Origin of the sequence: Methylophaga sp. UBA2496, assembly GCF_002341635.1 — a bacterium.
GTDB lineage: Bacteria > Pseudomonadota > Gammaproteobacteria > Nitrosococcales > Methylophagaceae > Methylophaga.
In genome coordinates, this window is the sequence record NZ_DDOK01000005.1 from 519,043 (window position 1) to 568,220 (window position 49,178).

General features: G+C 44.7%; 50 protein-coding genes and 1 tRNA gene (1 of these 51 running past the window's edge). 16 read left to right on the forward strand and 35 right to left on the reverse strand.

Annotated elements, in window-relative coordinates; translation table 11 throughout:
- The 12 genes from purF to B2W60_RS09595 all read right to left on the reverse strand — a co-directional run.
- Window positions 1-840: the 5' portion of an amidophosphoribosyltransferase gene (gene purF, locus B2W60_RS09540; RefSeq protein ID WP_292359384.1), read on the reverse strand. It extends 669 nt beyond the left edge of the window; the window shows 840 of its 1,509 coding nt (coding positions 1-840); its start codon is at window positions 838-840; the stop codon falls past the left edge of the window.
- 18 nt (window positions 841-858) lie between these two features.
- Window positions 859-1,350 carry a CvpA family protein gene (locus B2W60_RS09545; protein WP_292359383.1) on the reverse strand — a complete coding sequence of 164 codons (492 nt, stop codon included), beginning with the start codon at window positions 1,348-1,350 and terminating at the stop codon, window positions 859-861.
- A 110-nt stretch (window positions 1,351-1,460) separates the two neighbouring features.
- On the reverse strand, window positions 1,461-2,144 hold the full coding sequence (locus B2W60_RS09550; protein ID WP_292363971.1) for an SPOR domain-containing protein: 684 nt from the start codon (window positions 2,142-2,144) through the stop codon (window positions 1,461-1,463).
- A 27-nt stretch (window positions 2,145-2,171) separates the two neighbouring features.
- A complete protein-coding gene (lon, locus tag B2W60_RS09555) occupies window positions 2,172-4,607 on the reverse strand; it encodes an endopeptidase La (protein ID WP_292359380.1) in 2,436 nt (811 codons plus the stop codon).
- Window positions 4,608-4,752: 145 nt separating this feature from the next.
- On the reverse strand, window positions 4,753-6,024 hold the full coding sequence (clpX, locus tag B2W60_RS09560) for an ATP-dependent Clp protease ATP-binding subunit ClpX (protein WP_292359378.1): 1,272 nt from the start codon (window positions 6,022-6,024) through the stop codon (window positions 4,753-4,755).
- A gap of 29 nt (window positions 6,025-6,053) precedes the next feature.
- Window positions 6,054-6,689, reverse strand: coding sequence for an ATP-dependent Clp endopeptidase proteolytic subunit ClpP (gene clpP, locus B2W60_RS09565; protein ID WP_292359376.1), 636 nt, complete (start codon window positions 6,687-6,689; stop codon window positions 6,054-6,056).
- 88 nt (window positions 6,690-6,777) lie between these two features.
- Window positions 6,778-8,076 (reverse strand): trigger factor, encoded by a 1,299-nt coding sequence (gene tig, locus B2W60_RS09570; RefSeq protein WP_292359374.1) that lies wholly within the window; start codon window positions 8,074-8,076, stop codon window positions 6,778-6,780.
- A gap of 64 nt (window positions 8,077-8,140) precedes the next feature.
- Window positions 8,141-8,225: transfer RNA gene (locus B2W60_RS09575), tRNA-Leu, on the reverse strand.
- A gap of 67 nt (window positions 8,226-8,292) precedes the next feature.
- Window positions 8,293-9,738 carry an HDOD domain-containing protein gene (locus B2W60_RS09580; RefSeq protein WP_292359372.1) on the reverse strand — a complete coding sequence of 482 codons (1,446 nt, stop codon included), beginning with the start codon at window positions 9,736-9,738 and terminating at the stop codon, window positions 8,293-8,295.
- Entirely contained in the window at window positions 9,735-10,658 is a 924-nt protein-coding gene (locus B2W60_RS09585) for a 5'-nucleotidase (RefSeq protein WP_292359370.1), read from the reverse strand. The genes B2W60_RS09580 and B2W60_RS09585 overlap by 4 nt, the downstream gene beginning before the upstream one ends.
- 2 nt (window positions 10,659-10,660) lie before the next feature.
- On the reverse strand, window positions 10,661-11,248 hold the full coding sequence (locus tag B2W60_RS09590) for a nuclease-related domain-containing protein (RefSeq protein ID WP_292363972.1): 588 nt from the start codon (window positions 11,246-11,248) through the stop codon (window positions 10,661-10,663).
- Window positions 11,249-11,288: 40 nt separating this feature from the next.
- Window positions 11,289-12,161, reverse strand: a complete 873-nt coding sequence (locus B2W60_RS09595) for a cation diffusion facilitator family transporter (protein WP_292359367.1) — start codon at window positions 12,159-12,161, stop codon at window positions 11,289-11,291.
- A 127-nt stretch (window positions 12,162-12,288) separates the two neighbouring features.
- On the opposite strand from B2W60_RS09595, the gene B2W60_RS09600 reads away from it, so the two are divergent.
- Together B2W60_RS09600 and B2W60_RS09605 are read left to right on the forward strand one after the other, a co-directional pair.
- The gene (locus tag B2W60_RS09600; protein ID WP_292359365.1) at window positions 12,289-13,923 is read left to right on the forward strand and encodes an alpha-D-glucose phosphate-specific phosphoglucomutase; all 1,635 of its coding nucleotides are present in this window, start codon (window positions 12,289-12,291) and stop codon (window positions 13,921-13,923) included.
- Window positions 13,924-13,931: 8 nt separating this feature from the next.
- Window positions 13,932-14,525, forward strand: a complete 594-nt coding sequence (locus B2W60_RS09605) for a Maf family protein (RefSeq protein WP_292359363.1) — start codon at window positions 13,932-13,934, stop codon at window positions 14,523-14,525.
- A gap of 26 nt (window positions 14,526-14,551) precedes the next feature.
- Here B2W60_RS09605 and B2W60_RS09610 read toward each other — a convergent pair whose 3' ends face one another.
- Window positions 14,552-14,956, reverse strand: a complete 405-nt coding sequence (locus B2W60_RS09610; RefSeq protein ID WP_292359362.1) for a hypothetical protein — start codon at window positions 14,954-14,956, stop codon at window positions 14,552-14,554.
- 162 nt (window positions 14,957-15,118) lie between these two features.
- Between B2W60_RS09610 and B2W60_RS09615 the strand changes: the two genes are divergently transcribed.
- Together B2W60_RS09615 and murU are read left to right on the forward strand one after the other, a co-directional pair.
- A complete protein-coding gene (locus B2W60_RS09615; protein ID WP_292359360.1) occupies window positions 15,119-16,108 on the forward strand; it encodes an aminoglycoside phosphotransferase family protein in 990 nt (329 codons plus the stop codon).
- Window positions 16,105-16,779, forward strand: coding sequence for an N-acetylmuramate alpha-1-phosphate uridylyltransferase MurU (murU, locus tag B2W60_RS09620; RefSeq protein WP_292359358.1), 675 nt, complete (start codon window positions 16,105-16,107; stop codon window positions 16,777-16,779). The genes B2W60_RS09615 and murU overlap by 4 nt, the downstream gene beginning before the upstream one ends.
- A 7-nt stretch (window positions 16,780-16,786) precedes the next feature.
- Here the strand turns inward: murU and argF are convergent, their stop codons facing one another.
- The 10 genes from argF to B2W60_RS09670 form a co-directional block, all read right to left on the reverse strand.
- Complete coding sequence (gene argF, locus B2W60_RS09625; RefSeq protein ID WP_292359356.1) at window positions 16,787-17,683, reverse strand: ornithine carbamoyltransferase; 897 nt, start codon at window positions 17,681-17,683, stop codon at window positions 16,787-16,789.
- 1 nt (window position 17,684) lies between these two features.
- On the reverse strand, window positions 17,685-18,884 hold the full coding sequence (locus B2W60_RS09630; protein ID WP_292359354.1) for an aspartate aminotransferase family protein: 1,200 nt from the start codon (window positions 18,882-18,884) through the stop codon (window positions 17,685-17,687).
- A gap of 164 nt (window positions 18,885-19,048) precedes the next feature.
- Window positions 19,049-19,630, reverse strand: a complete 582-nt coding sequence (gene sodB / locus B2W60_RS09635; RefSeq protein ID WP_292359352.1) for a superoxide dismutase [Fe] — start codon at window positions 19,628-19,630, stop codon at window positions 19,049-19,051.
- A gap of 61 nt (window positions 19,631-19,691) precedes the next feature.
- Window positions 19,692-20,147 carry a ribosomal protein S18-alanine N-acetyltransferase gene (rimI, locus tag B2W60_RS09640; RefSeq protein WP_292359350.1) on the reverse strand — a complete coding sequence of 152 codons (456 nt, stop codon included), beginning with the start codon at window positions 20,145-20,147 and terminating at the stop codon, window positions 19,692-19,694.
- 16 nt (window positions 20,148-20,163) lie between these two features.
- Window positions 20,164-20,658: a DNA polymerase III subunit psi gene (locus tag B2W60_RS09645; protein ID WP_292359348.1), complete on the reverse strand. Its 495-nt coding sequence runs from the start codon at window positions 20,656-20,658 to the stop codon at window positions 20,164-20,166.
- Window positions 20,658-22,190 (reverse strand): 2-isopropylmalate synthase, encoded by a 1,533-nt coding sequence (locus B2W60_RS09650; RefSeq protein ID WP_292359346.1) that lies wholly within the window; start codon window positions 22,188-22,190, stop codon window positions 20,658-20,660. The genes B2W60_RS09645 and B2W60_RS09650 overlap by 1 nt, the downstream gene beginning before the upstream one ends.
- Window positions 22,191-22,358: 168 nt before the next feature.
- The gene (gene pssA / locus B2W60_RS09655) at window positions 22,359-23,102 is read right to left on the reverse strand and encodes a CDP-diacylglycerol--serine O-phosphatidyltransferase (protein WP_292359344.1); all 744 of its coding nucleotides are present in this window, start codon (window positions 23,100-23,102) and stop codon (window positions 22,359-22,361) included.
- Window positions 23,103-23,218: 116 nt separating this feature from the next.
- On the reverse strand, window positions 23,219-24,229 hold the full coding sequence (ilvC, locus tag B2W60_RS09660; protein ID WP_292360220.1) for a ketol-acid reductoisomerase: 1,011 nt from the start codon (window positions 24,227-24,229) through the stop codon (window positions 23,219-23,221).
- A gap of 28 nt (window positions 24,230-24,257) precedes the next feature.
- Entirely contained in the window at window positions 24,258-24,755 is a 498-nt protein-coding gene (gene ilvN, locus B2W60_RS09665) for an acetolactate synthase small subunit (RefSeq protein ID WP_292359343.1), read from the reverse strand.
- On the reverse strand, window positions 24,755-26,497 hold the full coding sequence (locus B2W60_RS09670; RefSeq protein ID WP_292359341.1) for an acetolactate synthase 3 large subunit: 1,743 nt from the start codon (window positions 26,495-26,497) through the stop codon (window positions 24,755-24,757). Before B2W60_RS09670 ends, ilvN begins: the two co-directional genes overlap by 1 nt.
- Before the next feature lie 170 nt (window positions 26,498-26,667).
- On the opposite strand from B2W60_RS09670, the gene pyrC reads away from it, so the two are divergent.
- Entirely contained in the window at window positions 26,668-27,714 is a 1,047-nt protein-coding gene (pyrC, locus tag B2W60_RS09675) for a dihydroorotase (protein WP_292359339.1), read from the forward strand.
- Between the two features lie 37 nt (window positions 27,715-27,751).
- Here pyrC and B2W60_RS09680 read toward each other — a convergent pair whose 3' ends face one another.
- Complete coding sequence (locus B2W60_RS09680) at window positions 27,752-29,023, reverse strand: O-acetylhomoserine aminocarboxypropyltransferase/cysteine synthase family protein (protein ID WP_292359338.1); 1,272 nt, start codon at window positions 29,021-29,023, stop codon at window positions 27,752-27,754.
- 230 nt (window positions 29,024-29,253) lie between these two features.
- Between B2W60_RS09680 and B2W60_RS09685 the strand changes: the two genes are divergently transcribed.
- Together B2W60_RS09685 and B2W60_RS09690 are read left to right on the forward strand one after the other, a co-directional pair.
- Window positions 29,254-29,931 carry a type 1 glutamine amidotransferase domain-containing protein gene (locus tag B2W60_RS09685; protein ID WP_292359336.1) on the forward strand — a complete coding sequence of 226 codons (678 nt, stop codon included), beginning with the start codon at window positions 29,254-29,256 and terminating at the stop codon, window positions 29,929-29,931.
- A gap of 34 nt (window positions 29,932-29,965) precedes the next feature.
- The gene (locus tag B2W60_RS09690) at window positions 29,966-30,247 is read left to right on the forward strand and encodes a peptidylprolyl isomerase (RefSeq protein ID WP_069295382.1); all 282 of its coding nucleotides are present in this window, start codon (window positions 29,966-29,968) and stop codon (window positions 30,245-30,247) included.
- A gap of 42 nt (window positions 30,248-30,289) precedes the next feature.
- On the opposite strand, the gene dinG is transcribed toward B2W60_RS09690, so the two are convergent.
- Window positions 30,290-32,368, reverse strand: a complete 2,079-nt coding sequence (dinG, locus tag B2W60_RS09695; protein ID WP_292359334.1) for an ATP-dependent DNA helicase DinG — start codon at window positions 32,366-32,368, stop codon at window positions 30,290-30,292.
- The gene (locus tag B2W60_RS09700; protein WP_292359332.1) at window positions 32,369-33,370 is read right to left on the reverse strand and encodes a 2-hydroxyacid dehydrogenase; all 1,002 of its coding nucleotides are present in this window, start codon (window positions 33,368-33,370) and stop codon (window positions 32,369-32,371) included.
- 83 nt (window positions 33,371-33,453) lie between these two features.
- Here B2W60_RS09700 and B2W60_RS09705 point away from each other — a divergent pair, with 83 nt between their 5' ends.
- Window positions 33,454-34,404 (forward strand): 1-phosphofructokinase family hexose kinase, encoded by a 951-nt coding sequence (locus B2W60_RS09705; RefSeq protein WP_292359330.1) that lies wholly within the window; start codon window positions 33,454-33,456, stop codon window positions 34,402-34,404.
- Here the strand turns inward: B2W60_RS09705 and recJ are convergent.
- Genes recJ through B2W60_RS09735 form a run of 6 tightly spaced genes read right to left on the reverse strand, consistent with a single transcriptional unit; the run spans window position 34,401 to window position 40,410 of the window.
- Window positions 34,401-36,149 carry a single-stranded-DNA-specific exonuclease RecJ gene (gene recJ / locus B2W60_RS09710; RefSeq protein ID WP_292359328.1) on the reverse strand — a complete coding sequence of 583 codons (1,749 nt, stop codon included), beginning with the start codon at window positions 36,147-36,149 and terminating at the stop codon, window positions 34,401-34,403. The genes B2W60_RS09705 and recJ overlap by 4 nt on opposite strands.
- The gene (locus B2W60_RS09715; RefSeq protein ID WP_292359326.1) at window positions 36,130-37,062 is read right to left on the reverse strand and encodes a hypothetical protein; all 933 of its coding nucleotides are present in this window, start codon (window positions 37,060-37,062) and stop codon (window positions 36,130-36,132) included. The genes recJ and B2W60_RS09715 overlap by 20 nt, the downstream gene beginning before the upstream one ends.
- Window positions 37,055-37,759, reverse strand: a complete 705-nt coding sequence (gene hda, locus B2W60_RS09720) for a DnaA regulatory inactivator Hda (protein WP_292359324.1) — start codon at window positions 37,757-37,759, stop codon at window positions 37,055-37,057. The genes B2W60_RS09715 and hda overlap by 8 nt, the downstream gene beginning before the upstream one ends.
- Window positions 37,760-37,772: 13 nt before the next feature.
- Window positions 37,773-38,843: an AI-2E family transporter gene (locus B2W60_RS09725; protein ID WP_292359322.1), complete on the reverse strand. Its 1,071-nt coding sequence runs from the start codon at window positions 38,841-38,843 to the stop codon at window positions 37,773-37,775.
- Window positions 38,819-39,373, reverse strand: coding sequence for a CDP-alcohol phosphatidyltransferase family protein (locus B2W60_RS09730; RefSeq protein ID WP_292359320.1), 555 nt, complete (start codon window positions 39,371-39,373; stop codon window positions 38,819-38,821). Before B2W60_RS09730 ends, B2W60_RS09725 begins: the two co-directional genes overlap by 25 nt.
- Window positions 39,370-40,410 (reverse strand): DUF2066 domain-containing protein, encoded by a 1,041-nt coding sequence (locus B2W60_RS09735; protein ID WP_292359318.1) that lies wholly within the window; start codon window positions 40,408-40,410, stop codon window positions 39,370-39,372. Before B2W60_RS09735 ends, B2W60_RS09730 begins: the two co-directional genes overlap by 4 nt.
- A 58-nt stretch (window positions 40,411-40,468) precedes the next feature.
- On the opposite strand from B2W60_RS09735, the gene purM reads away from it, so the two are divergent.
- Genes purM through B2W60_RS09755 form a run of 4 tightly spaced genes read left to right on the forward strand, consistent with a single transcriptional unit; the run spans window position 40,469 to window position 43,496 of the window.
- Window positions 40,469-41,530, forward strand: a complete 1,062-nt coding sequence (purM, locus tag B2W60_RS09740; RefSeq protein ID WP_292359315.1) for a phosphoribosylformylglycinamidine cyclo-ligase — start codon at window positions 40,469-40,471, stop codon at window positions 41,528-41,530.
- On the forward strand, window positions 41,527-42,117 hold the full coding sequence (gene purN / locus B2W60_RS09745; RefSeq protein ID WP_292359313.1) for a phosphoribosylglycinamide formyltransferase: 591 nt from the start codon (window positions 41,527-41,529) through the stop codon (window positions 42,115-42,117). The genes purM and purN overlap by 4 nt, the downstream gene beginning before the upstream one ends.
- A gap of 6 nt (window positions 42,118-42,123) precedes the next feature.
- Window positions 42,124-42,867 carry a DUF3108 domain-containing protein gene (locus B2W60_RS09750; RefSeq protein WP_292359311.1) on the forward strand — a complete coding sequence of 248 codons (744 nt, stop codon included), beginning with the start codon at window positions 42,124-42,126 and terminating at the stop codon, window positions 42,865-42,867.
- A gap of 26 nt (window positions 42,868-42,893) precedes the next feature.
- Window positions 42,894-43,496: an NUDIX domain-containing protein gene (locus B2W60_RS09755; protein WP_292359309.1), complete on the forward strand. Its 603-nt coding sequence runs from the start codon at window positions 42,894-42,896 to the stop codon at window positions 43,494-43,496.
- A gap of 41 nt (window positions 43,497-43,537) precedes the next feature.
- Here B2W60_RS09755 and B2W60_RS09760 read toward each other — a convergent pair whose 3' ends face one another.
- The 3 genes from B2W60_RS09760 to icd form a co-directional block, all read right to left on the reverse strand.
- On the reverse strand, window positions 43,538-44,446 hold the full coding sequence (locus B2W60_RS09760) for a D-hexose-6-phosphate mutarotase (RefSeq protein WP_292359307.1): 909 nt from the start codon (window positions 44,444-44,446) through the stop codon (window positions 43,538-43,540).
- A 70-nt stretch (window positions 44,447-44,516) separates the two neighbouring features.
- Window positions 44,517-44,999 (reverse strand): FKBP-type peptidyl-prolyl cis-trans isomerase, encoded by a 483-nt coding sequence (locus B2W60_RS09765; RefSeq protein ID WP_292359305.1) that lies wholly within the window; start codon window positions 44,997-44,999, stop codon window positions 44,517-44,519.
- Window positions 45,000-45,008: 9 nt separating this feature from the next.
- Window positions 45,009-46,262, reverse strand: a complete 1,254-nt coding sequence (icd, locus tag B2W60_RS09770) for an NADP-dependent isocitrate dehydrogenase (protein WP_292359303.1) — start codon at window positions 46,260-46,262, stop codon at window positions 45,009-45,011.
- 57 nt (window positions 46,263-46,319) lie between these two features.
- On the opposite strand from icd, the gene B2W60_RS09775 reads away from it, so the two are divergent.
- Genes B2W60_RS09775 through hflD form a run of 4 tightly spaced genes read left to right on the forward strand, consistent with a single transcriptional unit; the run spans window position 46,320 to window position 49,051 of the window.
- Window positions 46,320-47,018, forward strand: coding sequence for a pseudouridine synthase (locus tag B2W60_RS09775; protein WP_292359301.1), 699 nt, complete (start codon window positions 46,320-46,322; stop codon window positions 47,016-47,018).
- Entirely contained in the window at window positions 46,951-47,316 is a 366-nt protein-coding gene (locus tag B2W60_RS09780; protein ID WP_292359300.1) for an NUDIX domain-containing protein, read from the forward strand. The genes B2W60_RS09775 and B2W60_RS09780 overlap by 68 nt, the downstream gene beginning before the upstream one ends.
- A 2-nt stretch (window positions 47,317-47,318) precedes the next feature.
- Window positions 47,319-48,422 carry a tRNA 2-thiouridine(34) synthase MnmA gene (gene mnmA, locus B2W60_RS09785; protein ID WP_292359298.1) on the forward strand — a complete coding sequence of 368 codons (1,104 nt, stop codon included), beginning with the start codon at window positions 47,319-47,321 and terminating at the stop codon, window positions 48,420-48,422.
- Window positions 48,419-49,051, forward strand: a complete 633-nt coding sequence (gene hflD, locus B2W60_RS09790; protein WP_292359296.1) for a high frequency lysogenization protein HflD — start codon at window positions 48,419-48,421, stop codon at window positions 49,049-49,051. The genes mnmA and hflD overlap by 4 nt, the downstream gene beginning before the upstream one ends.
- Window positions 49,052-49,178: the final 127 nt, after the last annotated feature.

Genomic DNA, 49,178 nt, shown 5'->3' on the forward strand with positions numbered 1-49,178 from the left:
GGTTCCCATACGCATGCGGCTTTTATGTACCGAAATACCATCCATCATTGAATCAGGGCGAGCAAAGTATACATATTCAAATATACAAGGTGATTTAATTGGATTTTCGGCACATTGCTTATTATGGAAACGGCCTTCCATATCAATAAAGATGCATTCGCCCGGCTGCACATCACGCATAAATTCAAAATCCAGCGTATCCATGACAACGCTTTCAGAAGCCACAACATATTCGGTGCCTTGCTCGGTCTCACGTTTGCCGATAACCGCAGGACGAATACCGTAAGGATCACGAAACGCCAGCATACCGACACCGGCAATCATGGCGACGGCAGCATATGCCCCTTTACAGCGTTTATGAACTTCGACAACAGCGTTGAAAATATCTTCTGGTTGTGGTTTGAGTTTTCCAGAAGTCTGTAACTCATGAGCCAGTACATTCAGTAAAACTTCCGAGTCGGAGCCGGTATTCAGGTGCCGACGATCGCTTTTAAATAACTGATCAGATAAGAGCTGCGTATTGGTCAGGTTGCCATTGTGTGCCAGTGCGATACCAAAAGGTGAATTGACATAAAAAGGTTGGGACTCAGCTGAGTTGGAGCATCCCGCGGTCGGATAACGAATATGTCCTATTCCCATCGAGCCTTTAAGCCGAATCATATGACGCGTATGAAACACATCTTTTACCAGGCCATTATCCTTACGAAGATAAAACCGTCCGGTTTGGTCACAAGTCATAATGCCCGCAGCATCCTGACCACGATGTTGTTGAACTGTCAGACCATCATATAACGCTTGATTGACTTCTGAATGACCAACGATACCAATAATTCCACACATAAAAACACCCTGTCAGGATTAGTTGAAGTTAACGTGTTCAGCAACATCAGCCGGTAACAGCTGCTTGACCCAAACCGCCAGATCTTCAAAGTGTTGTAACAATAATGAGTTTTGCCACCAACTATCTGATGGCATGGGTGTTACACCTGCAACCAACACCAAAAGTGTAACGATTGCAACACCTCTAAGAATACCGAAAATCACCCCGAGTGCCCGGTCTGTACCGCTAAGCCCTGTTTTTTCAACCAATTGTGAAATCAAATGATTAACCAGGGCACCGAGTATTAATGTGACAACAAATAAGACAAAAAAAGCGATAAATAAACGTATGGTAACTGTATCGATATAGGGCGTTAACAAGCTGGCGAAATTTGCATAAAACATAAAGGCGACCCAAATCGCCACTATCCAGCTGATTAATGAAAGTACTTCTTTTATAAATCCACGAACGATACTGATGCCCGACGAAATCAAAATAATGCCGATTATTAAATAATCTACCCAGTTCATTATGACTCCGCATCGAGCAGCGTGTTAAAAAGAGAATTTTATCAGAATTGCGAAAGCTAACCCAATATATTTACGCTTATCCGATTACAAAAAGATGACCAAAGAATTCATCATGGATAAGGAAATATCTGGGTATTCAAATTCAATTGTTCACGAATTGAAGCCGCGGTTCGTTCCAAAGTAGCTCTATCAGCATCTGGTTGAAGCCTGACACGGTAGATTACAGTCTCTCCTGACCGGGTTTGTTCAATCATCGGTTTATATCCAATATCTTCCAACTGCTTTTTCAGGCTGGTTGCATTGGCTTCTACCGAAAAACTACCCAATTGAAGAATCCATCGTGAAGCTGAGTCAGCTGATGTGGAAGGTTCAGGTTGGCTCACTGGTGGCGGAGACGGTTCGGGCGTCTCAGCAACAGGTTCGGGTTCTGGTTTAGGAGCAGGAGCCGGTTTTTCTGAAATAATTTCTGGTTCTGGCGTTTTTTCTGTTGAAGAATCGGTTTCTACCGGCTTATCAGATACGGAAGATTGAGGAATATTCTCTGTATCAGCAGAACCAATATCAACAAAAGCTTCTTCAGCTAGAGAAGTCTCATCTCCCATCAGGGATTCATCATCAGTTTCTTCCTGTAATGCTTCAATCACCGAAGAAAACTGAATCGGCTCTTCTTCTTGAACTTGCCTCCCTGATTCTGTCTGACTGACTTTAGATAAAACGATATAAGCGAGCACGGCGATGAAAAAGACAAGCAAAAGCGTCCCGATTAAACGCTGTTGTTGTTTTTGAGTCATCATAAATCTCCGTTGCTCGCTTTAAACAGGTTAATGCCGGTTTTGTGTATTGACTTCGTGAAAACTGGCCTGATCTGGTGGCATTACAGTCGCAGTATCCGGAGTAGGTAATACCTTGGTTGGCATATGCTGCAAGGCTTTTTCCAATACTTCATTAATCCAGCGTACAGGAATAATCTCCAGCCCGGATTTTACATTATCCGGAATTTCCCGTAAGTCCTTCACATTATCTTTAGGAATCAGAACGGTATCAATGCCACCACGATGTGCGGCCAGCAATTTCTCTTTCAAACCACCAATGGCCAACACCTCGCCACGCAACGTGATCTCGCCTGTCATGGCCACATTGGATTTAACCGGTATACCGGTTATCGCTGAAACCAGTGCAGTACACATACCAATACCTGCGCTTGGGCCATCTTTTGGTGTCGCACCTTCGGGTACATGAATATGTAAATCGTGACTTTGCAGATAATCCTCGGCAATGCCCCACTCTACTGCCCGAGAACGAACAACGGTGGTAGCCGCCTGAATGGATTCCTGCATCACATCACCCAGTTTACCTGTATAGCTGGCTTTGCCTTTACCCGGCATTACCGCCGATTCGATAGTCAGTAACTCACCACCCACTTCGGTCCAGGCCAGACCAGTGACCTGTCCAATGCGATCATCTTCTTCAGCAACACCATACTGATAATGATAGACGCCTAAATAGTCTTCCAGATTATCTGCTGTCACAACAACCTTCTCGGTTGGTGATTCACTGAGGATTTGCTTAACTAATTTGCGACAGATCTTCGAAATTTCACGTTGCAGATTACGCACACCTGCTTCACGTGTATAACGCCGAATGATTTCCATCACTGCATCAGAGGTAATTTCAATCTCATTCGCTTTCAGACCATTGTCTTTTATCGCTTTTGGCAACAAATACTGCAATGCGATATTCAATTTTTCATCTTCGGTATACCCTGCAAGACGAATTATTTCCATTCGATCACGCAGTGCATCCGGAATATTCAATGTATTTGCAGTACAGACAAACATTACATCCGACAAATCATATTCGACTTCAAGATAGTGATCGGCAAATGTTGAGTTTTGCTCAGGATCAAGCACTTCCAATAAGGCAGAAGCCGGATCACCACGGAAATCCTGAGCCATTTTGTCGATTTCATCCAATAAAAACAGTGGATTACGTACACCTGTTTTGGAAATATTCTGAATCACTTTACCCGGCATAGAGCCAATGTAAGTACGGCGGTGACCACGAATTTCCGCTTCATCGCGCACACCACCCAATGCCATGCGGCTGAATTTACGATTAGTCGAACGGGCAATAGATTGCGCAATAGAGGTTTTACCGACCCCTGGAGGTCCAACCAGACAAAGAATAGGACCTTTCAGCTTTTTAACACGTTTCTGTACCGCGAGGTATTCAATAATGCGTTCTTTAACTTTTTCCAGTCCATAGTGATCTTCATCCAGAACCTGCTGTGCATGGTCCAGATCCAGCGTCACCCGTGAGCGTTTTTTCCACGGTACCTCAAGTAAATATTCAATGTAGTTTCGAACCACTGTTGCTTCTGCAGACATTGGCGACATCATTTTCAATTTTTTCAGTTCAGACTCAGCTTTATCACGAGCCTCTGTACTCATACCCGCCGCCGCAATTTTTTCCGCTAGTTCTTCAACTTCGTTGCCACTGTCATCCAGTTCACCAAGTTCTTTCTGAACCGCTTTAAGTTGTTCGTTCAGATAGTACTCGCGCTGGCTTTTCTCCATCTGTTTTTTAACACGGTTACGAATACGTTTTTCGATTTGCTGGATATCGATTTCCGATTCCAGGAATGCCATCAACTTTTCAATTCGGTCTTTGACGTCAGACATTTCAAGTAAAAGCTGTTTGTCTTCAAGCTTGAGCGTCATATGCGCAGCAACGGTATCTGCCATACGAGCCAGATCTTCAATGCTGGATAAAGAAGCAATCACTTCAGGTGGAATTTTCTTATTGAGTTTAACGTACTGCTCAAACTGTCCCAGCAGTGTCCGCATTAATACATCAGCTTCACGCTGATCAGGATGCTCATCAATAAAACTGGCAACTTCAGCTTCGCAAAAAGCATTGGTATTGTCGTATAAAGCAACTTTAGCGCGTTGTGTACCTTCAACCAATACTTTTACTGTGCCATCCGGTAACTTTAATAACTGCAGAATATTGGCAAGGGTTCCTGTTTCATACAGATTTTCTGGCGCAGGAGAATCTTCGCCAGAATCTTTTTGGGCTACCAGCAGGATTTGTTTATTTTCATCCGTAGCGTGTTCCAGTGCTTTGATGGATTTTTCTCGTCCAACAAATAAAGGAATAACCATATGCGGATATACAACAACATCACGTAGTGGCAATACAGGCACTTTTTGCAATGCATTGTCATCAGTTGATGTAGCTTCAAATTCTTTTTCCATCAATGCAGACCTCTTTAGGGAGTCAACAGACACGGTTATCGTGTTCGTGAAAACAATATGGGGACAGGCATAAAGAAATCAAGCGTCCGGAGAAACCGGACGCGTTAAAATCAGCCGAAGTGTTTAAAGATCAATCAGGTAGGAACTATTTATCACCTGAAGCGAGATCAGCGGGTTGATCTTCATAAATCAAAATAGGCGTGTTTTCACCATTGATAACACTTTCATCAACCACCACTTTGGTGACGTTATCCAAAGACGGCAGGTCAAACATAGTATCCAGCAATACATTTTCAATAATTGAACGCAAACCACGAGCACCGGTCTTACGCTCCATGGCTTTGCGAGCAATCGCCCGTAAAGCATCCGCCCTGAACTCTAATTCACAATTTTCAAGTTCAAACAATTTTTCATATTGTTTGGTTAATGCATTTTTAGGCTCAGTTAAAATCTGTACCAAAGCGGCCTCATCAAGTTCTTCAAGCGTGGCAACTACCGGCAGTCGGCCTACAAATTCCGGTATCAAGCCATACTGAATTAAATCTTCTGGCTCTACTACACGTAATGCCTCACTTGAAGGCGAATTGGTATCGACACTTTTAACATCGGCAGAAAAACCAATACCACCTTTGTGAGTACGGTTGCGGATAACTTTGTCCAACCCAGCAAAGGCACCACCACAAATAAACAGAATTTTGCTGGTATCAACTTGCAAAAACTCCTGTTGAGGATGTTTTCGGCCGCCTTGAGGAGGAACAGAAGCGATCGTACCTTCAATCAATTTCAACAATGCCTGCTGAACGCCCTCACCAGATACATCACGCGTTATTGATGGATTGTCTGATTTTTTTGAAATCTTATCAATTTCATCAATATAAACGATTCCTGTTTCAGCTTTTTCAACATCGTAATCACATTTTTGCAGTAATTTCTGAATAATGTTTTCAACGTCTTCACCAACGTAGCCAGCTTCGGTCAATGTTGTTGCGTCGGCCATAGTGAAGGGTACATTCAATTGTCTGGCAAGCGTCTCAGCCAGTAAGGTTTTACCGCTACCGGTTGGCCCTATCAGCAGAATGTTGCTTTTGGATAATTCCACATCATCATTTTTAGTACCATGACGCAAACGTTTGTAATGGTTATAAACCGCTACTGATAACACCCGTTTTGCTTTGACCTGGCCGATAACATAGTTATTAAGTGCCGAATCAATTTCATGAGGAGATGGTAGTCTGGAATCCGCTTTTTCATCGGTTTTTTCTTGTAACTCTTCCCGAATAATATCGTTGCAAAGCTCAACACATTCATCACAGACGAATACCGAAGGGCCAGCGATCAATTTTTTTACTTCATGCTGACTTTTACCGCAGAATGAACAGTAAAGTAATTTGTCGTCGTTTTTTTTGTCGTCGCTCATCGCTCTACTTTCCTAACTTTTGTGATTGCTCAAGATTTCTCTGCAGGTCGGCTATTCATTACAGCATCAATTAAACCATATTCTGCTGCCTGTTCACCATTCATGAAGTTATCACGATCAGTATCACGTTCAATTTTCTCAATATCTTGACCAGTGTGATGGGCCATAATTCCATTTAATCGATCACGAATACTTAAAATTTCCTTGGCATGGATATCAATATCCGATGCCTGTCCCTGAAAACCGCCTAACGGCTGATGCACCATAATGCGTGAATTTGGTAATGCAAAACGTTTGCCTTTGGCTCCGGCCGTTAAGAGTAAAGCGCCCATACTGGCCGCTTGACCGATGCATAACGTGCTGACCTGCGGTTTGATAAACTGCATTGTGTCATAAATTGCCAGACCAGCGGTCACAGCACCACCTGGAGAATTGATATAAAGGTGAATGTCTTTATCAGGGTTTTCAGATTCGAGGAATAACATCTGGGCGACAATCAAATTCGCCATATGGTCTTCCACCTGACCCACTAAAAAAATAATACGTTCTTTCAGCAGCCGGGAATAAATATCGTAGGAACGTTCACCACGTGAAGTCTGCTCAACGACGATTGGAACCAATGCATTTTGAACTGGATTGAGATGCTCAGAAAATATATTGCTCATAGCGGTCCTGTTTTCATGCCAAATAAAAAATAACCCGTGCCCAAAAGTTTGAGCACGGGCTGTCTTTGTAAAAAACGTGCTTGTGCCTTTAGGCTACAGCATTCATCACTTCTGAAAAGGAAGATGCTTTTTCTTCAACTGTAACATGATCGTAAATCCATTCAACTACGGCGTCTTCAACAACCATCATCTGGATTTCAGATAATTTATCCTGATTGGTCATGTAGTAATTCATAACGTCTTCTGGATCTTCATAACTGGCGGCAATCGCTTCAATTGCTTCGCGAACCCGTTTTTCTTCAGGTTGAATTTTGTTATCGGAAATTATCTTACCGATCAGCAGGCTGAGTTTGACACGTTTTTCTGCATTTTCCTTGAAGTTGCTCAGCTCAAAAGGTAAACCTTCAACGTTCACACCCTGGTTACGTAAATTATTTTTTGCTTGTTCCATCAAATAATTGGCTTCACGTTCTACCGGAGCTTCCGGCAAAGCAACTTCATTATTCGCTGCTACGCTATCCATCGCTTTGCGCTTGTTCACATTTTTCAATGCACCGGCAAGTTCACGTTCCATATTTGAACGAACTTCTTTTTTCAATGCAGCAATGCCACCGTCAACACCACACATCTCTGCAAATTCTTTGTCTAATTTAGGCAGTTTTTTCTTGGCAACCTGTTTAACCGTAACAGCAAAATCCGCTTTTTTACCACGTAAATGTTCTGCACGATAGTCATCAGGGAAAGTCATTGAAATAGTCAGCTGTTGATCCTGTTTCACACCTACGAGTTGTTGCTCGAATTCAGGCAACATGCTGCCATTGCCAATAACGACTAATACATCCTGACCTTTACCGCCCTGGAATTCTTCACCATCAATACTGCCGATAAAATCAATGGTCACGCCATCTTCTTCTTTGGCTGCACGTTTGAGGGGATCCCAAGTCATGCGCTGCTCGCGCAAGGTTTCAAGCATTTTATCGACATCTTCATCTGTGACTGCAGCAACGGTTTTTTCCAGCTTGATGTCATCCAGCTTTACAGCTTCAAGTTCAGGAAAGATTTCATAATTCAACGTGTAGATTAACGCTGTTTCTTCTTCTTTCATGCTGTCGATATGAGGTGGACTGGCAGGATTGACATTTTCTTGAGTGAACGCTTCACGCATGCTGTCCTGGACTATTTGATCAATCACTTCGCGACGTGCTGAGGGACCATGCGTTTTAACCAGCATTTTCATCGGAACTTTGCCGGGACGGAAACCAGCCATCCGAACTGATGGACGGATAGATGACAAACGTTGTTGAACGGCTTGTTCAATATTCGCATCTTCCACAGTGATGGTCATTTTACGACCGAGTTCGCTGACATTTTCTACAGTTACTTGCATTCTTTAAACCTCAAACACGGGGATTAAGCGCATCGTCAGACATTTTAGCGCCGACAATTGTAAATGGTACGAGAGGAGAGACTCGAACTCTCACAGGTTACCCTACTGGAACCTAAATCCAGCGCGTCTACCAATTCCGCCACTCTCGCAAATCGTTACAGATATGCTTACATATCTAATTAAGTCGGCCATTATAGCCAGATAAACTGACCAAAACTAGCCTTGTATTGTCAAAAATGCGAATGCCAGGGCTGCTTGCTGGCAAAACTGGCGAAAAGCGATAAGATCCTGTCGATCTAATTCCCTGCCGGATGCCTGTCTGTCAGCCAGAAATAACCCCACGGGTTTATTGGCTTTTTTTAATGGCATTGCCAGGACTGCGTTGACACTTAATAAATCTTTACTTTCTGTTTGCAGTTTTTTTAACGCATTCTGCTGTGATGAATCGACCAACAAAGCATCTTCTGCAGACAGTAAATCACTAAATATTGACGGTTTACTCTGAATGTCTATCTGAAACAACTCACAGAATTGTTCATCCTGGTTGCCAAGAGCATAACGACAATTCAGCCGGCTTTTATCCGCTGATATCACCGCAAAAATCACGCGATCCATGCCTGTACCACGATAAATACCTTCCATCACCATTTCAAGTATCTGATTAATTCCCCTATGCTCCTGAATCGCTTGCGAAATATCCTGCAGAATGCGTAGCTGGATAGATTGGTCCGGTACCTGATAAATGGCTGTAAGTTCAACGTCACTGATGAAGTTCTCTGACTCCCCTTCGGCCTGGACTTCATCAGGCAAAGGGATCAATCCATGTGCACGCTCTATACCGGTCAGGTTAAGTAATTGCTGGGCAGCCAGGGCACTGGCATAGACAGTTGGTTTTACTGTTTCAGTTTTACTGTGAGTCAGCTCCGCGACACCGTCAAACCATGGCGCTAACTTACTGACATTCCATGATTTTCTGGTATCAATTGCCAATTGCCCCGCGTAACGAATGATCTTTACCGCTTCGGTCTTTACATGAGGGCGAAAACTTTCAATTAATAAGTCATTTAATGCCCAGGCTTCCGCCAGTCCCTGTGTGAGTTGATTCAGGGTGTATCCTAAGGTTTCTGTTTGGGCGGATACATTTGATTCGGTTTGTTCAAATGCTGTGACGGTTTTTTCATCCGCAAAGGCCCAAAACGTCAGATGTCCCAAACGTGACAATAACGCGGCAATGAAAATATCTTCCGGCATTTCCGATTTACAAAGCGTCGCCATATTTTGTGCCTGCACAGCAGCGTGCAGAGATATAGCCATTTCCTTCAATACTTTTTCATGTCGTTTACTGGCTTTTAATGAATCAATTAACACCAGTGTCAGTGCCAACACTTTGACCTGCTCAAAACCTAGCAGCATTAAGGCTCTGGAAACGGTATTAATGTGATGACCTTGCGGATTGTAATACACACTGTTGGCCATTTTTAATAAACGCCCGGTCAAAGCCGCATCACGCAAAATAACCTGTGCCACATCGACCGCGGCACTGTCTTCCTGTTCCAGAATTTGATTGATTTCCAGCATGGTATTGGGAAATACCGGCATATGCTTATCCGTCAGTTGACGGATAAACCGTTGAGCTGCGACAGGTATTGGCGTCAGTGTCATTCGCTGTCTTCTTTCGCAACCAGCTGATTAGCGATGCCATGTGGAACATGGCCGGTAGCAACATGATCTCTTGCAGAAATACAGTGACGTTCCTGATCATCAAAAAAGATATCGGCACCAAATGATTTCAAAAACGGACCTTTCTCCATACCTCCCAGAAAAATAGCTTCATCAATTCGAATCCCCCATTCACGTAAGGTACGGATTACCCTTTCATGAGCGGGCGCAGAACGAGCTGTTACCAGTGCGGTGCGAATCGGTGAGCTGTTTTCCGGATATTGCGTCTGGATCTGATTCAATGCCATTAAAAAGTCTTTAAACGGGCCACCCGATAATGCCTGACGGGCCGTTTGCTGCTCGTTCTGAGTAAAAGCTTCCAGTCCACGCTCTTTAAATATCCGCTCGGACTCATCCGAAAATAAAACTGCATCCCCATCGAAGGCAATACGAAGTTGCTCGGATTCAGAGTTATTCCCCAGATTGGATGGCAATATTGTCGCAGCAGCGATACCCGCTTCAAGCGCCATACGAACATCTTCAGGACTAGTGGATAAAAACAGGTTGGCACTGAACGGTGCTACATATCTATAAGGACTGCTACCAGAGGTAAACACAGCACGGATAATGGCTAATTTATGGTGTTGGATCGAGTTGAACACTCTTAGGCCGGTATCGGCACTGTTACGTGATAACAAGATGATCTCAACACGTGGAGTATTGGGATTATTATCATTTAAAGCCAGTAACTTCTTCACCAGATTAAACGCACCACCCGGAGATAATGGCACATCCTCATTTTCAATCTGAAACTGGCAATAGGCTTCAGTACCCTGCTCCTCGTAAATTCGATGGCTTTCATCCAAATCAAACAATGCACGCGATGAAATAGCCACCACCAATGGTTTTGTCGGCGTTTCCACGTTTACTCCCTGATTAATGATTGAGCATCTAAATGAGCATTCTGTTTAATGACATTCCACATTTTTTCTCTGGCTTCAGCTGGTAACTTCGGGCTGTTAAATAATCTTTGCATATCCTGTTCAAAACTGGTCAGTACAGATACCGATGCCGGTTTGCCTTTAGGAAAATCACTGTCAGCGGTAAAAACCACATGACAGAACACCGGCATTTTGGGGATTATCGAACGGACAGCCTGACGAGCATTTTCGAGATGATGCAACGGATTGGTAAACTTATAACTCCGACCGTCGACAATTTGCGTCCATTCCTCAATTTTTTCGGCCCCGAACAGGTGACCACTTATCGGGTAATCACGCAGAATCAATATGCCTTGTTCCAACAGAAAAAGCTTTTCAATTTCCAGCAAACCGCCTAATCCATCCGGCAGGACCAAATTCTTAAGTTCGTCCTGTTTATAGGGTTTTAACACTTGCTCAATCTGAATCTCTGAATGACTTTTCCGAACAAAATGCCGATAGAATAACCAGATAACGAATATAACAAATACGCCCAGTGCACCGGCCGTTTCTATAGAAAATTCTTCAAGCAAACGAGTACCACTCCTAAATTTTTCAGACATTATACGGCGTTCAGATGAGGCTTTGTGCATTTGCCTTATCGTTTTGCGGGTCCTGATGAATAATGATTTCGGCATCATCAAATAACCCACGAATTTCGCGACTCACTTTATCACTGACATTATGCGCTTCCTGTAAACTCAGCTCAGGATCCAATTCCAGATGCAACTGAATAAAAACCGTCGTGCCTGAACGTCTGGTCCTTAAATCATGCAGACCTTTGGCTTGGGGATGCGTAAATACCAATTGTATTATCTGTTGCCGCTCAGCCTCAGAGATTTCATGATCCATCAATAAATCAATGGCATCCCTGAGAATTTTCCATGCACTGAACAAGACATACATGGCAATCATTACCGCCATTAATGGGTCGAACCAGAGCAAGCCGAACTGCGTTAATAACAAAGCAATGATCACGCTGAAATTGACCAACAGATCTGACTTGTAATGTAATGAATCCGCACGAATGGCTGATGAATTGGTTTTGGCGATGACATAACGCTGAAGCATTAATAACCCAATAGTAGCAATCATCGAAATGACCATTACCGCCACACCGAATTCTATTCCAGATGTCAGAGGCTGAGGATTGACCAACCTGCCACTTGCCTGAAACAACAACATAATTGCTGAACCAGCAATAAACATTGATTGGCCTAACGCCGCCAGAGGTTCTGCTTTACCGTGACCAAAACGATGTTCTTTATCGGCCGGCTGCAAGGCGTGCCGGATAGCCAGCAAATTCACGAGCGATGCCAGCAAGTCGAGACTGGAATCAATAAGGCTTGCCAGAATGCTGATGGAATCCGAACTATACCAGGCAATAAGCTTGGCTGTAATCAGCAATAATGCAGTGACAACTGAAGCGTAGCTTGCGATACGCATGAGCGCTGCATTATTGAATTGTTGAGACCGTAACATGTTGTCAGTATAGTGAGACCCAACCTTTGTGCAAAGCGGTAATGAACTGCATTTACCAACAGATTAACTGCCTTTTCAGGAAAGAAATATCATGCCGATCATCAACATCACCAGTCAGCCGTTTACTGATCAACGTCCTGGCACATCAGGTCTGCGTAAGCGAGTTAAGGTATTCCAGCAGGAACATTATCTGGAAAACTTTGTACAGGCGATGTTTGATGCCATTGGGAACACCAGGAATCAAACCCTGGTCATCGGCGGCGATGGTCGTTTTTACAACGAAACAGCGATTCAAACCATTGTGAAAATGGCAGTAGTCAATGGTTTCAAACGATTGATTATCGGTCAGCATGGTCTGCTTTCAACTCCGGCAGCATCGTGCATTATTCGAAAATATCAGGCTTTTGGCGGGGTTATCCTCTCGGCCAGCCATAATCCTGCAGGTCCGGAGGGTGATTTTGGTATCAAATTCAATATTCGAAATGGTGGCCCAGCGCCGGAAAGTATTACAGAAGCTATCTATCAGCTAAGTCAGAAAATTTCTTCCTATCGTATTTTCGAATGTGAGGACATTTCTTTGTCTGATATAGGAACCCAGTATCTACAGGATATGCAGATCGATATCATCGATCCGGTTACTGATTATGCTGAGATGATGGCCAATATTTTCGATTTTCCGGCAATTCGTGCATTGCTGTGTAACGGCCGCTTTCAAATGCGTTTTGATGCGATGCATGCCATTACCGGACCATATGCAAAAGAAATCCTCGAAAAACGCCTGGGCGCAGAAGTTGGTACAGTGATTAATGGTATCCCACAAGCTGATTTTGCCGGCGGCCATCCAGATCCTAATCTTACCTATGCACCTGAGTTGGTGGCAGAATTATTCGCCGAAAATGGTCCGGATTTCGGTGCAGCATCAGATGGTGACGGCGACCGAAACATGATTCTTGGCCATGGAATATTTGTCACACCTTCAGACAGTCTGGCTATTATGGCAGCGAATGCAGATCTCGTTCCCGCTTATCAGGAAGGACTCAAAGGTATCGCCCGATCAATGCCGACCAGTCAGGCTGCAGATAAAGTCGCAAAATCGCTGAATATTCCGTTGCATGAAACCCCGACAGGCTGGAAGTTTTTTGGAAACCTGCTTGATGCAAATCTGGCAACATTGTGTGGTGAGGAAAGCTTTGGAACCGGGTCAAATCACATTCGTGAAAAAGATGGTCTATGGGCGGTATTATTCTGGCTGAACATTCTGGCAGTCAGACAGCAATCGGTAATGGATATTGTGCGCCAGCATTGGCAGAAATATGGCCGTAATTATTACACTCGCCATGATTATGAAGAAATCCCCACCAATAAAGCGAATCAGTTAATTGAAAGATTGCAACTGCAACTGCCACAACTGCCGGGACAAAACATGAACGGATATATCGTGAAATATGCTGATAATTTCGGTTATCACGATCCGGTGGATAACAGCATTGCTGAAAATCAGGGCATTCGTATTGGATTTACCGATGGTTGTCGTATTATTTTCAGACTTTCCGGTACCGGTACACAAGGCGCAACATTAAGGGTCTATATTGAAGCGATTGAAGATAATCCCGATAAATTGTTTGCAGATACCCAGACAAGACTGCAAGATCTCATTGATCTGGCCGATAGCTTAGCGGGTATTAAATTACTTACAGGCCGTAATGCGCCGACTGTTATTACTTAGGTTTATTCATGCAAACATTGATTTTAGGTTCCAGCTCGCCTTTTCGGGCTGAACTGCTGGCTAAATTACATTTGAAATTCATTACTGTATCACCGGATATTGATGAAAGCCCGCTAGCCAATGAAAATCCCGAACAACTGGTAAAACGTTTGGCGGAAGCCAAAGCCCGTAAAATTGCAGAACATTATCCAGACAGCCTGATTATTGGTTCGGATCAGGTTGCCGTTTTAAACAAGCAGATAATGGGCAAGCCCGGAAATCATACCAAAGCCACTGAACAGCTTTGTGCAGCTGCTGGAAACAAGGTTATCTTTATCACCGGCCTGGCTTTGTATAACGCAGCAACTGACAATATGCAGTCTTTGGTAGATTATTATGAGGTGATATTCAGAAATCTGACGGCAGAACAAATTGATTTTTATTTACAGACAGAACAGCCCTATCAATGTGCCGGCAGTTTTAAATCAGAAGGTTTTGGAATAAGTCTGTTTCAGGAGCTTCGTGGTCAGGATCCCAATAGCCTGATTGGACTGCCGCTGATCCGGTTAATTGAACTGCTGGCCAACGAAGGTGTCGATGTGCTGGCGCAGCAGTCCGTTTAGGATTTGTTGCGATTTCAGGACCTGGATTATTGCTGTTTGTTTTTTTCAGCGTTTTCCATGGCCGCAGCCTGGGCAGCCATATTATTCATTGCCTGTCCCATTAACTGGCGAGCAGCCTTTGAACGTAAGTTTCTGGCCATGCCTTCTGTGAGTCCGGGATTAACATTATTATCTGTCAATAATTGCTTTAATTCATCCAGCCGAGGCTCACATGACTGAAGAATTTCATCAGCATTCTGTGTGGCGTCTTTACCGCTTTTACTGGTTTTTAAACGTGACTCCATCATACATTTATTGTAGGCGGTAATATTATTGGTCATTTCATTAATTGCTTCCTGTGGCATATCGCCCGGAGTCAACATAGACTCTTCGGCCAAAACTGTTGAACATAAGACAGCCAGTGAGCCAGCAGCCAGGTAGTGCTTAATCATTTCATCCTCTCCAGATATTTATAGTTTTTTGGTGCCAAACTAGGACTGGCACAGTAGGCAAATTATCCCATTGTGTGTGAATACGCTACAATCTGCCGACATAATCAAATCAGTAATCAGGCTTTTCAGTCTGATTTTTCAAACTCATAACGCACATCCCAGATGAACAACAAACAAGATATACGCTTTCAACAGTTGCAACAATGGTTACAAAACTTTGTAACCGATAAAAATTATTCTTTAGTGCCCGCCTCCAGTGATGCCAGCTTTCGACGTTATTTCCGACTGAGACAAAACGATAGCAGCCAGATCATTATGGATTCACCTCCGGAGCATGAAGATAATCATGCTTTTATCAAAGTGGCCACATTACTGGAACAATATGGCCTGAATGTCCCGCATATTTATCAGCAGGATACGCACTCCGGTTTTCTTATCCTGAGCGATCTGGGTTCCACACCCTATCTTTCTCAGTTATCGGCAACCACAGCCGATGCGCTTTATAAAAAAGCCATTGATAGCCTGATTAAATTACAGAAGATTCCTGGTAATCATCAGCAATTACCTACATATGATTCAGCCTTGTTATATCGTGAGATGCGGCTATTTGATGAGTGGTTTCTGCAAAAACATTTACAGTTAACTCCTCCTGACTGGTTAGCATCTATATACGATTTCTTAGTAAACAATGCCCTAACTCAGCCACAGGTCATCGTACATCGGGACTTTCATTCCAGAAATTTGATGTATCTACAGCATCAGCCCCCAGGGATAATTGATTTTCAGGATGCCGTCATTGGAGCTATTAGCTACGACCTGGCCTCCTTGCTTCGTGATGTTTATATTCACTGGCCTCAGGCTGAGCAAAAAAAGTGGGTGTCTTACTACATTGAGCAGGCACAGCAGCATGATTTGCTATCTGCTGAACAAGCATTACTTTTCCCGCGCTGGTTTGATTTAATGGGGCTTCAACGGCACCTGAAAATATTGGGAATATTTTGTCGTTTGAATTATCGGGATAATAAACCAAATTATATGAATGACTTAGCCTTGACATTAAAATATGTTTATCAGGTTTGTAAAAGCTATCCTGAGTTGCAAAATCTTTATCAATATCTTATCGAACAACCTAAAATAATGGCCATTAAATGAAAGTCATGATTCTGGCAGCCGGGCGTGGCGAGAGACTTCGCCCGCTTACTGATCACACTCCGAAACCATTATTACATGCAGGGTCAAAACGCTTAATCGAATACCTGATTGAAAAACTGGTTAATGCCGGCTTCAAAGATATTGTGATTAACCATGCCCATCTGGGGGAACAGTTTGAACCTGTCTTGGGTAATGGTGAACGTTATCAGGCGCGCTTTGAGTATTCAGCAGAATCCATGGGTGGACTGGAAACAGCAGGAGGAATTATTCATGCGTTGCCGCTGCTGGGCAATAAGCCGTTTCTTGTCGTCAATGGCGATATCTGGACGGATTTTCCATTTAAACAATTGAACGAGTCGGTTCTAGCTGAACACATGTTGTGCCATTTGATAATGGTCAAGAATCCACAACATAACCCGTCCGGAGATTTTCATCTTGACTCAGAAGGACTATTGAAAATCGATGGTGACCCCAGACTGACTTTCAGTGGTATTGGCATTTATCGACCGGAAATGTTTGCCGGTCATAAAGTCGCCAAACTTCCACTGAAGCCATTACTGGTCGAAGCAATGAGCCGCAAACAAGTTACGGGGCAATATTATCAAGGAGAGTGGTCAGACATTGGAACCGTCGAGCGTTTAACCGCACTGGCTAAGCAACTTGATGTTTAACAGAAGCTTAGGCGCAGAGAAACTCTAACAACGCTTTTTGTGCATGTAAGCGATTTTCCGCCTCATCCCACACAACGCTTTGTTGTCCATCAATGACTTCTGCAGTGACTTCTTCACCTCGATGCGCAGGCAGACAATGCATAAACAAAGCATCTGAAGTCGCTTGTTGCATGACGTTTTTATCCACCTGAAATGCCGAAAATGCGGCTTCTCGCTTACGCTGTTCTTCTTCCTGCCCCATACTCGCCCAGACATCGGTCACCACTAAATCAGCCAGTTTTGCAGCCTGAAGTGGATCATTAAATAATCGTATACGGGCATTGACTGCATTCACAATAGAAGCTTTAGGTTCATATCCTTCAGGTGTTGCAATATTCAGATTAAAACCAAACTGTTGAGCGGCATTAATATAGGAATGACACATATTATTGCCATCACCAATCCATGTAACGGTTTTGCCACGAATATCACCCCGATGTTCCTGATAGGTCTGCATATCGGCCAATAACTGGCATGGATGGTAGTCATCGGTCAACGCATTAATCACCGGTACTGACGAGAATTTGGCAAAAGTTTCCACTTTACTGTGCTCGAATGTACGGATCATGACCGCATCAACCATACTGGAAATAACCCTGGCAGAATCCTCAATCGGCTCGCCTCTACCCAGTTGCGTATCATCCGGCGATAAAAAGATTGAACCACCACCAAACTGCACCATGGCAGACTCAAATGATACCCGGGTACGGGTTGATGATTTTTCAAAAATCATCGCCAGCACTTTGTTTTTTAAGGGCTGATAAATCTCACCTGCCTGGTGCATTTTTTTGAGTTCAGAAGCCCGCGAAATCAACTGGGTCAATTCAGACGGCGATAAATCTTTAAGCGTCAGAAAATGTCTCATATCAGGCTACGCTCTCAATGGGGCGAGTCGCTAAAAAAGCTTTGACCAACTGACTGACTTTAGTCACGATCAATTCAGCTTCCTGAGCATTAATAATCAATGGTGGGAGTAAACGAATCACTTTTTCCGCCGTTACATTAATCAGGATATTTTCCTGCAGAGCCAATTTGACCAAGTCACCACACGGAACCGTTAATTCAATACCAAACATAAATCCCAAATGACGAATATCCTTAACACCATCTGTCTTACCTAACTGTTGTTTAAAGTGCTGATGCATCTGCTCACCAAGCCTGCTGACATGGTCCAGCAGATGCTGCTTCTCGATGCTATCCAGTACGGCTATTGCAGCACTGCAGGCCAACGGGTTACCGCCAAATGTTGAGCCATGATTGCCAGCCTGTAAAACACCTTTAGCCAGACCCGCAACTAAACAAGCACCCACCGGCATACCATTGCCCAGGCCTTTTGCCAAGGTCATCACATCCGGTAACACCCCCTGCTTATGCTGAAACGCAAACCATTTACCGGTACGGCCAACACCCGTCTGCACTTCATCGAGCATCATCAGTAATTTACGTTGTGTACATAAATCCCGTATAGCAGACAGATATTCACTGTCCGGAACCTTGATGCCGCCTTCTCCCTGTACAGGTTCGACAAGAATCGCAACCGCTTCAGGCCAGTGACTGACCGCCATACGAATTGCATCAAAATCATTATATGGGACACGTACAAACCCGGGGACTAAGGGTTCAAACCCGGCCTGAACCTTGGCATTACCTGTGGCTGTCAACGTGGCCATTGTTCTACCGTGGAAACTACCTTCCATCACTATAATGACTGGCTTATCAATACCTTTGCTATGACCATACTTACGTGCAAGTTTGATAGCCGCTTCATTGGCCTCAGCACCGGAATTGCAGAAAAACACCTGATCCATGCCGGAGAGCTGGGTCAACTTATCCGCCAATAACTGCTGCTTTTCAATATGGTACATATTTGAGGTATGTATCAAGGTTGCTGCCTGCTCAGAAATAGCACGCGTCACTGCAGGGTGACAATGCCCAAGGTTGCAAACCGCAATACCACTTAATGCATCCAGATATCGCTCGCCGCGGGTATCAGTCAGCCAAGCACCTTCCCCTTTAGCAAAAGAAATATCTAAACGACCATAAGTAGGCATGACAGATTCGGTCATGGCATTTAACTCCCTGCCTGTATTTCAAGGCGTAATGTCAGCAGTTATTTCTGCTGGTTAAAACGAAAAATGGCAGTTTCAAAAGAAAACTGCCATATTCTAAAAACTGTAAATTATATAACGAATCAGTCAGTAGTCATAAGACTACTGACTGATTCTATAGTTTATGCTGCAAAGTTTGCTGCAACAAAGTCCCAATTTACCAGTGTCCAGAATGATTCCAGGTATTTAGGACGGGCATTTCGGTAATCAATATAATAAGCATGTTCCCAAACATCACAAGTCAGCAAGGGGATTTGGCCAGCCGTCAGCGGACAACCCGCATTGCTTGTATTCACAATTTCAATGCTGCCATCCGCATTTTTTACCAGCCATGTCCAGCCGGAGCCGAAGTTAGTGGTAGCTGATTTAGTAAATTGTTCTTTGAACTCAGCAAAAGAACCAAACTTGGCATCAATTGCAGCGCCCAGGTCACCAGAAACAGCGTCTTTACCATTAGGTGTCAGACAGTTCCAGTAAAAAGTGTGATTCCAGACCTGTGCAGCATTATTGAAAACACCACCACTTGATTTAGTGATAATGGTTTCCAATGATTGACCTTCAAATTCGGTGCCAGGAACCAGATTATTCAGGTTATTAACATACGTTTGATGATGTTTACCATAATGATATTCAAGCGTCTCAGCAGAGATGTGCGGTTCCAGAGCATCTTTTGCATATGGAAGTGGTGGCAATTCAAAAGCCATAATAAATCTCCTTGATTGATAATAACCAACGTAAACACGTTAGTTTATGTGAGGGCATGTCTTATAGCAAGCTTTGACCAAGCTGAGATAACATGCCAAGTTCCAAACCCATCAGTACACCATCCTCCCGGCCCTGCTCGGCAGGATAGTACCCCCGGCGCACTGACATTTCATTAAACCCTGTCGACAGATAAAGTTGTTGAGCCCTGAAATTACTGGCTCGCACTTCTAACACGACAATTACAGCAGACTGTTCCACAGCAACATCAATTATATGACTCAGGATCTTTCTGCCATAACCATTTCCCTGATGAGCGGGGGTTACACAAATATTCAGTAAATGCACTTCATCCAGCACCGATTGTACAACGCTGTACCCAATCAACTCATCATCAGCTGAATAAAGAAAGGTTCGGTAACCGCTTTTCAGGCAATCTTCGAAATTGCCTTTTGTCCAGGGAAAACGGTTTGCCAGCTTTTCAATATGAAAAACTTTATCAATGTCCGCCAATTGCATTTGACTAACCGCTAACTCAGTCAAGATGCGCGGCCCTTAAGTTCCGTAATTTTAGTACAACCTGCCACATTTCAAATTTACGTTGAGGCTGATCCAGTAAATCTCGCAAACAGGGGCCAGTCAATGTTAGTAAACCATGACCAATTTGCTGACAGCTTAACGAATTATGAGGCTGAACATTAAGTTTTCTCGACCATTGTTCACCTAAAACCAGAACGACAGTTTTGTCCGCAGAACACTTTGCCAATAATGTGGCTTGCTGCGGATTAATCACCAGTACATCGCCAAGTCCGACATCGATACTGGCGAAGATCGCTTTTAATAACCGTTTTTCTGCCGTTGTGACTGACTCATCCGCGATGACCAACCAGTTTTTTTGAAAATCAAGTTGGCTGACAATATCATTATCACTACTCAACGCAGCCGAAATACTAACATCGTCCTGACGCTGTACCCAGACAGGGATACCCATCTCATTCAAGGCAAACTGTTGTGCGGCAGATAATTGCATCAGACTTGCGGGTGCGCCCGATCAGCCGGCAGCAACATTTTATTCAGTGCATGGATATAAGCTTTTGCCGAGGCAATCACGATATCAGTATCGGTACCCTGCCCACTGACAATTCGTCCCCCTTTTTCCAGTCTGACACTGACTTCACCCTGAGAGTCTGTACCGCTGGTGATATTATTTACTGAATACAGCTGTAACTCAGTATTGCTCTGCACCATTGATTCTATGGCTTTAAAAGCGGCATCAACCGGTCCGCTGCCACTCATTTCAGTTTTGACTTCCTTATCATCAACTGCCAGGGTCACGCTGGCAACGGGTATTTCACCCGTCTCACTGCATACGCGCATCGAAATCAAACGTACACGCTCGTTATCTTCAGTTAATGTATCACTGACAAGTGCCTGAATATCCTCATCAAAAACTTCATGCTTTTTATCGGCGAGCTCTTTAAACCGGGTAAAGGCACTGTTTAAATCTTCCTCTGACTCCAGTTCAATTCCTAATTCTTTCAACCGTGAACGAAAGGCATTTCGTCCAGAATGTTTACCGAGCACCATTCGATTCGTATTCCAGCCCACGTCTTCAGCACGCATAATCTCATAGGTTTCGCGGTTTTTCAGTACCCCATCCTGATGAATACCGGACTCATGCGCAAAGGCATTCGCACCAACGATAGCTTTATTTGGTTGTACGACAAATCCGGTTACACCAGAGACTAAGCGGGATGCGGCCAGTATTTGCGTCGTGTTTAAACGGGTATCGCAATCAAACATATCCTGGCGGGTACGTACTGCCATAACCACTTCTTCCAGAGAAGCATTACCTGCGCGTTCACCAAGTCCATTAATAGTACATTCCACCTGACGCGCACCATTCATCACTGCGGATAAGGAATTAGCTACCGCCAACCCTAAGTCATTATGACAATGCACCGAGAAAATGGCTTTGTCCGAATTTGGAATGCGCTCACGCAGATTTTTGATTAACTCACCAAATTGTTGTGGCAAGTTATAGCCCACCGTATCCGGAATATTTAAGGTTTTGGCACCGGCATCAATGACCGCCTCAAGCACCCGGCAAAGGAAGTCAAGATCACTTCGGCCAGCATCTTCAGGAGAAAACTCAACATCATCTGTATACAGGCGCGCACGTTTAACCGCCTTAACAGCATTTTCAATCACCTCATCGGGCTGCATCCGCAATTTCATCTGCATATGAATTGGCGAGGTCGCAATAAACGTATGAATGCGTGATGCATTAGCTGATTTAAGCGCTTCGCCGGCACGATCAATATCTTTGTCCAACGCCCGCGCAAGACCACAGACACGGCTGTCTTTAACGGCCTTGGCAACAGCTTGTACGGATTCAAAATCACCAATACTGGCAATGGGAAAGCCGGCTTCAATAATATCCACGCGCATACGCTCAAGGGACTTGGCAATTCGTACCTTTTCGTCTTTGGTCATTGACGCGCCAGGACTCTGCTCACCATCACGCAAGGTTGTATCAAAAATGATTAGTTGGTCTTTCATCTCGCTCGCTCCGAACATTCTGCTCATCACTGAGCAAGTATTTATTGTCATTATAATTAGGATAGGTAAGGGCTACAGAAGATTTTTCAATAAATTTTTATTCTGTAAAGTCCATACCCATTATCAAGCTATTCTGAGTAACAGTACGTCCTCAGTATCTTGTTAATTTTATTTTGATTGTGCGCGTTCGTTGCGATGTTTCCGAAGCTGTACCAGAGTTAATACTGGGCCTGAAATCGCATACAACAGGAAGGCAGTAAATAAAACGATTGGCGGATCAGTAGCAATAAGCGCAAAAACCAGGACTAACCCCAACATCACCATGAAAGGTACCTTGCCCCGCAAGTTAAGTTCTTTAAAACTATGATAGCGAACAGTACTGACCATCAGAATAGCCGTAGCAAAGGTCAATGGCACCCCTACAAATGACAGTAATGCCGGATCCAGTTGATTATTATGTCCTACCCACACCCAACCAGCGATACAGGCTGCTGCCGCGGGACTTGGAAGTCCTTGAAAGTAACGTTTATCAGCAATACCCACCTGAGTATTAAAACGTGCCAGTCGCAATGCACCACAAGCCGCATATATAAATGCCACCATCCAGCCAAATTTACCCAGACCGTTCAAGGCCCATTCAAACATAACTAATGCGGGCGCCAAACCAAAGGCAACCATGTCTGCAAGACTATCGTATTCAGCACCAAAAGCACTTTGGGTATTGGTTAAACGAGCAATACGCCCATCCAGGCCATCCATAATCATCGCAACAAAGATCGCTACTGCTGCAGTGGTAAAGTCGCCTCTTATGGCAGCAACAATAGCGTAGAAACCGGCAAACAGGCAGGCTGTGGTAAATAAATTCGGTAACAGATATATGCCACGTTTTTGTTGTTCTTCATGATTAACCATAAATTTCCTGTATTCAGAGAAGAAGTGATTGCATTATGACATCCGCACCTTCATAAACAAAACAAGGGCAGGTTGCCAAGCAACCTGCCCTTGTCAGGGACAACCAAAAAAAGTTTTTAGTTTTTAGACTTATCAACGATTTTTTGAATCCACGGCATCATTTCACGCAGTTTTGCACCGGTTTTTTCAATTGGATGTTCTGCATTCAATCGACGCATTGCCGTCATTTCAGGATAACCTGACTGACCTTCCTGAATAAACTGCTTGGCATACTTGCCTTCCTGAATGTTTTTCAACGCTTCACGCATTGCCCATCGACTTTCTTCATTAATGACTTTAGGGCCAGTAACATATTCGCCATATTCGGCATTGTTGGAAATCGAATAATTCATGTTGGCAATACCGCCTTCATACATCAAGTCAACAATCAGTTTCAATTCATGCAAACATTCAAAATAAGCCATTTCCGGCTCATAGCCAGCTTCAACCAATGTTTCGAAACCGGCTTTAACCAATTCAACTGCACCACCACATAACACCGCTTGTTCACCAAACAGATCCGTTTCAGTTTCATCACGGAAAGTGGTTTCGATAATACCTGTACGGCCACCACCAATGGCTGAGGCATAGGATAAAGCAATGGCTTTGGCTTTGCCGGAAGCATCCTGTTCGATAGCGATCAAATCAGGAATACCACCACCACGGGTAAATTCACTGCGAACAGTATGACCAGGTGCTTTAGGCGCAATCATGATGACGTCCAAATCCTTGCGTGGCAGGATTTGGTTATAAACAATTGCAAAACCATGAGCAAAAGCCAGAACAGCACCTTGCTTCAGATTCGGTTCGATTTCATCTTTATATAAAGATGATTGGAATTCATCCGGCGTTAACACCATGATCAGATCCGCTTGCTTGACAGCAGATGCGGTATCAGCAACTTTCAGCCCAGCGCCTTCAGCTTTGGCAATCGAAGATGATCCGGAACGCAATGCAACTGTCACATCCACACCGGAATCCTTCAGGTTACAGGCGTGAGCATGGCCCTGTGAGCCATAGCCGATAATGGTGACTTTCATGCCACGAATAAGCGACAGGTCACAATCTTTATCGTAATAAATATTCAAACTCATTATTAATTCCTTCGTTTTTAAATCAATTCAATTGCAGGCATTTTTCGCCACGGGCAATCCCGGAAACACCGCTGCGTACAGTTTCAAGTATTTTATGTTCGGACAGTGCTTCGATAAACGAATCCAGTTTGCTTCCGGCACCGGTCAGTTCAATCGTGTAGGTTGATGCCGTCACATCAATAATATGTCCACGGAAAATATCCGCCAGACGTTTGACGTCATCACGTTGGTCCATGGTGGCTGCTTTGACCTTAATCAACATCATTTCACGTTCGATGTGCGGTCCGTCAGACAATTCCATAAGCTTGACCACATCAACCAACTTATTCAGCTGTTTGGTGATCTGTTCAATAATCCGGTCGGTTCCGGTTGTCACAATTGTCATACGGGACAAGGACGCATCTTCAGTCGGAGCAACGGTTAACGACTCAATATTATAACCACGCGCAGAAAATAAACCTGCAACACGTGATAAAGCACCGGCTTCGTTTTCAATCAAAATCGAAATGATATGACGCATTATGACAGCTCCCGTTCTGGATCCTGGGGTAAATCGCAGTAAGGCGACATGTGCATTTCATTGTGGGCTTTGCCCTGTGCAATCATCGGATACACATTTTCGGTTTGATCAGTGACTATATCCAGAAATACCAGTCGATCTTTCAGCGCAAAGGCCTCTTCCAGTTTAGGACGCAAATCTTCTACTCGTTCGATACGAATACCAACATGACCATAACTTTCGGCTAATTTGACGAAATCAGGTAACGATTCCATATAAGAATGCGAATAACGGTTCTGATAGAAAAATTCCTGCCACTGACGCACCATGCCTAGGTAACGATTATTCAATGCAACAATTTTAACCGGCAAACCATATTGCAGACAGGTAGACAGCTCCTGAATACACATCTGGATACTGCCTTCGCCAGTAATACAAATCACTGTCTCTTCAGGGAATGCCAATTGAACACCCATTGCGGCGGGTAAACCAAAACCCATGGTTCCTAAACCGCCCGAATTAATCCAGCGATTCGGTTTGCTGAAACCATAGTATTGGGCCGCCCACATCTGATGCTGTCCAACATCTGATGTTACATAAGCATCGCCTCTGGTGATCTCATGAATCATTTCAACTACTGCCTGAGGCTTGATCTGGTCGCTACTTCGATCATAAGACATACATCTTTTGGCACGCCATCCATCAATAACAGCCCACCACTCCGCCAAGGCTGCTTGATCCGGCTGTGTTTTGCTTACTTCCAGCAAATGATTCATATCAGCCAGAACATCTCCAACATTGCCAACAATCGGAACGTCTACTGAAATAGTTTTGGAGATCGAAGACGGATCAATATCGATATGAATAATCTTGGCGTGTGGACAGAATTCTGCAATTTTGCCGGTAACGCGATCATCAAAACGCGCACCAATGGCAATCAGCACATCACAATCGTGCATCGCCATATTGGCTTCATAGGTTCCGTGCATGCCCAACATACCGAGAAACTGTTTATCATCCCATGGTATTGAGCCTAACCCCATCAGTGTTGAGGTAACCGGATACCCTAAAGTATTGACAAAAGTCCGTAGCTGTTCAGCGGCATTGCCTAACACTACCCCCCCTCCGGTATAAACCATTGGTTTTTTGGCAGTCAGCAATAACTCCACTGCACGCTTAATCTGACCCGGATGGCCTTTGGTAATGGGTTGATAAGAGCGCATATGAACACTCTCGGGATAAACATAAGGAATCTTGATGTTCGGATCCGTAATGTCTTTCGGAACATCAACCACAACCGGACCGGGACGACCTGTAGTTGCTACATAAAAAGCTTTTTTGATGGTCTCCGCCAGATCGTTAATATCTTTAACTAAAAAGTTATGTTTAACGCATGGACGTGTAATACCAACGGAATCCACTTCCTGGAAAGCATCACTGCCGATGTTGGCCGTGGCTACCTGACCAGTAATAACCACCATTGGAATGGAGTCCATATAAGCAGTAGCAATACCGGTAACCGCATTTGTGGCACCAGGACCTGAAGTTACCAGCACCACACCGGGCTTACCGGTAGCGCGCGCATAACCATCTGCAGCATGAGTCGCTGCCTGTTCATGGCGCACAAGGATATGCTTGACCTCTTCCTGGTTATACAGCGCATCATAAATATGCAGCACTGCACCACCCGGATAGCCAAACAAATACTCAACCCCTTCGTCTTTTAGACAATGGACCAGAATCTCGGCACCGCTTAATTCCACGTCTTCCTCTCTCGTATCGCTAACGCGATCTGCTTCAAAATATCAAACGGGTAAAGTTACTGTGAATGCCCGTCAAGGTCAAGAAAAACCACCTTCTGATGCTACCTTTCTATTCAACGCAAAACAATTTTTCAGCAGCAAAAGTAAATAGCTATGGCATAATTTGCTGTATGACAAAACAAGCAATGAACACGATTACGATTACTCAGCCTGACGACTGGCATCTTCACTTGCGCGATAATAAAGCATTACAACGCACCGTTGCCGATACAGCAAGATGTTTTAATCGGGCCATCGTCATGCCCAATCTGCGTCCACCGGTCACCAATGTGGAACAGGCCGCTGCCTATAGAAAGCGAATCCTTGATGCCCGGCCAGCAGCGTCTGACTTTGAACCATTAATGACCTTGTATCTGACTGATAATACTCAGCCTCAGGATATTGTCGAGGCTAAACAAGCTGGTTTTATCAAAGCAGTGAAACTTTACCCTGCTGGCGCGACAACCAACTCAGATGCTGGCGTAACCAATATCAGCAACTGTTATAAAACACTGGAAACCATGCAGCAGGCTGGCATGCCTTTATTGCTGCATGGAGAAGTCACGCACAGTCAAACCGACATCTTTGATCGTGAAAAAGTTTTTATCGATGAAAAGCTGATTCCGTTATTACGTGACTTTCCGGAACTGAAAATTGTTTTTGAACATATAACGACAAAAGATGCGGCTGATTTCGTTGCCCAGGCCAGTAATTTTGTGGCCGCGACCATTACACCTCATCATTTGCTGCTAAATCGTAACGATATGCTGGTAGGCGGAATCCGACCCCATCATTTCTGCTTGCCTGTACTCAAGCGCAATACCCATCAGAAAGCATTGATTGTCGCAGCCACCAGCAGCAATCCAAAATTCTTCCTGGGAACCGATAGTGCGCCTCATACCCGCAACAGCAAGGAAAACGCATGCGGTTGTGCCGGAATTTACAGCGCACATGCAGCTATCGAACTGTATGCTGAAGTATTTGATACGCACGAATGTTTAGACAAACTGGAAGGTTTTGCCAGCTTCTATGGAGCAGACTTTTATGGACTGCCCAGAAACACCCGGCAAATCACGTTGCAAAAAGCGGATTGGCAGGTTCCCGACACGTTGGAATTTGCTGATGAGACATTGGTACCCATGCGTGCAGGTGAAAGTATTCGCTGGAAGCTCATTTAAAAAATCCCGGCCCTGTTACAGGCCGGGATTATTGATTTTAAACCGCAGAAAAAGCTTGTTCCAAATCTCCGAGAATATCATTGATATGCTCGATACCAATACACAGTCGAAGCATTTCGGGGGTCACTCCAGCTGCTTTGAGTTCGGCTTCTTCCAGCTGACGATGTGTGGTCGAAGCAGGATGACAGGCCAGTGACTTGGTATCACCAATATTCACCAGGCGTTTAACTAACTTCAACGCATCATAGAATTTAACGCCGTTATCAAAGCCACCTTTAATGCCAAAGGTCAGGATAGAGGACGGTTTCCCATTAAAGTATTTTTGAGCCAAATCGAAATATTTGTCCCCTTCCAGTCCAGCATAGTTCACCCACTCAACCTTGGGATGCTGCTGTAGATATTTTGCGACTGCAATGGCATTTTCACAGTGCCGTTCCATACGCAACGATAAGGTTTCGATACCCTGCAATAATAAAAAGGCATTCATTGGCGATAAAGCAGAACCGGTATTACGTAATGGCACTGTCCGCGCCCTGGCAATAAAAGCTGCTTCTGCAAACTGCTCGGTATAGACCACGCCGTGATAGGCCGGTTCGGGTTGATTCAAAACCGGAAATCTTTCTTTATGTTCGGCCCAGGGGAACTTGCCGGAATCGACAATAATGCCACCCAATGTTGTGCCATGACCGCCCATATATTTAGTCAGCGAATGCACCACAATATCAGCACCATATTCAATCGGATTGAGTAATACCGGCGTAGCCACGGTGTTATCCACTATCACCGGCACACCATGTTTGTGTGCCATCGTGGCAATTGGTTCAATATCAACAATATTGCCAGCAGGGTTACCGATTGATTCACAGAAAACCGCTTTGGTTTTTGCATCAATCAGCTTTTCCAGATCAGCTGCCTGATCGGTTTCAGCAAACCGTACATCAATCCCTAGTTTAGGCAGCATATGGGCAAATAACGTGTAGGTTCCACCATAAAGCTGCGGCGTGGTTACTATATTGTCGCCCGCTTCGGCAATCGTCAGGATGGCATAATGAATAGCAGCACTCCCTGCTGATGTTGCCAACGCTGCAAGACCGCCTTCCAGCGCTGCGACCCGCTTTTCCAATACATCCCATGTCGGGTTCATAATACGGCTATAGATATTGCCGGGAACATCGAGATTAAACAGATCAGCACCGTGCTGTGCATTATCAAATTCATAGGCAACGGTTTGATAAATTGGCACCGCGCAGGATTTTGTAACGGGATCAGTTTCATAACCTTCGTGAAGGCAAATAGTTTCTTTTTTCATAGTTTTCTCTCGCTGTTATTATTTTGGTGTCTGTAGAACAGTTTCCCCCTAGCTTTGTGGTGCATCTTCAGCCACAGCAGAGGCGGCTCTGAAAGATCAGCAGACCCTGATGTGAGTTTACGACGATAGGAATGAAATGCAATATCGCTTGAACTTTTATCGCTCTATCCCCATCTCAATCAGACAGCAATAAAAAAGATATCAAACCACACATTTCAGGAGATAAAACCATGAAAATATTAGTGGTACTGACTTCACATGATAAGCTCGGCAATACCGGCGAGAAAACCGGATTCTGGCTAGAAGAGTTAGCCGCACCCTATTACACTATGAAAGATGCCGGTGCTGAAATCGTACTTGCATCTCCACAAGGTGGACAACCACCGCTTGATCCTAAAAGTAATCAGCCTGATTTTCAAACAGACGCCACACGCCGTTTTGAAAATGATGCTGAAGCTAAAAACCAATTGGCTAACACGGTTAAATTAGCGGACGTTCATGCCGCAGATTATGATGCAGTGTTTTATCCAGGTGGACATGGTCCGTTATGGGATTTAACCGAGGATCAAAAGTCAATTGCACTGATTGAAAGTTTTGTACTGGCCAACAAACCAGTGGCGGCTGTGTGTCATGCACCCGCCGTATTATTAAATATTAAAACCATTGGTGACGATCCGTGGATCAAAGGTAAAAAGCTCACTGCATTTTCAAATAGTGAAGAAGATGCGGTAGGCTTATCAGAAGTTGTACCCTTTTTGCTGGAAGATGCCCTGAAACAACGTGGCGCTACTTTCAGCAAAGGTGATGACTGGACTCCATTCGTTATTACCGATGGCATACTTATTACAGGTCAAAACCCGGCTTCCTCCGAGGCTACGGCTAAAGCCCTGTTACAACAGCTGGCTTGAGAGTCAGCATCTATAAATCAATTACGGAACTATTATGGCTAGAGCAACCGCACGACACATTCTGGTAGACAGCGAAGAAATCTGTCTGGAACTGAAACGCGAAATTGAAGAAGGCGCAGATTTTGCCGCTGTCGCCAAAGAAAATTCTTCTTGCCCTTCCAGCCGCCAAGGTGGCGATTTGGGTGAGTTTGGGCCGGGCATGATGGTGCCGGAATTCGATAAAGTTGTGTTCTCCGCACCGGTAAACACCGTTCAGGGCCCGGTTAAAACACAATTTGGCTATCATTTGCTGGAAGTAACCAGCCGTACTGAATAAGTTAGCTGATACACCCCGAAAGCCCGGCTCCGCCGGGCTTTTTTATTCGGTTATTAATTGATAATCCGGTAAATGCGAGAGTAATTGTTTGCCGTAATTTTTAGTTAACAGCCGACGATCCAGAATAGTTATTTGTCCGGAATCAGTTTCTTTTCTTAACAATCGACCACAGGCCTGAATCAACTTCACGCTGACCGCCGGTAATGACAAGCTGATAAACGGCTGGCCGCCACGTTTGAGGATCCACTCTTGACGTGCCTGTTCAATCGGGCGGGTAAATACCGGAAATGGTAGTTTAGTAATGATGACATGGGTGCATAAATTGCCAGGTAAATCGACGCCTTCTGCAAACCGATCCATGCCAAAAATAATGCTGCCCCGCCCTGCTTCAATCCGCTGAATATGCTTGACGATCATATTTTTGGGTGACAGCTGATCACCTTGTAACAGAATCAAATTTTTCAAGGACAATGGCAATTGCTTATATACCTGCAACATCACCTGGCGTGAGGTGAATAGCACTAGCGTCGCCGCCTGAATATCAATAATTGATTTGAGTTGACTGACCACTTCCTGCTGCCACTGCGGCAGATTTTCATTGGGTAAATACTGCATCATCGGCAGTTTTAACACCGCCTGTTGCTGATATTTAAACGGTGAAGGCAACGCCAGAAAGTGTTTTTCATCGTAACGCTGTAAGCCACAGTCCGCCCGGAAACGCTGGAACAATCCCATGCCCCGTAAAGTGGCTGAGGTCATCACTACTCCATAGGCCCGCTGCCATAAACTGTGATCCAGAAAACCTGCGGCGGTCATTGGCCCGGCATGAACCACCAGGGTTTGCTGTTTGGCAAACTGTTCCTGTGCCAGCCAGCGCACATTGGGCGGGCGCTCGGCTTTATCCTCATCGAGAAACAGCGCCATAAAATCAATCAGATAACCAAAAATATTCTGTACCGTCCCTACCTGGGGTAACAGCGCTTCACCGACCTTATTACTTAACTGGGTTTTCTCCAGCCCTTCTTTAATCCATTTGCCAATCAAAGAAAAGTGTTTATAGATCGAATTGGCGCGCTGTAACAGGTTCTGGCAGGGAATAAACAAGGCATTGAGTAACGGACTGCCCCAGAAAATACGCGGCTCACTGATGCGTCCTTCCAGCATTTCATTTACTGTGGCATCACTGCCCAGAATATCCAGTAGCTGTTGCAACAGGCTGATAATAGCTGGTAAATCCTGACGAATTTCCTTGAACATATAACCAAAATCATGTTGCCGAAATGCCAGTGCGGTTGGCAGCTTTTTCATCAGACTGTCGGCGGTTTCAACCGTTTGATAAAGCTGGGCAAAGTTCAATGCTTTGGCGGCATGTCCCAGCGCCTTTTGTGGCAGATTATGAGCTTCATCAAACACCAGGATCAGCTCTTCAGGATTGGGTAACACCAGACCGCCGCCCAAATCAGCATCACTGAGTAATAAATCGTGATTGACCACCACAACCTGCGCTAACTGCATTTCCTTGCGCAGCAAATAATAGGGACAGCTCAAAAAATACCGGCAGCTCTTACCCGCACACCCTTCTGAATCAGTAGATACCTCATGCCAAAGAGCCGGATCAATGGCATCGGTACGGCTATCCCGATCACCATCCCAGCGATGTTCATCCCAATCCTGAAACAGATTTTTCGCCTGAGTTTGCATCAATACCTGCTGGTATTTCTGATCTACATCCAACGTCAAATCTTGCTGTTCCGGTGTGGTTGCCAGTTGAGCCAGTTTACTGGGGCACACATAACGGCGGCGGCCTTTGATCTGCATAAAGCGTATCGGTTGTGGCAAAGCCGCTGAAAACTGTGGCAGATCTTTCTGAATCAATTGTTGTTGCAGATTGACGGTTGCGGTACTGATAACCAGCAATTTTTTACTGTTCAAAGCAGTTTCGATTGCACCGCTGAGATAGGCCAGTGTTTTTCCGACCCCAGTTGGCGCTTCGACCACTGCCATTCGATTATGAGATTGTTGCAGTCGCTGATGAATAAAGCTGCTCATCTCAATTTGTTGCGGTCTGGCTTTAAAATCCGGCATCAACTTATTGATACTGGTAAATATTTCATCAAACACTTAACGTATTTCCACTCGGTTTTTCAGTGCCTTACCAGCCATAAAATCATCAATATTCTGCAAAGTTGTCTGCGCGATATGCTGCAATGCTTCTCGGGTGAAATAGGCCTGGTGTCCGGTGACCAGCACATTTGGCAAGGTCAATAAACGCTGGAATATGTCGTCCTGAATAATATCGGTGGAATGGTCTTCAAAAAACAAACTGCCTTCCTGTTCATACACATCTATTCCCAGATAGCCAATATGTAACGCTTTCAGGGCATCCAATACAGCGACTGTATCCAATAAAGCTCCGCGACTGGTATTAATCAGCATTACGCCCGGTTTGGTCAGCCTGAGACTGGCAGCATTAATAATATGATGCGTTGTATCATTTAATGGACAATGCAGGCTGATAATATCGCTTTGACCGAGCAAGCTGTCGAGTGTCACTACGTCAAAACCAGCTTTTTTAGCTGGTTCAGCATTATGCGGGTCATAAATCAAAACCTGACAACCAAATGCCCGTAAACGCTCAGCTACTAACAAGCCAATTTTACCGCCACCGATAATGCCCGCGGTTTTACCGAAGAAATCAAAACCCAGCAAACCATCCAGAGAAAAATTACCATCGCGAACGCGATTATAAGCCCGCGGTATCTTCCGACTTAATGCCAACATCAGCGCAATGGTATGTTCCGCGACAGCATAGGGTGAATAGGCTGGCACATTGACGACGGTTATACCAAGCTTATTAGCAGCCGTTAAATCCACCTGATTAATCCCGGCACAACGTAACGCAATTAAACGGGTACCGTTTTCTGCCAGGGTTTTCAGGGTTTCCGCCGATATATCGTCATTAACAAACGCACTGACCACTTCAACATCTTTGGCTAATGCTGCTGTCATTGGATTTAACGCCATTTCATAAAAACATAAAGATACGCGCTCATCGGCCATTCCCGTGAGATAGGCCTTATCATAGGGTTTTGCGCTGAATACCGCGACATGCGTTGGTTTCATTTGGAGCCTTTATCAGAAATGCAGTTTATTATTGGTCAGCTGAGCATCACTTTATCGAACAAATTTTATTATCGGAGACAGTCATGACGCCATCATCGGGAAACATTCGTGTTTTATGTTTAAACCCTGCGTTGGATGTGACTTACCATGTCAAAAAGTTAATCCCAGATCAAAAATCACGTTCCGATGCAGCCCGTCATGATCCTGGGGGTAATGGTATCAATATTGGCCGGGCTTTGTTTCGTATGCAGGCAGATGCAACAACGTACTGTGTTATTGCCGGTTCAGTTGGTGAGATTCTGCGAGACATGCTTGTTGAACAGCTACCCAATGTTATGTTTCATCCTGTCTCAGGACAGACACGCATTAACAGCACGATTATTGAGCTTGATACACAATCTCAATTTCAAATCACTGATGCTGGCACACCTGTCCCGGCAGCCCAGTTAAGTCAATTGGTGGAGAATTTTGCCGATGCCGTAGGAAATGGTTATGGCATTCTTACCGGGTCATGCCAACCCAATATACCTACCTCTCTGTATGCTGATTTAGTTAATAAAATCCAGCAACATGGCGGACGCGCTGTCGTTGACAGTCATTGTGAAATATTGCGTTTGGCAATTGAAGCGAAACCTTTTTTGATTAAACCCAATCTGTATGAACTGGAAACCCTGCTGCAAATAAAACTCAACACTATAGAAGCTATTGCCGAATGCGCCAGACAACTGCAACTGTCCGGGGTTACCCATGTCTGTGTCTCGTTAGGCGATCAAGGTGCTTTATTAGTCAGCCCGAAAAACAGTTTTTATGCGAAAGCGTTAGCGGTACCAGTGAATACTACCGTGGGTGCAGGTGATTCCATGGTGGCGGGTCTGGTGGCCGGGTTCAGTCTTGATGATCAGCCCGAAACGGCATTGCGCTATGGTATCGCCTGTGGAGCCGGTACCGTAATGCACGCCGGAACAGAATTATTTCAAGGTCATGAACTGGCCGATTTCCGACAGCAGGTGACGATTCACACACTGGATATTTAACTCGGCAAGATATTATCAACCAGCAATTGTAATGATTTTGTTTGCCGGAATTCATTCACATCCAGGCGATAATGCAAGCCAACTTTCTGGCCGATTTGCAGCCATTGTGGTGCTGTCTGACGAAACGCCATGGCCGTGATTTCACGTCCATCATCAAGTTTGATGGTTAGCCGAAGATGGTCCGATTGCTGACCGACATGACGATAATTCTGTAACACAAACTGGCCATGAAACTGTGGTTCCGGAAAAGCCTGTCCCCATGGCGCCAGAACCGGTAATTGCTCTGCCAGCTGCATGTTCATTTCCTGCGCCGATAATTCACCATCAGAATACAAAGCGCGTTCAAATACAGTGGGATCGGCTGCAAGCTGTACAGCGTCCCTGAATGCCTTTTCAAATAATGAAAAATCGTTCTGCTTTAATGTTAACCCTGCTGCCATCGCATGTCCGCCAAAGCGCAAAATTAAATCCGGATATTTAGCAGCGACATTAACCAGCACATCACGAATATGAACGCCTGTTATGGAGCGTGCCGAACCCTTGATTTCGCCAGGTTCGCCCGGTGCAAACACAATGACCGGCCGATGCAGTTTTTCTTTAATTCGAGAAGCTAGTAGCCCGATTACCCCTTGATGCCAGCTTTCTTCATATAAACAATAAGCAACTGCCTGACTGGTTTCATTAAGCTGAAGTTTTTCCAGCATCGCCAGAGCTTCCAGTTGCATGCCTTGTTCAACCGAGCGACGCTCAAGATTAATCTGATCCAGCAACTGAGCAGCTTGCTGAGCCATGGCAAAGTTATCTGTTACCAAAGTATCAATGCCCAGCCCCATATCTTCCATACGACCTGCGGCATTTAACCTTGGTGCGATGGCAAAGCCCAAATCCTGTGCAGATAATCGCTCAAGATCTTTACCGGCAATCTGTAATAAAGCACGAATCCCTGCACAGGCGCGTCCCTGCCGCATGCGTTTCAGACCCAGATCTACTAATGTGCGATTGAGCCTATCCAAAGGCACGACATCGGCGACGGTGCCTAATGCCACCAAATCCAGCAATTCCACCAGACGTGGTTCTGCCAGTTTTTGTAATTCAAACCAGTTAATATCACGTAATCCCTGCCGCAAACCGAGCAGCACATAAAACGCCACCCCAACACCGGCCAGCATTTTGCTGGGAAAGTTATCATCCGGTTGATTAGGATTAACGATGGCGTCGGCTTGTGGCAATTGTTCTGCCGCAAGATGATGATCAGTGATCAACACTTGCATACCACGTTGTTTGGCCAGAGCAACGCCATCCAGACTGGCAATCCCGTTATCCACAGTAATCAATAAATCCGGCTGGTTTTCAGCAGCAATTTCGCTTAATAACTCAGTGGTTAAACCATAACCGTGGACAAAGCGATTCGGCACAATAAAATCAATCTGTTGCAACCCCATCATGCGTAAACCACGCATCATCACGGCGCAGCTGGTAGCGCCATCGCTATCAAAATCCGCCACAATCATGACTCGCCATTGCTGCTGTAATGCCTGGATCAATAATGTTACGGCAGCTTCCATCCCCAACATTTCCGAGGGTTTTGGCAACTCAGCTAAATCAAAGGTTAATTCATCAGCCTTTTTGATACCGCGTGCGGCCATGATTTTGCGAATGCACTCTGGCCAGTCATTGGGTAAAGCGCTTAAATCTTCTGTTGTTCGTTGTTGAATGTTCATCGGATTACCACGGTTTCCAGACATCCCAGCAACGCCAGACATACTGGCCATGTTGCGGGATAATTAAACGTAATTGACGAATTTGATAACGACGTAATTTACGTAGCAAAGGCAAAATGTGCTGCGTTGTATTTTGCTCCAATCGTTGTGGCCAGTTACTTTGTAAATCCAGTTCAGGAAATACCAGTAACTGCTGACCCGTCATCGTGTTTTCAGATTTCCATTCAGTCATGGGTTGCAAGCTCGTTGAAGTCGCTGATGCAAGCGACTTTAATAACGCCGCGTCACCATAAAGCTGTTGCCAGGTATTTGCTTGTGGCTGCCAATCAGCCTTCCCCCAGAACCAGAGACTGTTGACCGGTAATTTGCCAGCGGACTGCCTTTGTTGATTAACCGGATGTTCAAATAACACCATCTGAATTTCATTACTTAACCGTAACCAATCGTTTTGTTCGGCCCCTTTCGGTAATGCTGATGCAACCGATTTACCAATTAAGGATGACATGGCTGTCAGATTAATGTCCGGCATAGTTTCTAACCAAATCGACCAGTGGTTCAGATCATTGGGCACCAGTTGAGCGTCGAAATCATTCAACAGTGGTTGGATGCTTTCTCTGAGCTGAGTGCCCTCTTCCATTGTTAAATCAGTGATGGGAAATAATAAAAGCCGATCACGATCAGCATGCAGATAACATGGATCAGCACACAGACTCAATTGGCCCGGGTTACGTAATTGCGCGGTGGGTAAATCAGGTCCTGAAAGCATGTTAGTGCTGAATAACTGGATAAGCTCATGTTCAAAGGAATTATCGCTGACTGTAAAGTTAGCTTTTTTAAATAATTTCTGTAGAGCTTCGGGCACTAAAGACTGATTGATTTCCTGCATTACAGTGGCTAAACCGGGCCATATAATCGTTACCGATGGCTTTTCAGCCATGGTGGATCACTTCCCGTACAAACGGAATGGTCAAACGACGCTGGGCCTGTAAAGACGCCTTATCAAGTCGCTGCAGGACCAGCATCAGCGATGGCATATCACGGCTGTAATGACGCAAAAGGTATTGAGCCACCTCTTCAGGCAGAATCAACCCCCGGCTCTGTGCATGGCTTATCAATGCCTGTTGTTTAAGCACATCAGTCATTGAAGGTAATTGGTAAATCAACCCTGTAGAAAGCCGGGAACGCAGATCTGGTAATTGAATAGCCAGTTGAGCCGGATTCTGGTCAGCACAAATCAATAATTTATGCTCATGTTCACGTAATTGATTAAAGCAATGGAACACTGCTTCCTCCCAGGCTGGCTCACCACAAATTGCCTGCAGATCATCCAGACAAACAACATCCGTTTGAAATAACGAAGCTAATACCTCTGGGTCTGCGGTATCAAGTAACTCCTGAAGGTTGATATAACTTACCTGACGTCCACGCTGTTGTAATTGTTCGGCAATCGCGAGATTTAAATGCGTTTTGCCAACGCCAGACTCTCCCCAAAGATAGAGAAAATCGGGTTTTCTTTCGCGGCAGAAAACGTCAACTACTGAGGCTAACTCATCGTTTTCAAATATAAAATTATCTATTCGAAAGATTTCCTGCGGCGTAAGGTGCAGTGTCAGCTGTATTTCTTGCTTCTTCATCGGTACAGAGCGGTTAAGAATACAAATGACTGTTCAGATAACGATGATGTGCATGGCGTAATAAAACCATCACAACAGCTGCCACCGGCAGTGCGAGTAATACGCCGACAAACCCAAATAAAGTACCACCGGCCATCACAGCAAATATAACCGCCACCGGGTGCAGGCCAATTCGTTCACCGACAAATCGTGGGGTTAAAACCATGCCTTCAATAGCCTGAGCAAAACTGAATACCAGGACGACTAGTAAAACGGGTAACCATTCCTGAAACTGTAAATACGCTGCCAAACCAGCAAGGGTAATTCCCACAAACAACCCCAGATAGGGAACGAAACTGACAATGCCGGCGATAACACCTAATAACAACGCCAGATCCAGACCAATAAATGTAAGACCAATACTGTAGATAATTGATAATGCCAGCATAACCATCAACTGACCTCGGAGAAAACCAGCCAGCATGTCATCACATTCCACCGTTATTTGCGTGATCTTGTCTGCATGTGTACGAGGTAGTAACTCACGAAATCTGGCCACCAGATCATCCCAATCGCGTAATAGATAGAATGTCAGCACTGGAATCAGCACCAGGTTTGTCAGCCACTGCAATAGCACTAAGCCAGAACGTGTCATATAACCCATGATATTTCCGGCCATTTGACCTGCCTCAGACCAATAGTCCTGCAGAGCCGTTTTGAACGTATCAAAGTCAAGCATCGTTGTGGTAATGCCGACATTTGCCAGTAATGGTTCAATTGTGTTCTGCAACCGATCAATATAATCAGGTAACTTTTCAAACAGTGATGTGAGCTGCGCACCGAGCATAGGAATAAAGATCAGTAATAAGATTATTGCGCTAAGCAGAAATGCGGCAAACACCACGCACACCGCTACAGTACGAGATAAACGATACTTTTCTAACCTGTCGACCAATGGATCGCCAAGGTAGGCTAACAGAGCAGCAATAAAGAATGGTGTTAATACCGTTGACAGCTCCATCACCAGCCAACCACAGAGTATTAACAGCCCTAATAACAGGAACTTATTCGTATCACTTATCAGCTTTTTTTCATCTGACGCCACGCGTTTGTCCCCCAAACCAGAATATATTCACTGCCACTAATGATGACACTCGCCACCACCAACCAGATCATGGTTGTGCTCCATGTCGCAATTTGCGGTAGCCATTGCTGTTGCACAATCACCAGCAAGACTAAAGCAATTTGAAATACTGTATTGATTTTGCTGCTCCAGAGCGGAGTCAGTTCATATTCACCAAACTTAAGATGGTAGGCCAAGGCACCTATTACAATTACCAGGTCCCGACCAAACACCAGCAATAATAGCCATAAAGGTAATAATTGCATATAGGTTAACGTAGTAAATGTAGCAACCAGCAGTAATTTATCTGCCAGAGGATCAAGAATAGAACCCAGACGACTTTGCCAATGAAAATGTCGGGCCAGGAAACCATCCAGGCCATCAGAGATACCGGCAATCGCCACCAGAAATAATGCGGCGGAAAAGTTTTCTTGCAGCATCAGCCAGACGATTGGCCCAACCAATAAAATTCTAAACAGACAGATGAGATTGGGAATATCCCGTGAACTCAAGGTAATAACCGATATTGCAAACCAGTAGTGTCATTTATCTCAGGCTGTATTACCCCTCCAATGGATAATAACTGTCGGAATCTTTCTGGTTCAGCTTGAATAAAAAGCACTAAATCAAGCGACTCACTGCCCAGACTGCCCACCTTGATATCAGAGACCGCCTGTAAGCTTTCCAGGTAATCCATGATTCGGCTGTAACCTTCATAATCGTTCACCCCTGAGACCTGAATAGCCAGCTCAGCTTCACCCGAAGTGCTGATTGACATATTAAGCCGCCGACCCAAGTGGTCAGCAAGAGCATCCACCCCCGTACGAATCGCAGTCTGCACGTCTCCCTGACTTGACCAACGTTCAACATCGTCAGTCAAAATAGCTTGCCAGCTAATCTCTGTTGACTCGGCATTACCTCGCAATCGTGCCGTCACCAGCACAGAAGCACCATAGCGCTCAGAAGCCTGTTTCACTGCGGTATTATTACCGGTCGAAACATCATTGAAAGTCAGTTGAGTCTGATCTTCCAGATCCATTAAAGGTATCAACAAAGGAATACCTCGATTTTTAGCCGCTTTATCAATCTGCAAAAGTAATGAATGCTCATCACCCTCGCCAATCAATTGCTGATTACCTTCGTATTCTATGGCAACCCAAATTAGCGATTCAGGCCGTATTTTGTCCCAAACAGGTAAACCAATACGTTGTAAAGCAGTATTAATAGCATTGGCATTGAAATCCAGAGTCAGCATAAGCTGCTGTTCTGGTGGATCACTGTCCATATTCAGAATCTGTTGATAGTAATACTGATCGATGTAACGTTCTGCATCAGTGACCAGGGCAGAAATATCCGCCTGTTCTACTGCACGTCGATCACCGACCACTTTAATCACAACCTGTTTGAGTAAATCCGGCGCAAGTCGCTGACGTTCCTCTTCAGTTTGCGACTCTGCAGGCGCTTGCGCCTGATACAAATCAGTAACTTCCGCAGCGGAAGCAATCGACGCAGCGAAAACGAAAATCAGTGAGAAAAATAATCTAGGCATTGTGGTATTCTAACACGCTGTTTTTTGTGTGTGATGTCCAAATAATCAGGAAGCCAGCATGACCGATCCCGTCGTTCCACCAAGCAAATCAAACCAAGCCCTCAGTTACCGCGATGCCGGTGTCGATATAGAAGCCGGCAACGCCCTTGTAGAACGAATTAAGCCGCTTGCCGCCAAAACCCGTCGATCTGGTGTGATGGCCGGATTGGGCGGGTTTGGCAGCCTGTTTGAACTGCCACTCGATAAATATAAAAAACCGGTTCTGGTTTCAGGAACGGATGGTGTCGGCACCAAATTACGACTGGCAATCGAGGCTGGAATACATGACACCATTGGTATTGATTTAGTTGCCATGTGTGTCAACGATATTGCGGTTCTTGGTGCGGAGCCTTTGTTCTTTCTGGACTATTATGCAACGGGCAAACTGAATATCGATGTCGCTACCGATGTAGTCAGCGGGATTGCTGAGGGTTGTTTGCAATCAGGCGCCGCTCTGGTTGGTGGAGAAACGGCTGAAATGCCAAGCATGTACCAGGATGGCGATTTTGATTTGGCGGGGTTCTGTGTCGGTATTGTCGAAAAAGACAACATCATTGATGGCACACAGGTAAAAGCCGGTGATGCCATTATTGGACTTGCCTCTTCTGGTCCACATTCCAATGGTTATTCACTGATCCGTAAAATTATTGAAGTCAGTAATGCTGACTTAACCATGCCGTTTGATGGCGCAACATTAGGCGAAAAGCTGCTGGCTCCAACCAGAATCTACGTTAAGTCATTATTGCAACTACATGAAAAAATTAACATTCATGCTTTGTCTCATATTACTGGTGGCGGCTTACTGGAAAATATCCCCCGAGTTTTGCCAGAGCATGTGACTGCTGTGATTGACAGCAAAAGCTGGCAAAGACCGGCGGTGTTTGACTGGTTGCAACAACAGGGAAATGTGGTTGATCGTGAAATGTACCGCACCTTCAATAATGGTATTGGCATGGTGGTTTGTGTCGCAGAAGAAGATGCTGATGCCACGGTTCAGATACTCACTGCATTAGGTGAAACAGCCATGCAAATTGGTCATATCGACGTCAGCAATACTGAAGAACAAGTCATTATTAAATGAGTAAAACCTTCAAACCTAAGTTCGTCATCCTGATTTCAGGTCGTGGCAGTAATATGCAGTCCATTATCAACGCAATTCAATCAGATGAGTTGGATGCTGAGGTAACCGCAGTCATCAGTAATCGACCAGATGCCGCTGGCTTAATGTTTGCCAGAAATGCCGGTATTGCTAATGAGATCCTGGATCATAAAAACTTCACTACCCGCGAAGCCTTTGATGAGGAGTTAATGCAGCTGATTGATTCTTTTGACCCCGACTATGTTGTGCTGGCAGGTTTTATGCGCATTCTCAGCAGGGAATTTGTCCAGCACTATGCCAATCGCCTGATTAATATACATCCTTCACTGTTGCCCAAATTCAAAGGTATGCATACGCATAAACGAGCAATTGATGCCGGCGAGACGGAGCATGGTGCCTCCGTACATTTTGTTACCGAAGAATTAGATGCCGGCCCGGTCATTTTACAAGCCAAAGTCCCGGTTATGGCTGATGATACAGAAGAAACATTAGCAGCAAGAGTATTGCTCGAGGAACATAAGCTTTATCCCGATGCCTTAAGGTTGTTAATCCAACAACATCAGAGCTAATTACCCATGCGCTATTTTTTCGGTTTAATGTTGCTTTTACTGTCATCGATGTCATTCGCTCAGGGTCTGGATGACTATTCAGCTCACTATCAAATAGAAATGAACGGTCTGCAGGCAGGTGAGTTAACTCAGCAACTTGAAACCTTAACGGATGGACTGCATCGCTTTCGCTCAGTCACCAAAGCCAAAGGACTGGTTGCTGTTTTCAGACGTGATACCGTTAAAGAAACCAGCTTATGGACCCTGACCAAACAGCAGATTATTCCCCATCAATATCTTTATCAACGCAGCGGTGGCAAAAAGGATAAATACCTGCGTATGGATTTTGACTGGCAACAGAATTCAGTTCATATCGATGATAAGGTTCACCCATGGGATCTTGAAATCGATCCCAAAACATTGGAAAAACATATTTATCAGGTGCAACTTCGGTTGGATTTACTACAGGACCCCACTAAACAAGTCTTTAATTACGCAATCGCCGATGGTGGACGTATCAAACACTACCAGATTGAAAGACTGGAACCGGAAACAATCTCGACACCGCTAGGCAAAATAGCAACCGTTAAATTTAAACGGCAACGGGATCGCGATAGCGATAAAGATCGGGAAACGACATTATGGTGTGCACCAGAGCTGGATTATTTGCCGGTTAAACTTGAACATATCGAGAAAGACGGCACAAAATTCACTGCAATACTTCATGAACTGGATGGCATTTCAGATTCTGTATTTGTTCAGGACAATTAATCTTCTCGCTGATAACAGGAAAACGGATGAGCAAAAAACAATTTGAAATCATTGAACAAACAACCGCTTACAGCGGTTTTTTTAGTTTAAAAATTGTTTCAGTCAAACATACCCTTTATAAAGGTGGCTGGAGTGCTCCACTCACTCGTGAAGTATTTCACCGAGGAAATTGTGTTGCCGTATTACTTTATGATCCGCAAAAAGATGCCCTGGTGATTATCGAACAATTTCGTCCCGGTGCATTGCAGCTGGACGATGAACGTGTCTGGTTACTGGAAATTGTTGCCGGTGCGATTGAGCCGGGTGAAACACCTGAGTCTGTCGCCTATCGTGAAGCCGCTGAAGAATCCGGCTGTGAGATTTTAGAGATGATTAAAATCAACGAGTTTTTTACCTCACCCGGTGGCACTTCTGAACTATTGCATTTGTTTTGCGGACGTATTGATAGTACCCATATCGGTGGGTTGCACGGTTTAGATGAAGAAGATGAAGATATCGCCGTTAGTGTTTTATCATTTGATGAAGTCTATTCATTGCTGGAAGACGGTAAAATCATTTCGGCTATCCCGATTATTGCCATTCAATGGCTGGCATTACATAAGGATGAGTTGCGTCAGCGTTGGGCTTAAACGTTACATATCCAAGAATACTGCCAAAAGAATGTAACGGGTTATTCCAATGGCATAATACGGTAACTTGCTGAAATAGTATGAGATTGTCCAGGTGAAAGACTGATACTGTCATGAGCGGCATTTGCCGTTTCAACACAGACAAAATAATGATACGCATCATCAGTCATATCTTTCAGCGCCGTTACCCTTTCCCAGGGGTTCCAGACAATCGTGGTGCTGGATCCCGCACTCTCAACGATAATTCGGCGTGACCATTCAGTATCTTCAATAAACAGTTTTTCAGGACTGTTCAGATAAACCCTGTCGGTTTCGCCATTAAAAAGTATTTCGCCAGCTTGCAGTTTTTCACTGAAATTCTCGACTTTGTCGAGATAATGATGATTACTCAGCCCCCTTACCTGGGTTTTTTCTATATTACCTACCGCAAAATACGTATGTAACGCCTGAGAAATAACAAAACTTTCTTTATCAAGGTTTTCCGTGGTCAGAGAGAGTATGAGTTGCTCATCAATCACGATTGTCATTTTCAGCGCATATGCACAATGCCAAAGTATTTCATCCTGTGAATCGGGTGTTAATGACAGTATTAATTTAATGCCATCATTTTCAGTTTGCTGAACAGCGGTCAAATCCCAGATACGATTGCGCGCAAAACCATGTGCAGGTCGCCCCTTACCACTGGGATCATCACCAAACCAGGGCCAGCAAACGGGTACACCACCGCGAATTGCACGCCTGTCGCCATAGCGACTCAACTGGCTCAAAAACAAGAGATCATGTATTGCATCAGCTGGTCGATAAGATAAAACCTGAGCACCCTGAAGTGCTATTCGCGCTTTGGCACAAGGGGTATCAATATCGATCATCACACACCCGGAAGGTCCCATGGAAAAGTCCAGGCGATCAGTTATGGCAAATTGTTGTTTTAATTGTTCAATAGTTTGCATGTATTTCTACGTCTGAAACAAAAAGACGGGCACAATGCCCGCCTTTGAGACTAAGTATTAAATCTAGCTTTTAGTGCTGGTGGCCGCCTTCACCATGAACATGTCCATGTTCCAGCTCTTCTGCACTCGGTTCACGCACTTCACGTATTTCTACATCAAAGTTCAGATGAACACCCGCCAGTGGGTGATTTCCGTCTACAGTAACAGTTTCATCGTTGATGGCAACGACAGTGACTAAAACCGGACCTTGCTCAGTTTCTGACTGGAACTGCATACCCACTTCAACTTTTTCAACACCACTGAACAATTCAGCAGGGACATCTTGTTTTAATGCTTCATGGCGTTCGCCATACGCATTGGCTGGTTCAATACTGGCTTGAACTTTATCGCCAGTTTCTTTGCCCATCAGGGCATCTTCCAAACCAGGGATAATATTGCCTGCACCATGCAGATACGCCAGCGGGCCGGCACCTTCACTACTATCAATGACTGTGCCGCTGTTGTCGGTGAGCGTGTAGTCAATCACGACTACTTTATTGTCTGCAACTTTCATGGAAACTCCTTACATGTTTTGAATAACAGCTGCAGCATAATCACTACAACTCAACGCATCGACGCCAATAGCCTGAGCTAAATCACCGGTGACACGTGCATTTGAAATGGCGCCTGAGACGCCGGAAACGACCAGATCTGCCGCTTCGACCCAACCTAAATGCCGTAAAAGCATTTCGGCCGATAGGATTAATGATGACGGATTCGCATTATTTTTTCCAGCCAGGGCTGGTGCTGTGCCATGTGTTGCTTCAAACATCGCAACGGCATCCGCTAAATTTGCACCCGGTGAGATGCCGATTCCTCCAACCTGTGCGGCCAGAGCATCAGAAATATAATCTCCATTCAGATTCAATGTGGCAACCACATCATAATCTTTAGGATGTAACAGGATTTCCTGTAAAAAAGCATCGGCTATCGAGTCTTTGATAACGATTTTTTTACCGGTATTTGGATTTTTAAAGGTTTTCCAGGGACCACCATCCAGCGGTGTTGCACCAAACTCTTTCTCAGCAAGATCATAACCCCACTGTTTAAAAGCGCCTTCAGTGAACTTCATGATGTTTCCCTTATGTACCAGGGTCAACGAATCACGATCGTTGTCAATAACGTATTGGATAGCTTTGCGCACCAATCTTTCGGTACCTTCCTGTGAAACGGGTTTGATGCCGATACCGGATGTATCCGGGAATCGAATTTTGGTTACCCCCATTTCGTTCTGTAAAAAAGCAATGACTTTCTTTGCTTCAGCGCTTTCTGCAGGCCATTCAATACCGGCATAAATATCCTCAGAGTTTTCCCGGAAGATAACCATATCAATACTTTCAGGCGATTTTACCGGGCTCGGTGTACCTGGATAGTAACGAACCGGACGCTGACAAACATATAAATCCAGCGTTTGTCGCAATGCAACGTTCAAAGAGCGAATCCCCCCCCCCACCGGAGTCATTAACGGGCCTTTAATTGAGACAGAGTATTCTCTCAAAGCCTCAATGGTTTCTTCTGGAAGATACGTTTCTGTGCCATAGAGCTGTGTCGCTTTTTCACCGGCATAGACTTCCATCCAGGCAATTTTACGTTCGCCGCTATAAGCTTTGTATACTGCTGCATCAATCACATCAATCATGGCCGGCGTGATATCAACACCGATGCCATCACCTTCAATAAAAGGAATAATCGGTTGACTTGGTACATCTAATGAATAATCGGCATTAACGCCGATGGCTGCACCCTGTTCCGGTACACTAATGTGTTGATATGCCATGCACGGCTCCTGAAAATAAAAGTGGCATTTTACATGATCTCTGGCACTGATATAACCATGACCAAATTAATTGCTTTTAATAAACCCTACGATGTACTGACACAATTCAATGACAAAGACGGTCGAACAACGTTAAAAGATTACATTGATATAGCGGATGTCTACCCGGCTGGACGCCTGGATCGTGACAGTGAAGGATTATTATTGCTGACCGACGATGGCCGATTACAACATCATATCAGCGATCCGCGTCATAAATTAAGCAAAACATACTGGGCACAAGTGGAAAACATCCCGGATGCCTCTGCAATTAAACAATTGCAACAAGGCGTTCTGCTAAAAGATGGAGTGACTAAACCTGCAAAAGCTCGACTGATCGACCCACCTGAAGTATGGGAAAGACATCCACCAGTTCGTTTTCGGCAATCCATTCCCACCCAGTGGATTGAACTGCAAATCAGTGAAGGCAAAAACCGTCAGGTACGCCGGATGACCGCAGCCGTTGGTCATCCAACATTAAGATTGATCCGTGTCGCGATTGGTCAATGGCAATTAAATGATCTGCAACCGGGACAATGGTGCGAAGTTAATTTTCAGACCGTGATAAAATACGCCGATGATTTGGACTCCAAGAACCACCGTAGCCGCCGTAATAGAACGCGACCAGCAATTTCTGATGGTCGAGGAAATGATCGGCAGCGAACTCAAACTCAACCAGCCAGCCGGCCATCTCGAAGACGGCGAAAGCCTGGTTGAAGCCGTTATCCGGGAAACACTTGAAGAAACTGCCTGGCAGTTCATTCCTGAATCATTGATAGGTATTTATCGCTGGCGACATCAACAAACACAGAATACATACATACGTTTCTGTTTTAGCGGAAGCCTTGGAGAACACCTTGATAGGCCATTGGATAGTGATATTCATCAGGCAGTTTGGCTGGATGCTCCCACCATCCAGCAACGGCGGGCACAATATCGCAGCCCTTTGGTCGAGCAGTGTCTACAGGACTATCTTTCCGGTAAGCGTTACCCACTTGATTTATTAGCTGATTAATTATGTCTGAACACAAAAAAATAGTCGTCGGTCTGTCCGGTGGTGTGGACTCCTCTGTCGCTGTGTTGTTACTGAAGCAACAAGGTTTCGATGTCGAAGGCCTGTTTATGAAAAACTGGATCGACTATGCCGATGAAAGTGAATGTACGGTTGAAGAAGATCGTAAAGACGCACAATCCGTAGCCGACAAAGTTGGTGTTATTTTTCACGAAGCCAATTTTGCTATGGAATACTGGGATTATGTATTCAAACATTTTCTTGAGGAGTACCAGGCAGGACGAACGCCTAACCCTGATATTTTGTGTAACCGTGAAATTAAATTTAAAGCTTTTTTGGATCACGCCATGGAATTGGGTGGTTATCTGATTGCAACCGGACATTACGCACGGGTCAGGGAGCGCGATGGAAAATTTCAGTTATTAAAAGGTCTCGACAACACCAAAGATCAAAGTTATTTCCTCTATACACTCGGTCAGGCGCAATTATCCCGTACCCTTTTTCCGCTGGGCGAGTTACCAAAAACCGAAGTACGTCAAATTGCCGAAAAAGCTGGCTTTATCAATCACGACAAAAAAGACAGCACTGGCATCTGCTTTATCGGTGAGCGACGCTTCCGTGAATTTCTGGGACGTTATATTCCAGCTCAACCTGGCGAAATGCGTACCCCTGAAGGCGAAAAAATTGGCGAACATTCAGGGTTAATGTACTACACCCTCGGCCAACGTCAGGGACTTGGTATTGGTGGCCGAAAAGACAGCAGTGGCGAGCCTTGGTTTGTCGCTGGCAAGGATATGGAAAACCGCATCTTGTATGTTGTTCAAGGTGAACATGAATGGCTTTACAGCACTAAATTGACTGCTGAACAACTCTCCTGGGTGGCCGGTGAAGCACCAGAGTTGCCTTGCCGTGCCAGTGCTAAAACTCGCTATCGTCAGCCAGATCAAGCCTGTCTCATTACACAGGATGATAATGGCAATATTCAGGTTGAGTTTGATGAACCACAACGTGCCGTCACACCAGGACAATCAGTGGTGTTTTATCAAGATGATGTCTGCCTTGGCGGCGGCATTATTGTTGATACCAATGCACCAGGAATGCATCCATGACTCAGAAAACAATTATTCATGAACGGGTGATCGCCCTTTCGGCTTTGATGCAATCGGTTACTTTGGTTAAACAAATCGCAGAAACTGGCCAAGTTGATAACGACGATATGCAGACTATGTTGCAAAGTTTGCTGGTAATGGATGCGCCAGATACTGAATCAGTTTATGGTGAAATCAGTAAATTAAAAACCGGTTTATATCAATTCAATAACCAATTATCTAAACGTAAACAACCTGGCGATATTGTGATGTTGCGCTATGCCATTGGAATTTTGCATTTGGAACGTAAGCTACGTAAACGTCCAGCGATGTTGGATCTGATTACCCGAGAACTGGATCAGATTCCGCAGCAGATTGAGTATTTCGGCAGTATCACCAGCCCACAGGTCATTGCCCGTTTTGCCGATATCTATCAGCGTACGCTCAGTGAACTTACACCACGTATTCAGGTATTCGGTGATTCAGGATTTTTGCAACAAGCTGACAACGTCAATCGTATTCGAGCGTTATTATTAACGGGCATAAGAGCCGCGGTTTTATGGCAGCAGAAAGGTGGCCGGCGCTGGCAGTTTTTATTACAAAGTAATAAATTATTACAGGCAGCAACAGAATTACACGCTCAAACCTGAAAACTTTTAGTAAAACCCTGTCTTGTCCTGAAATAAGTTGACACTTATTTCGATTAAAACGCCCGATGCACCGCATCGGGCGTTTTGTATTTTAGAGCCATGTGCGGCCGCCTATGATTGTATAGCT

Coding starts and splice junctions, on each gene's coding strand:
- hflD (WP_292359296.1), top strand. CDS start 48,419: ATGACTCAGAAAACAATTATTCATGAACGGGTGATCGCCCTTTCGGCT.
- ilvN (WP_292359343.1), bottom strand. CDS start 24,755: ATGCGTCATATCATTTCGATTTTGATTGAAAACGAAGCCGGTGCTTTA.
- B2W60_RS09690 (WP_069295382.1), top strand. CDS start 29,966: ATGGCTAGAGCAACCGCACGACACATTCTGGTAGACAGCGAAGAAATC.
- purN (WP_292359313.1), top strand. CDS start 41,527: ATGAGTAAAACCTTCAAACCTAAGTTCGTCATCCTGATTTCAGGTCGT.
- murU (WP_292359358.1), top strand. CDS start 16,105: ATGAAAGTCATGATTCTGGCAGCCGGGCGTGGCGAGAGACTTCGCCCG.
- B2W60_RS09610 (WP_292359362.1), bottom strand. CDS start 14,956: ATGATTAAGCACTACCTGGCTGCTGGCTCACTGGCTGTCTTATGTTCA.
- sodB (WP_292359352.1), bottom strand. CDS start 19,630: ATGGCTTTTGAATTGCCACCACTTCCATATGCAAAAGATGCTCTGGAA.
- B2W60_RS09645 (WP_292359348.1), bottom strand. CDS start 20,658: ATGCAATTATCTGCCGCACAACAGTTTGCCTTGAATGAGATGGGTATC.
- B2W60_RS09550 (WP_292363971.1), bottom strand. CDS start 2,144: ATGATGACTCAAAAACAACAACAGCGTTTAATCGGGACGCTTTTGCTT.
- B2W60_RS09700 (WP_292359332.1), bottom strand. CDS start 33,370: ATGAAACCAACGCATGTCGCGGTATTCAGCGCAAAACCCTATGATAAG.
- B2W60_RS09715 (WP_292359326.1), bottom strand. CDS start 37,062: ATGGCTGAAAAGCCATCGGTAACGATTATATGGCCCGGTTTAGCCACT.
- B2W60_RS09650 (WP_292359346.1), bottom strand. CDS start 22,190: ATGAAAGACCAACTAATCATTTTTGATACAACCTTGCGTGATGGTGAG.
- B2W60_RS09680 (WP_292359338.1), bottom strand. CDS start 29,023: ATGAAAAAAGAAACTATTTGCCTTCACGAAGGTTATGAAACTGATCCC.
- B2W60_RS09600 (WP_292359365.1), top strand. CDS start 12,289: ATGCCGATCATCAACATCACCAGTCAGCCGTTTACTGATCAACGTCCT.
- B2W60_RS09545 (WP_292359383.1), bottom strand. CDS start 1,350: ATGAACTGGGTAGATTATTTAATAATCGGCATTATTTTGATTTCGTCG.
- clpX (WP_292359378.1), bottom strand. CDS start 6,024: ATGAGCGACGACAAAAAAAACGACGACAAATTACTTTACTGTTCATTC.
- hda (WP_292359324.1), bottom strand. CDS start 37,759: ATGAAGAAGCAAGAAATACAGCTGACACTGCACCTTACGCCGCAGGAA.
- rimI (WP_292359350.1), bottom strand. CDS start 20,147: ATGCAATTGGCGGACATTGATAAAGTTTTTCATATTGAAAAGCTGGCA.
- B2W60_RS09775 (WP_292359301.1), top strand. CDS start 46,320: ATGACCAAATTAATTGCTTTTAATAAACCCTACGATGTACTGACACAA.
- B2W60_RS09685 (WP_292359336.1), top strand. CDS start 29,254: ATGAAAATATTAGTGGTACTGACTTCACATGATAAGCTCGGCAATACC.
- pyrC (WP_292359339.1), top strand. CDS start 26,668: ATGACAAAACAAGCAATGAACACGATTACGATTACTCAGCCTGACGAC.
- purM (WP_292359315.1), top strand. CDS start 40,469: ATGACCGATCCCGTCGTTCCACCAAGCAAATCAAACCAAGCCCTCAGT.
- pssA (WP_292359344.1), bottom strand. CDS start 23,102: ATGGTTAATCATGAAGAACAACAAAAACGTGGCATATATCTGTTACCG.
- recJ (WP_292359328.1), bottom strand. CDS start 36,149: ATGTCTGGAAACCGTGGTAATCCGATGAACATTCAACAACGAACAACA.
- B2W60_RS09765 (WP_292359305.1), bottom strand. CDS start 44,999: ATGAAAGTTGCAGACAATAAAGTAGTCGTGATTGACTACACGCTCACC.
- B2W60_RS09705 (WP_292359330.1), top strand. CDS start 33,454: ATGACGCCATCATCGGGAAACATTCGTGTTTTATGTTTAAACCCTGCG.
- tig (WP_292359374.1), bottom strand. CDS start 8,076: ATGCAAGTAACTGTAGAAAATGTCAGCGAACTCGGTCGTAAAATGACC.
- B2W60_RS09755 (WP_292359309.1), top strand. CDS start 42,894: ATGAGCAAAAAACAATTTGAAATCATTGAACAAACAACCGCTTACAGC.
- B2W60_RS09780 (WP_292359300.1), top strand. CDS start 46,951: ATGATCGGCAGCGAACTCAAACTCAACCAGCCAGCCGGCCATCTCGAA.
- B2W60_RS09735 (WP_292359318.1), bottom strand. CDS start 40,410: ATGCCTAGATTATTTTTCTCACTGATTTTCGTTTTCGCTGCGTCGATT.
- argF (WP_292359356.1), bottom strand. CDS start 17,683: ATGAGACATTTTCTGACGCTTAAAGATTTATCGCCGTCTGAATTGACC.
- B2W60_RS09580 (WP_292359372.1), bottom strand. CDS start 9,738: ATGACACTGACGCCAATACCTGTCGCAGCTCAACGGTTTATCCGTCAA.
- B2W60_RS09605 (WP_292359363.1), top strand. CDS start 13,932: ATGCAAACATTGATTTTAGGTTCCAGCTCGCCTTTTCGGGCTGAACTG.
- B2W60_RS09750 (WP_292359311.1), top strand. CDS start 42,124: ATGCGCTATTTTTTCGGTTTAATGTTGCTTTTACTGTCATCGATGTCA.
- icd (WP_292359303.1), bottom strand. CDS start 46,262: ATGGCATATCAACACATTAGTGTACCGGAACAGGGTGCAGCCATCGGC.
- B2W60_RS09615 (WP_292359360.1), top strand. CDS start 15,119: ATGAACAACAAACAAGATATACGCTTTCAACAGTTGCAACAATGGTTA.
- clpP (WP_292359376.1), bottom strand. CDS start 6,689: ATGAGCAATATATTTTCTGAGCATCTCAATCCAGTTCAAAATGCATTG.
- lon (WP_292359380.1), bottom strand. CDS start 4,607: ATGGAAAAAGAATTTGAAGCTACATCAACTGATGACAATGCATTGCAA.
- B2W60_RS09595 (WP_292359367.1), bottom strand. CDS start 12,161: ATGCGTATCGCAAGCTACGCTTCAGTTGTCACTGCATTATTGCTGATT.
- B2W60_RS09630 (WP_292359354.1), bottom strand. CDS start 18,884: ATGACCGAATCTGTCATGCCTACTTATGGTCGTTTAGATATTTCTTTT.
- B2W60_RS09760 (WP_292359307.1), bottom strand. CDS start 44,446: ATGCAAACTATTGAACAATTAAAACAACAATTTGCCATAACTGATCGC.
- mnmA (WP_292359298.1), top strand. CDS start 47,319: ATGTCTGAACACAAAAAAATAGTCGTCGGTCTGTCCGGTGGTGTGGAC.